The organism is Streptomyces atratus, assembly GCF_040655115.1.
Taxonomy (GTDB): domain Bacteria; phylum Actinomycetota; class Actinomycetes; order Streptomycetales; family Streptomycetaceae; genus Streptomyces; species Streptomyces atratus_D.
The window spans coordinates 1-40,842 of the sequence record NZ_JBFAJH010000058.1 but is presented as its reverse complement, the minus strand read 5'-3'; the positions used below and the strand labels follow the sequence as shown (position 1 = coordinate 40,842).

The 40,842-nt window shown below is 71.0% G+C and carries 29 protein-coding genes and 3 pseudogenes; 16 read left to right on the top strand and 16 right to left on the bottom strand.

The window, feature by feature from the left end:
* Nucleotides 1-16 precede the first annotated feature (16 nt).
* A pseudogene (locus AB0I23_RS41845) lies at nucleotides 17-130 on the top strand (sulfate adenylyltransferase subunit CysD); the annotation flags it as partial.
* Nucleotides 131-151: 21 nt separating this feature from the next.
* On the opposite strand, the gene AB0I23_RS35635 reads toward AB0I23_RS41845, so the two are convergent.
* The 4 genes from AB0I23_RS35635 to AB0I23_RS35620 form a co-directional block, all read right to left on the bottom strand.
* The gene (locus AB0I23_RS35635; protein ID WP_007262928.1) at nucleotides 152-526 is read right to left on the bottom strand and encodes an RNA polymerase-binding protein RbpA; all 375 of its coding nucleotides are present in this window, start codon (nucleotides 524-526) and stop codon (nucleotides 152-154) included.
* 264 nt (nucleotides 527-790) lie between these two features.
* Complete coding sequence (locus AB0I23_RS35630) at nucleotides 791-2,167, bottom strand: MFS transporter (RefSeq protein WP_359116038.1); 1,377 nt, start codon at nucleotides 2,165-2,167, stop codon at nucleotides 791-793.
* A gap of 46 nt (nucleotides 2,168-2,213) precedes the next feature.
* On the bottom strand, nucleotides 2,214-2,978 hold the full coding sequence (locus AB0I23_RS35625) for a glycerophosphodiester phosphodiesterase (RefSeq protein ID WP_359116035.1): 765 nt from the start codon (nucleotides 2,976-2,978) through the stop codon (nucleotides 2,214-2,216).
* Complete coding sequence (locus AB0I23_RS35620; protein ID WP_359116032.1) at nucleotides 2,975-3,676, bottom strand: YczE/YyaS/YitT family protein; 702 nt, start codon at nucleotides 3,674-3,676, stop codon at nucleotides 2,975-2,977. The genes AB0I23_RS35625 and AB0I23_RS35620 overlap by 4 nt, the downstream gene beginning before the upstream one ends.
* Nucleotides 3,677-3,778: 102 nt before the next feature.
* On the opposite strand from AB0I23_RS35620, the gene AB0I23_RS35615 reads away from it, so the two are divergent.
* A complete protein-coding gene (locus AB0I23_RS35615) occupies nucleotides 3,779-5,278 on the top strand; it encodes a PLP-dependent aminotransferase family protein (protein WP_359116029.1) in 1,500 nt (499 codons plus the stop codon).
* A 65-nt stretch (nucleotides 5,279-5,343) separates the two neighbouring features.
* On the opposite strand, the gene AB0I23_RS35610 is transcribed toward AB0I23_RS35615, so the two are convergent.
* Nucleotides 5,344-6,969 carry a hypothetical protein gene (locus tag AB0I23_RS35610; RefSeq protein WP_359116026.1) on the bottom strand — a complete coding sequence of 542 codons (1,626 nt, stop codon included), beginning with the start codon at nucleotides 6,967-6,969 and terminating at the stop codon, nucleotides 5,344-5,346.
* A gap of 38 nt (nucleotides 6,970-7,007) precedes the next feature.
* A complete protein-coding gene (locus AB0I23_RS35605; RefSeq protein ID WP_266988092.1) occupies nucleotides 7,008-7,202 on the bottom strand; it encodes a hypothetical protein in 195 nt (64 codons plus the stop codon).
* Nucleotides 7,203-7,515: 313 nt separating this feature from the next.
* Between AB0I23_RS35605 and AB0I23_RS35600 the strand changes: the two genes are divergently transcribed.
* From AB0I23_RS35600 to AB0I23_RS35570, 7 genes are all read left to right on the top strand, one after another.
* Complete coding sequence (locus AB0I23_RS35600) at nucleotides 7,516-7,908, top strand: ankyrin repeat domain-containing protein (protein WP_345511895.1); 393 nt, start codon at nucleotides 7,516-7,518, stop codon at nucleotides 7,906-7,908.
* 218 nt (nucleotides 7,909-8,126) lie between these two features.
* The gene (locus tag AB0I23_RS35595) at nucleotides 8,127-9,545 is read left to right on the top strand and encodes a HEAT repeat domain-containing protein (RefSeq protein ID WP_359116022.1); all 1,419 of its coding nucleotides are present in this window, start codon (nucleotides 8,127-8,129) and stop codon (nucleotides 9,543-9,545) included.
* Between the two features lie 140 nt (nucleotides 9,546-9,685).
* Nucleotides 9,686-10,171: a hypothetical protein gene (locus AB0I23_RS41840; RefSeq protein WP_436847048.1), complete on the top strand. Its 486-nt coding sequence runs from the start codon at nucleotides 9,686-9,688 to the stop codon at nucleotides 10,169-10,171.
* Nucleotides 10,168-13,782: a hydantoinase B/oxoprolinase family protein gene (locus AB0I23_RS35585; RefSeq protein WP_359116019.1), complete on the top strand. Its 3,615-nt coding sequence runs from the start codon at nucleotides 10,168-10,170 to the stop codon at nucleotides 13,780-13,782. Before AB0I23_RS41840 ends, AB0I23_RS35585 begins: the two co-directional genes overlap by 4 nt.
* Nucleotides 13,783-13,839: 57 nt before the next feature.
* Nucleotides 13,840-15,366: a hypothetical protein gene (locus tag AB0I23_RS35580; protein WP_359116017.1), complete on the top strand. Its 1,527-nt coding sequence runs from the start codon at nucleotides 13,840-13,842 to the stop codon at nucleotides 15,364-15,366.
* Between the two features lie 160 nt (nucleotides 15,367-15,526).
* On the top strand, nucleotides 15,527-16,462 hold the full coding sequence (locus AB0I23_RS35575) for a hypothetical protein (RefSeq protein ID WP_359116014.1): 936 nt from the start codon (nucleotides 15,527-15,529) through the stop codon (nucleotides 16,460-16,462).
* Between the two features lie 53 nt (nucleotides 16,463-16,515).
* Nucleotides 16,516-21,381: a hypothetical protein gene (locus tag AB0I23_RS35570; RefSeq protein ID WP_359116011.1), complete on the top strand. Its 4,866-nt coding sequence runs from the start codon at nucleotides 16,516-16,518 to the stop codon at nucleotides 21,379-21,381.
* Between the two features lie 87 nt (nucleotides 21,382-21,468).
* Here AB0I23_RS35570 and AB0I23_RS35565 read toward each other — a convergent pair whose 3' ends face one another.
* Nucleotides 21,469-21,915, bottom strand: coding sequence for a hypothetical protein (locus AB0I23_RS35565; protein WP_359116008.1), 447 nt, complete (start codon nucleotides 21,913-21,915; stop codon nucleotides 21,469-21,471).
* A gap of 412 nt (nucleotides 21,916-22,327) precedes the next feature.
* Here AB0I23_RS35565 and AB0I23_RS35560 point away from each other — a divergent pair, with 412 nt between their 5' ends.
* The 4 genes from AB0I23_RS35560 to AB0I23_RS35545 are packed head-to-tail and all read left to right on the top strand — an operon-like array spanning nucleotide 22,328 to nucleotide 26,707.
* On the top strand, nucleotides 22,328-25,231 hold the full coding sequence (locus tag AB0I23_RS35560) for a sensor histidine kinase (protein WP_359116006.1): 2,904 nt from the start codon (nucleotides 22,328-22,330) through the stop codon (nucleotides 25,229-25,231).
* The gene (locus AB0I23_RS35555) at nucleotides 25,231-25,674 is read left to right on the top strand and encodes a roadblock/LC7 domain-containing protein (protein WP_359116003.1); all 444 of its coding nucleotides are present in this window, start codon (nucleotides 25,231-25,233) and stop codon (nucleotides 25,672-25,674) included. Before AB0I23_RS35560 ends, AB0I23_RS35555 begins: the two co-directional genes overlap by 1 nt.
* Nucleotides 25,675-25,683: 9 nt before the next feature.
* On the top strand, nucleotides 25,684-26,121 hold the full coding sequence (locus AB0I23_RS35550) for a DUF742 domain-containing protein (protein WP_359116000.1): 438 nt from the start codon (nucleotides 25,684-25,686) through the stop codon (nucleotides 26,119-26,121).
* On the top strand, nucleotides 26,102-26,707 hold the full coding sequence (locus AB0I23_RS35545; RefSeq protein WP_359115998.1) for a GTP-binding protein: 606 nt from the start codon (nucleotides 26,102-26,104) through the stop codon (nucleotides 26,705-26,707). Before AB0I23_RS35550 ends, AB0I23_RS35545 begins: the two co-directional genes overlap by 20 nt.
* Nucleotides 26,708-26,862: 155 nt before the next feature.
* On the opposite strand, the gene glpK is transcribed toward AB0I23_RS35545, so the two are convergent.
* The 6 genes and pseudogenes from glpK to AB0I23_RS35515 all read right to left on the bottom strand — a co-directional run bounded on the left by glpK (nucleotide 26,863) and on the right by AB0I23_RS35515 (nucleotide 31,633).
* The gene (gene glpK, locus AB0I23_RS35540) at nucleotides 26,863-28,380 is read right to left on the bottom strand and encodes a glycerol kinase GlpK (protein WP_359115996.1); all 1,518 of its coding nucleotides are present in this window, start codon (nucleotides 28,378-28,380) and stop codon (nucleotides 26,863-26,865) included.
* 81 nt (nucleotides 28,381-28,461) lie between these two features.
* Nucleotides 28,462-29,223, bottom strand: coding sequence for an MIP/aquaporin family protein (locus AB0I23_RS35535; RefSeq protein WP_359115994.1), 762 nt, complete (start codon nucleotides 29,221-29,223; stop codon nucleotides 28,462-28,464).
* Nucleotides 29,224-29,485: 262 nt separating this feature from the next.
* Nucleotides 29,486-30,010, bottom strand: a pseudogene (locus tag AB0I23_RS35530) (thiolase C-terminal domain-containing protein); the annotation flags it as partial.
* A 181-nt stretch (nucleotides 30,011-30,191) separates the two neighbouring features.
* Nucleotides 30,192-30,326, bottom strand: a pseudogene (locus tag AB0I23_RS41835) (hypothetical protein); the annotation flags it as partial.
* 26 nt (nucleotides 30,327-30,352) lie between these two features.
* On the bottom strand, nucleotides 30,353-30,700 hold the full coding sequence (locus tag AB0I23_RS35520; protein WP_359115991.1) for a DUF962 domain-containing protein: 348 nt from the start codon (nucleotides 30,698-30,700) through the stop codon (nucleotides 30,353-30,355).
* A gap of 126 nt (nucleotides 30,701-30,826) precedes the next feature.
* Nucleotides 30,827-31,633 carry a M15 family metallopeptidase gene (locus AB0I23_RS35515; RefSeq protein WP_359115988.1) on the bottom strand — a complete coding sequence of 269 codons (807 nt, stop codon included), beginning with the start codon at nucleotides 31,631-31,633 and terminating at the stop codon, nucleotides 30,827-30,829.
* 164 nt (nucleotides 31,634-31,797) lie between these two features.
* Here AB0I23_RS35515 and AB0I23_RS35510 point away from each other — a divergent pair, with 164 nt between their 5' ends.
* Entirely contained in the window at nucleotides 31,798-32,256 is a 459-nt protein-coding gene (locus AB0I23_RS35510) for an NUDIX domain-containing protein (RefSeq protein WP_359116042.1), read from the top strand.
* 354 nt (nucleotides 32,257-32,610) lie between these two features.
* On the opposite strand, the gene AB0I23_RS35505 is transcribed toward AB0I23_RS35510, so the two are convergent.
* Nucleotides 32,611-34,974 carry a glycoside hydrolase family 31 protein gene (locus AB0I23_RS35505; protein WP_359115985.1) on the bottom strand — a complete coding sequence of 788 codons (2,364 nt, stop codon included), beginning with the start codon at nucleotides 34,972-34,974 and terminating at the stop codon, nucleotides 32,611-32,613.
* A gap of 271 nt (nucleotides 34,975-35,245) precedes the next feature.
* Between AB0I23_RS35505 and AB0I23_RS35500 the strand changes: the two genes are divergently transcribed.
* On the top strand, nucleotides 35,246-37,222 hold the full coding sequence (locus tag AB0I23_RS35500) for an acetoacetate--CoA ligase (protein WP_359115982.1): 1,977 nt from the start codon (nucleotides 35,246-35,248) through the stop codon (nucleotides 37,220-37,222).
* Between the two features lie 67 nt (nucleotides 37,223-37,289).
* Nucleotides 37,290-38,189: a hypothetical protein gene (locus AB0I23_RS35495; RefSeq protein WP_359115980.1), complete on the top strand. Its 900-nt coding sequence runs from the start codon at nucleotides 37,290-37,292 to the stop codon at nucleotides 38,187-38,189.
* Nucleotides 38,190-38,253: 64 nt separating this feature from the next.
* Here the strand turns inward: AB0I23_RS35495 and ptsP are convergent, their stop codons facing one another.
* Together ptsP and AB0I23_RS35485 are read right to left on the bottom strand one after the other, a co-directional pair.
* Nucleotides 38,254-39,924 carry a phosphoenolpyruvate--protein phosphotransferase gene (gene ptsP / locus AB0I23_RS35490; RefSeq protein ID WP_359115978.1) on the bottom strand — a complete coding sequence of 557 codons (1,671 nt, stop codon included), beginning with the start codon at nucleotides 39,922-39,924 and terminating at the stop codon, nucleotides 38,254-38,256.
* A gap of 75 nt (nucleotides 39,925-39,999) precedes the next feature.
* On the bottom strand, nucleotides 40,000-40,449 hold the full coding sequence (locus AB0I23_RS35485) for a PTS sugar transporter subunit IIA (RefSeq protein WP_359115975.1): 450 nt from the start codon (nucleotides 40,447-40,449) through the stop codon (nucleotides 40,000-40,002).
* Nucleotides 40,450-40,842 lie beyond the last annotated feature (393 nt).

The window sequence follows — 40,842 nt, the reverse complement described above, 5'->3', positions numbered from 1 at the left end:
GCGAGAGGGGTGCAGCGTGACGACCGTCGCGACTGTGTCGGAAGGCACCGACAATCCGTACGCACTCAGCCACCTGGACTCCCTGGAGTCCGAGGTGACACACGGTGGTGTGTCACGGCCCGCGGCTCTGTCTCTCTGCGGTGCCGCGCGGTCAGGCAGACTTCCTGCTGTCCCGCGGGTGCACGGCGATGTTCATGGCTCCGGAGCGCAGAACCGCCAGCCTCTCGGCCAGCACCTCCTCAAGCTCCTCGCGTGTGCGCCGCTCCATGAGCATGTCCCAGTGCGTACGCGCAGGCTTGCCCTTCTTCTCCTCGGGGCCATCCCCGTCCACCAGGAGTGCCATGGCGCCGCACGCCTTGCACTCCCACTCCGGCGGAATTTCCGCCTCTACCGAGAACGGCATCTCAAATCGATGTCCGTTCTGGCATGCGTACTCCACCGCCTGGCGCGGGGCCAGATCGATGCCGCGGTCCGTCTCGTAGCTGGTAACCACGAGTCGCGTGCCGCGGAGAGCTCGCTCACTCATGAATCGTGCCTCCCGGGCTTGTCGCCCACAGGACAGGTGTCGCTGTCGTCGTCATCCGGTCAACGTCCGGTCGGCGGCAAAGATTCCCGTTGCCGGTCATGCGTCGCCCGTCGTGCCGCTGCTATTTCAGGGTTGGGTACCCAACAATGCCCGGTTTGTCACATTTGGCAGAAGTTGTCACCCAACGGTTTGGCTTCTTCCACTCGCAGTAACGGTCCTCCGGGCAGGCCAAAGGCGTACACTACCGGCCTTTCACTTCAACGTCTAAATCCGCTCCGGAACGGGATTCCCCGCGGCCGCAACGGCCTGCCGTACGGGCACCCTCGCGAGCAGCACGGAACCGATCGCGAAGAAGATCACCAAAGAGATGATCGCATCTCTGTAGCTGCCGGTCAGCTGATACGCGAGACCGAACACCAGCGGCCCCAGCCAGCTCAGTCCGCGGTCGCTCATCTCGTACGCGGAGAAATACTCCGCCTCCTTGCCGCGAGGCACCAGATGCGAGAACAGCGAGCGGGACAGTGCCTGGCTGCCGCCGAGGACCAGGCCGATCGCCGAGGCCAGCAGATAGAAGAAGACCGGAGCGTCCGAGGGCAGGAAGTACCCGGCGACCAGGATCAGGGTCCAGACGACGAGCGAGGCCAGGATCGTGCGCTTCGCGCCGTACACCCGGGCCAGCCGGCCCATGCCCAGGGCCCCGGCCACCGCGAGCACCTGCACCAGCAGTACGGCCGTGATCAGGGACGTCTGGTCGAGGCCCAGCTCCTCGGAGCCGTACACCGACGCCTGCGAGATCACCGTCTGGATGCCGTCGTTGTAGACGAGATAGGCGAGCAGGAAGGAGAGCGTGAGCGGGTGACGGCGCATGTCGCGCAGGGTCGCGATCAGCTGCCGCCAGCCGGAGCCGACCGCGCCCTCACCGCCCGGTGCGGCCCGCCGGTCACGGAGCCGTCGCAGCGGTACGACCGTGAATGCTCCCCACCAGACCCCTGCCGACGCGAGGCAGATCCGTACCGCGTCGGACTCGGAGAGACCGAACGAATCGTGGCCCGTGTAGAGAACCAGGTTGAGGACGAGGACGAGCGCCCCCGACGTGTAGCCGAAGGCCCAGCCCCGGGACGAGACGGCGTCGCGTTCGTCGGGCTCGGCGATCTGCGGCAGATACGCGTTGTAGAGCACCATCGACACCGAGATCGACGCGTTCGCCACGATCAGCAGGAACGCGCCCAGCAGATAGCGGTGGCCGTCCAGGAAGAACATCCCGGTCGTCGCGGCCGCCCCCACATACGCGGCGGCCCCCAGGAGGGGCTTCTTGCGGCCCGTGCGGTCGGCGGCGGCGCCCACGATCGGCATCACCACCACAGCCACCACGACGGACATCGAGACCGCGTAGGCGAAGAGCGAACCCGCGCGGACCGGGACGCCGAGCGGGTGCACGAAACCGTCGGCGTCGGCGGCGGCCTTGGCGACCGACGTCAGATAGGGGCCCAGGAACACGGTGAGGACGCTGGTCGAGTAGACCGAACACGCGAAGTCGTAGAAGTACCAGCCACGTTGTTCGCGTCTGCGGTCCGCGGCGTCGGCACCGTCGGTGGTGCGTTCCGGCGTCGGCTCAGCGGTGTCGGCGGTCTCGGCGCTCAACCCGCACCCCCTCGTATCTCCCCGTGGGGACGCCGCCGGGCCGACGTCAGGCCCATGCCCCCCGCTCGCTCAGCACCGTGCGCAGCGTCTCGATGTGATCGGTCATGATGCCATCCACACCGAGATCGAGGAGTGCCGCCATCCGCTCCGGTTCGTTCACCGTCCAGACGTGGACCTGCAGCCCGCGCGCGTGGGCCTCCCGGACGAAGCGCCGGTCGACCACCCGGACTCCGTTCTGGCTCTCCGGGACCTGCGCGCACACCGCTCCGGCGCGCAGTGCGGCCGGTATGCCGTACGAGCGCAGTCGCAGCCCCAGGACGCCGCGGACGCCGTACGAGGTGGCCAGCCGGGGGCCCGCGAGACGGTGCGCCCTGGCCACCCGGGCCTCCGAGAACGAGCTGACGCACACCCGGTCCCAGGCATCGGTCCGGCGGATCAGGTCGATCAGCGGGACGAGCGCCGGCTCGGCCTTGATGTCCACGTTCCAGCGGGCGTCGGGAAACGCCTCCAGCAACTCCTCGAACAGCGGCAGCGGTTCACGGCCCGCCACCCGGGCCCGCCGCACCTCGCTCCACGGCAGGTCGGCTATCCGGCCGCGGGCGTCCGTCACCCGGTTCAGGGTGACGTCGTGGAAGGCGACCAGACGTCCGTCCGACGTCGTGTGCACATCGGTCTCGAAATAGCGGTAGCCGGCATCGGCCGCCCGGCGGAACGCGGCCGTGGTGTTCTCGATCCCGTCCGCCGCGCCGCCGCGGTGGGCGAACGGGATCGTCGCGGGATGGTCCAGATAGGGGTGGCGTACAGAGGTCACTGCGGCAGTATGGCCTCCTCCGATGGCCGGACGGTGACGGCGGTGGTGCCGGACCCCGGCGCGGGAGCGACGGTCTTGTCGGCGGGCTCCGCCTCGGGGACCGCGAAGAAGCGCAGGAACAGCTGGGCTAGCGGGCCGATGGACAGTGCGTACAGGACCGTGCCCACGCCCAGGGAGCCGCCGAGCAGGAAGCCGGTCGCGACCACCGCCACCTCGATCGCCGTGCGGACCAGGCGCACGGAGCGGCCGGTGCGCCGGTGCAGTCCGGTCATCAGGCCGTCGCGCGGCCCGGGGCCGAACCGTGCCGCGATGTACAGCCCCGTCGCGACACCGTTGAGCGCGATCCCCGCGACCATGATCACGATCCGGGCCGGCAGGCCGTGCGTCTCCGGGACGAGGGCGAGCGTGCCGTCCATGGCGAGGCCGATGGCGAAGACATTGGAGACCGTGCCGAGGCCGGGTCGCTGCCTCATCGGGATCCACAGCAGCAGGACCGCCGCGCCGACGATGATCGCGACGACACCGATGGACAGCCCGGTGCGCTCCGCGAGGCCCTGGTGCAGCACCCCCCAGGGTTCGAGCCCGAGCCCGGCGCGGACGAGGAGCGCCGAGCTCGCCCCGTAGAGGGCCAGACCGACGTACAGCTGAATCAGCCGCCGTGTGAGGCGTGCCCGGCGGGGGACGGCGGTGACGGACAAGATGTGCTCCCTCGTGTGGTGGTAGTGGACTGCCGCATGACACTCTGTGGCAGGGGATTGGCTGCCAACTATGGCCAATCCGAGGAAGGTGGACTGATTTACATGGCGCAGTGGACTTCGGCCGTCAGTGCCGCGCAGCTCGCCCGGCAGCTCCAGGCCCAGCAGCAGAAGCCGATGGGCCCCGGCGCCCGCAGGCCCCCCGCCTACCGCGCGCTCGCCGACGGCGTCCGACTGCTCGTCCTCGAAGGCCGGGTGCCGGTCGCCGCCCGGCTCCCCGCCGAACGCGAGCTGGCGCTCGCCCTGTCCGTCAGCCGCACCACCGTCGCCGCCGCCTACGAAGCGCTGCGGGCCGAGGGATTCCTGGAGTCCCGGCGCGGCGCTGGCAGCTGGACCGCGGTCCCGGCAGGCAACCCCCTGCCCGCGCGCGGCCTGGAACCGCTGCCCCCGGAGTCGCTCGGTTCGATGATCGACCTGGGCTGCGCCTCGCTGCCCGCGCCCGAACCCTGGTTGACCCGCGCCGTCCAGGGCGCCCTGGAGGAGCTGCCGCCGTACGCGCACACCCACGGCGACTATCCCGCCGGACTGCCCGCGCTGCGGCAGATGATCGCCGACCGCTACACCGAGCGCGGCATCCCGACGATGCCCGAACAGATCATGGTCACCACCGGTGCGATGGGCGCGATCGACGCCATCTGCCACCTCTTCGCCGGGCGCGGCGAGCGGATCGCGGTGGAGTCCCCCTCGTACGCCAACATCCTTCAGCTGATGCGGGAGGCGGGCGCCCGGCTGGTGCCGGTGGCGATGGAGGAGGGGATCGGCGGCTGGGACATGAACCGCTGGCGGCAGGTGCTGCGCGACGCGGCGCCCCGGCTCGCGTACGTCGTGGCGGACTTCCACAATCCCACCGGCGCGCTCGCCGACGAGAGCCAGCGGCGGGCCCTGGTGGACGCGGCGCGCTCCGCCGGGACGGTCCTGGTCGTCGACGAGACCATGAACGAGCTGTACCTCGACGCCGATGTCGAGATGCCGCGCCGGGTCTGTGCCTTCGACCCGGCGGGCAGCACCGTGCTCACCGTCGGCTCGGCCAGCAAGGCGTTCTGGGCAGGCATGCGGATCGGCTGGGTGCGGGCCGCGCCGGACGTGATCCGCAGTCTGGTCTCCGCCCGCGCCTACGCCGACATGGGCACACCCGTGCTGGAACAGCTCGCCATCAACTGGCTGATGCGTACGGGGGGCTGGGAGGAGGCCGTCGAGCTCCGGCGCGGTCAGGCGCGGGAGAACCGGGACGCGCTGGTCGCGGCGGTGCGCCGGGAGCTGCCGGAGTGGGAGTTCCAGGTGCCGCGTGGCGGGCTGACGCTCTGGGTGCGCACCGGTGGACTCTCGGGGTCACGGCTGGCCGTGGCGGGCGAGCGGGTGGGGGTACGGGTGCCGTCCGGTCCGCGATTCGGCGTCGACGGCGCCTTCGAGGGGTACGTACGGCTGCCGTTCACGGTCGGCGGCCCGGTGGCGGACGAGGCGGCGGCACGGCTCGCGGCGGCGGCGGAGCTGGTGGGGTCGGGGGCGAGCGCGGGAGCGGAGGCGCCTCGCACGTTCGTCGCCTGACCGCCGAGGCGCAGCAGAAGGGGCGCGGGCGGATCGCGCGGTCCGTCCCCGCCCCTTCTCCGCTCCTACTCGCTGAGCGTCATCTGCTCGGGGGTCAGGGCGATTTTTGCGGTCAGCGCGTTCTGCGGGGTCAAAGGGGCCGGAGTCGCCGGAGCCGCCGGATCCGGAACGGTCGCCTCGATCGGCGTCTGCCCCGCGGGCAGCAGGTCGAGCACCGCTTGGCGGTGCGCCTCGCTCGTCGCGTCGTCGTACGGATCAGGCGTGGCCGGAACCTGGAGTCGCAGCACCGGGCCGGTGCCGAGCCGCACATACCCCCGGCCGGGCGGGACGTCCGGGGGCGGGGTGGTGTGCGGCTCCAGGCCGAGCACCGTCTCGACCTGGTCGCGGGAGCTGTGGCCGAGCACGACCCGGGCCCTGGTGTGGCTCCGTACCGTCTCGCTGAGCCTGTCCAGGCTGTCGAACTGGTCGGTCAGCACCACGGTGACATTGGCCGCCCGGCCGTGCCGCAGCGGCACCTGCAGCAGGTCCTGCGGGTCGGGTTTGTTGTCGGCGACCGCCAGATGGCCGAGGACGCTGGGCCGGTCCAGCAGGATCCAGAGCGGGCGCCTGGTGTCCTCGGGCGCGGAGTGCCCCGCCTGCCGGGCCCGGTTGGCGGCGATCAGCCGTCGCTCCGTCTCATGGGCCGCCCACTCCAGGCTGGTCAGTGCGCCGGCCAGTCCGCACTCGACGGCCAGCACACCGGCGCGCCCGGTCAGGCAGGCGTACTCACCGGTTCCGCTGCCTTCGATGATGAGGATGTCGCCGTGCTGGAGCGCCTGGATGGCGATGGAGCGCATCAGCGTGGTGGTGCCGCCGCCGGGCTGTCCGACGATCAGCAGATGCGGCTCGGTGGAGCGGGCGCCGGTCCGCCAGACGACCGGGGGTGCGTCCCGGGTCGTGTCCCCGTCGGTCACCGGCACGGTGCGCTGCACCGCGTCGTCGTCGGTGAACCCCAGCACCGTCTCGCCCGGCGCGGTGACGAAGCGCTGTGCGGCGATCGAGGTGGGCAGTGCGTCGAGCACGCTCATGACGAGCTGGTTGCCCTCCTCGTTCCAGGCGAAGTGGTATTCGCGGCCACGGCCCGACTTGGCGTGCAGCAGCTGCTCGATCCTGGTGCGGGAGGCGGCCTCGCCGTCGGTGAAGTACGCGGGGTACGAGACGTGGAGCCGGGTGACGCGCCCGTCGCCGTCGAACTCGTAGCCGCTGAAAGCCTTTTCCCAGTCGCCGCCGTGGGCGAACAGCGGACTGGGGTCCTCGGCGACGGAGAAGTACGGCACGAGCGCCTCGTACAGCGCCTGCAGCCGCCCCGTCTGGGCCTTGCCGGGACCCGTCTTCGCGGGCGTGCGTTCCCGCCCTTTCCATGCGGCGGCGCCCATCACCGTGACCAGGGCGAGCAGCGGTCCGTACGGGATGAGCACGACCACGAGTACGCAGGCCGCGACGAGGAACAGAATGGGATTACGCCGCTCCTTGGGCGTCGCCGCCCACTTCTGCCGTCCTGCACCGGCCAGCAGCCGCAGACCACGAACGACCCTGATCAGCGGATGGAGGACGTCGGTGGCGTTGGCGGCGGCCGTGCGCGCGAACTCGCGACTGCGAGTGATCGAAGCGCTGCCGCTGCTCAGAATGCGGGGAAGGGGTCGCCGGGCCACGTCGGTTCTCCTGAAGGGGTGGGAGCGGTCGCGGCGGGTCAGAACTTGATCCCGCCCAGGAGGCTGGCCAGGCTCGCGCCGCCCGCCGTGATGCTCGGTGCGATGGCGGTGCCTGCCAGATAGAAGCCGAACAGGGCGGTGACGAAGGCGTGCGAGCCCTTCAGACCGTCCTTCCTGAAGAACAGGAAGACGATGATGCCGAGGATGACGACGCCAGACATGGAAAGGTTCATGAGTGGTTCTCCTGTTTGGGGGACAGTCACCATGAGTCCTTCCAGGCTCACAAAAAGTATCTATAGGATAAAAGCTGTAATTGGGTGAAAACCCGATTTTTTCACTGGACTGGCCGACAGGAGAACGTGGTGCGGACGGAAGTTCCGGTGCCGCGCACCGTTCCGGCCTCACGCGACGTGATGCTTTGCCGCGGCCGGGGCGCGGCATGTGCGCTGCGGAGCAGTACCCTGTCGATTCACTCGTACGGCCCCCACGGCGTACCACCCCCTGGCCGACAGCAGCGAAACCCGTTGATGGAAGGCGGTCCCTCCGATGAGCGAAGCCCCCGACCCCGAGGTCGTCGAGCTGGCCACCAAGGTCTTCGACCTGGCGCGTCGCGGGGAGACCGAGGCGCTCGCCGCGTACGTGGACGCCGGGGTGCCCGCGAACCTCACCAACGACCGGGGCGACTCGCTGCTCATGCTCGCCGCGTACCACGGGCACGCCCCCGCGGTCGCCGCCCTCGTGAGCCGGGGAGCCGACCCGGACCGGGCCAACGACCGCGGGCAGACGCCGCTCGCCGGAGCCGTCTTCAAGGGCGAGGGCGCGGTGATCGAGGCGCTGCTCGCCGCGGGCGCCGACCCGGACGCCGGCACACCGTCCGCAACGGACACCGCGCGCATGTTCGGCAAGGCCGACCTGCTGGAACTCTTCGGCTCCCGCTGAACGGGTTCGCCGTAAATGTGGTCGCGGTGGCGAAATGGCTGGGTCATCATGACGTCGAGGGCCCGATTCGGGCCACCGACGAGAGGCAGAGGAAGATGGTCTACAGCAAGCAGAAGACGGCGGTCGGCCGATCATGTTGCTGCGCGGCGTAGTGCCCACCCGGCACTTGGAACTGCACAGTCCCGGTTGCGTCGACAGCTTGATGTGAGGCTTCTCCCATGTTCGATCCGTTCATAGCGCCGAGCGGCACCCTGCTCGGCCTGCTGCAGAGGGGCCGCGGCGACGGCACGCTCCACGCGCTTGCCGCACCGCGCCCCGAGGCCCTCGCGGCGCTCAACCACTGTGTCCTGAGCGATCCGCGTCACGACTGGCAGGTCGAGAACCGCTCCCTCTACTACGCACGCCTGTATCTCGACCTCGACGGCGGCATCGAAGAGATCGAGCGGCACCTCTGCGATCCCGACGACCACGTCGACACCGACGACTCGCGGACCGGCCTGGCCCTCGCGGTCCTCGGCCACCTCGCCTCGTACGGACGCGGCGACGCCCTGGCCCTGCTGCGGCGGTACGCGGCGACGGGCGCCAACTGGGCGTGGGCCCTCGACGAGCTGGCCCTGCGTGACGACGACGCCGGGCTCCGTTCCCTCGCCGTGCCCGTCCTCGGCCGGTTCCCCGCCACCGAGGAGGGCGCCGCCGAACTCGCGGCCGCCGTACGGGACGCCTTCGAGCCCCGGCCCTGGCGGCTGTGGGCCGACGATCCGCGTGAAGAGGTCGGCGCCCGGGTCAGGTCCGCCTCCGAACAGGGCTCGTTCGACCGCTGGCAGCGGCAGATGCGGCCCGGTGGCCCACGCCCCGGCTGGAGCGTCCAGGCCGTGTTCGACTGGGCCCAGCAGGGACTGGACCGCGGCAGTCTCCTCCACGTGCCGGCCGCCCGCTGCCTCACCGCCGTCGCCGGTCCCGAGGACCGGCCGGTAATCATCGAGACCGCCCGCAGTGGCCCGGACGGCGCCCGCTGCGCGGCCCTGCACTACCTGTCCGAGGCCAGGGACCCCGCGGTGCTCGACCTCATCGAGGCCGCGGCGGTCAGTCCGTCGAGCACCGTCGCCGACGCGGCCGTCGCCGCCTTCGAGCGGATGTGCGGCGACGCGGCGGTGGACCGGGCCCGGCACTGGGCCCGGCGGCCCGACGCGCTCGGCGCCTGTGCCGCCGGTGTGCTCGCCTGCCGGGGCCGAGCACAGGACGCCCCCCTCGTCCTCGCCGCCCTGCGCGACGCCGTACGCGGTGAAGGACCGGACGCACCGTGTCTGTGGACCCTGGTCGACGGCACGGGCCGGCTGGGCATCGCCTGCGCCGCACCCGTCCTGCGCCATGTCTACCGGGAGACCTCCTCCTCCCATCTGCGTGGCCGGGCTGCCCGCGCGCTCGCCGCCACCGACCCCTCCTTCGCCACCGGCTTCGCCGTCGAATGCCTCTGGGACTGCGAGGAGTCCACCCGTGAGGTCGCCGCACTCCATGCGGAGACCGGCGACATCAGGGTCGCCGAACGGCTGCGCCGACTGGCCGCCGACCCGGCCGAGGAGGCCGAGGTGCAGACCGCGGTACGCAGCAGGATCGGGCCCGACGCACCCGCTGTCTGACCCGCTCCACGCACCGCAGGACGCAGCGCTTCGGGGGAGCGCGGCGTACCCGCCCACGGACGTCCCACGCTCATGGGACGTTCCCCGGGGGGAAAGATCCAAGTCTGCCCAGTCACGTCCGGCGCGACGACAACACGGGTATGCGTGTCCTCATCGTCACCGAGTCCTTCCCGCCCGATGTCAACGCTGTGGCCCACTGCACCCTGCCGACTGCCCGGCATCTCGCCGCGCGTGGCCATGGGGAAGCCGGGCCCGCGCGGGTCCGCGTGCGGCTCCCGTGCCCGTGGCGGAGGCTCTGCCGGAACCACCCCGAATCTCCCGCCCGCGGTCTCGCCCTCGGCGCCCCGCCGGGACGCGAGCCGCAGGAGCCGCCGCCGAGCCGTGCCGACTCGTTGCTCTGGCTGGCCACGGCGGGCACCGGGTGGCTGGTGCGGCGGAGCACCGATCTGCTGCCTCAGCTGCTGGGCCTGGCGGGAGCGGAGGTACGGCACTGGGCGCGCGGCACGAGCGGACAGTCGGACCGGCGGGCCGACCAGGCGTTGCGGGGCGCGCTTGCCGCCGTTTCGCCCCAGGGACGGCACGTCGCTTCCTCGTCGTCCGTGCCGCGCGTCAGTATGGAGGGATGACGGGACGCTGGGAGTTCTGGATCGACCGTGGCGGCACGTTCACCGACGTGGTGGGCCGCGATCCCGACGGGCACCTGGTCACCCGCAAACTCCTCTCGGACGACCCGGACCGCTACCGCGACGCCGCCGTCGCCGGGATCCGCCTCATGCTCGGCCTCGGCCCCACCGACCCGGTCCCCGCCGACCGGGTCGGCAGTGTGAAGATGGGCACGACCGTCGCCACCAACGCCCTGCTCCAGCGGCGTGGGGAGCCGACCGTCCTGGTCACCACCGAAGGGTTCCGGGACGCCCTGCGCATCGCGTACCAGAACCGCCCGCGCCTCTTCGACCGCCGCATCCTGCTGCCGGAGGCCGTGTACGACCGGGTGATCGAGGTCCCGGAGCGGATCGATGCCCATGGCCGGACCCTCACCCCCCTCGATCTGACTGCGACGGCAGCGCGGTTGAGAGCCGCGAGGGCGGACGGCTTCCGCAGCGCGGCGGTCGTCCTGATGCACGGCTACCGCCACCCCGCCCACGAGACCGCCGTCGCCGCCGCGGCCCGTGAGGCAGGCTTCACCCAGGTCAGCTGCTCGCACGAGGTCAGCCCGCTGATCAAGCTGGTACCGCGCGGCGACACCACCGTTGTCGACGCGTACCTCTCGCCGATCCTGCGCCGGTACGTCGAGGAGGTCGCGGGCGAACTGGAGTCCGTCCGGCTGATGTTCATGCAGTCCAACGGCGGACTGCGGGAAGCCGCGCACTTCCGTGGCAAGGACGCGGTGCTGTCCGGTCCCGCGGGTGGGGTTGTCGGGATGGCCCGTACGTCCGGACAGGCCGGATTCGACCGGGTCATCGGCTTCGACATGGGCGGCACCTCCACCGATGTCTCGCACTACGCGGGCGAGTTCGAACGTGAGCTCGGCACCCAGGTGGCCGGGGTGCGGATGCGCGCCCCGATGATGAACATCCATACCGTCGCGGCCGGTGGCGGCTCCGTCCTGCACTTCGACGGCCGGCGCTACCGGGTCGGGCCCGACTCCGCGGGCGCGGACCCCGGCCCGGCGTGCTACCGCAGGGGCGGACCGCTCACCGTCACCGACGCCAATGTGATGCTCGGCCGGGTACAGCCCGCGCACTTCCCGGCGGTCTTCGGGCCGGAGGGAAACCTGCCGCTCGAGGCCGACGTCGTGCGCGAGCGGTTCGGGGCACTCGCCGACGAGGTGGCACGGGCCACCGGAACGCGACGTACCGCAGCCGAGGTCGCCGCCGGATTCCTGGAGATCGCCGTGCTCAACATGGCGAACGCGGTCAAGAAGATCTCCGTGGAGCGCGGCCACGACATCACCCGCTACGCCCTCACCTGCTTCGGCGGCGCCGGCGGCCAGCACGCCTGCGCCGTCGCCGACGCACTCGGCGTCGATACCGTCCTCGTGCCACCGCTGGCCGGGGTGCTGTCCGCGTACGGCATCGGACTCGCCGACGCCACCGCCATGCGCGAACAGTCGGTCGAAGCGGAACTGGACGGCGAAGGCACCCGCACCGCGGTCGACGCGCTCTGCGCGGAACTGGCCGCCCGCACCCGCGCCGAACTGCGCGCCGACGGCCTCGAGGACAGCGCCATCAGCACCCGCGCCCGGGTCCTCCTGCGCTACGCCGGCACGGACGCGAGCCTGCCCGTCGACCTGAACACCCCGCCCGCGATGACACGGGCGTTCACGGACCAGCACCGCGCCCGCTACGGCTTCACCATGGACAGACCACTCCTCGTCGAGGCGGTGTCGGTCGAGGCGACCGGGGCGGCGGGCCGGCACCTACCGCACCCGGTGGACCGGGCGGTCCGCGAGGGCACACCACAACCCCACGACACGGTACGGATGTTCACCGACGGCCGACGGCAGGACACCCCGCTCCACCGGCGCGAGGCCCTGCAACCGTCGGACACCGTGACCGGTCCCGCCGTGATCGCCGAGGCCGACGCCACCACCGTCGTCGACCCCGGCTGGCAGGTCACCGTCGGCGACACCGGCCATCTGCTGCTCACCCGGGTCCGCCCGCGCCCCGACCGGACCGCCGTCGGCACGCGGGTGGACCCGGTCATGCTGGAGGTGTTCAACAATCTCTTCATGTCGATCGCCGAGCAGATGGGCGTGCGCCTGGAGAACACCGCCCACTCCGTCAACATCAAGGAGCGGCTCGACTTCTCCTGCGCGCTCTTCGACGCGGACGGCAACCTGATCGCCAACGCCCCGCACATCCCGGTGCACCTCGGCTCGATGGGGGAGTCCATCAAGGAAGTGCTGCGGCGCAACGGCACCACGATGCGCCCCGGCGATGTGTACGCCATCAACGACCCGTACCACGGGGGCACCCATCTGCCCGATGTGACGGTGGTGACCCCGGTGTTCGACGAACGCGGCGAGAACGGGTCGGGGCTGCGATTCCTGGTGGCGTCGCGCGGCCACCACGCCGAGATCGGCGGCATCACCCCCGGCTCCATGCCCGCCTTCAGCCGCACCATCGACGAGGAAGGGGTGCTGTTCGACAACTGGCTGCTGGTGAGGGACGGCAGGTTCCGCGAGGCCGAGACCCGCGAGCTGCTCACCACAGCCGCGTACCCGTCCCGGGACCCCGACACCAATCTCGCCGATCTGCGGGCCCAGATCGCCGCCAACGAGAAGGGCATCGCGGAACTGCGCCGCACGGTGGACCAGTTCGGCGCCGAGGCCGTCGACGCGTACATGGGCCACGTGCAGGACAACGCCGAGGAGTCCGTACGCCGGATCATCGCGCGGCTGCACGACGGTTCGTACCGCTACGAGACCGACAACGGCGCCGTGATCGAGGTCGCGCTGACCGTGGACCGTACCGCCCGCAGCGCGATCGTCGACTTCACCGGCACCTCACCGCAGCAGCCGGGGAACTTCAACGCCCCGAAGTCCGTCGTCATGGCCGCGGTTCTGTACGTCTTCCGCACCCTGGTCGCCGACGACATCCCGCTCAACAGCGGCTGCCTCAAACCCCTGGATGTCAGGGTCCCGGCGGGTTCGATGCTGGCGCCCGTCCATCCCGCGGCCACCGTCGCGGGCAATGTGGAGACCTCCCAGGCCGTCACCGGCGCGCTGTACGGGGCGCTCGGCATCCAGGCCGAGGGCTCCGGCACCATGAACAACCTGACCTTCGGCAACGATCGCGTCCAGTACTACGAGACGGTGGCCAGCGGCTCGGGCGCCGGCGACGGCTTCGACGGCACCGACGCCGTGCAGACTCATATGACCAACTCCCGGCTCACCGACCCCGAAGTGCTCGAATGGCGCTACCCGGTCCTGGTCGAGAGCTTCCGGGTACGGGACGGCAGCGGGGGAGCGGGCCGGTGGCACGGCGGCTGCGGGGTCGAGCGCAGGCTCCGGTTCCTCGAACCCGTCACGGTGGCGCTGCTCTCCGGACATCGCCGTGTCCCCCCGTACGGCATGGCGGGCGGCGAACCGGGCGCGCTGGGCAGCCAGCACATCGAGCGAGCCGACGGGAAGAACACGGTCACTTCGCTGGAGGGATGCGATACGGCCGAACTGGCGCCCGGCGATGTGCTGGTCCTGTGCACACCGGGAGGCGGAGGGTACGGAGTGCGGTAACCGGTCGCTTCTGCGCCGTTTCGACCGTTGTCGGTGTGAGGACCTAATCTGTGCAGCGTGACTTCGCCTGCCTACACGGACAACGCTGCGCCCCAGCTCAGCGCGGGGCCGCGGCCCGCCCCGGGCCCGGCCGCCGACGAGGGGCTCTCGCGGCGGCTGCGCGCGCTCGCCTGCACGGCGCCGCTGCACGACCTCGACGTGCGCAAGGCGAATCTGGCCGGCGAGTACACGGTCTACGCGATGGCGGAGGTAGCGCTCGCCGCGATCGACCAGGTCACGTTGCACATGGAATTCGACACGGGCGCCGACCACGAGCAGATAGTGGCCAAGCTGCTCCCGCGCGTCGCCGTCCAGGCCCCGCGCCGTCCCGTGGCGGAGCACGAGCGCGTCGCCCGCTGGGTGCTGGAGAACCTGATCAACGTCGGAAGCGTGGACCGCGGCTTCCGTGCGGTGTACGGCACATTCGGCCCCGACGGGGTGTATGTCCGCAGGGACTACGACTTCAAGCTGATCGAAGAGGTCCCCGGTTACGGCGGCAGCGTCTATCTGAGGGCCACCGACGAAGCGGTCAACGTCCTGGTCGGCGCCCTCGACACGGACGTCACCAGCGCCCAGATCGCCGCCGAGGTGAAGCTGGAGGTCCTGATCAGCCGGGGCCGCCTCGCCGACGCGCAGCTCGCCGCCGAACAGGCTCGCTACCGCACCGTGCAGTACGCGGAGACGCTCCGCAGGACGCTGGAGGCGACCCGGCGCAACGTCAGGTCTGTCGACTGGCTCAACGCCGTGCCCGACATGATTGCCGAGGCACTGGACCACGTCGCCGACCGCTACCGCCACGAGAACGCGATCCTCACCAACATCCGCAAGGCCCGGGACGAGGCCGAGGACCCCGAGCACAAGCGCCGGGCCGCCGAACTCGTCGACATCGTCAAGGACTGCATCCGCCGCCACACCCAGCTTCAGTCCCGCCTGCTGGAGGCCGGACCACTGTTCCGGGCCGAGCAGGACCGGCAGGCGTTCGCCGCCCCCACCGCCCGTACCGGCCTCGATCTCTACGGTCAGCTGGTCGCCCCGCTGCTGCCGCTCCCTGTCGAACAGGCCATCCGCGTCACCGACGCGTTCTTCGCCCACGGCACGGGGCTGCGCACGCCGACATCGGTACGGGTGGGTGACCTGGTCGACATGCTGCTCACCCCGCCCCTGGAGCGGGAGCACCTGGGCGCGGAGATGCCCGAACCCGATCTGATCGCCACCCCGGACGACAGCAGGTTCAGCGAGGAGCAACTGGCCGACGCCATGGAACTCCTCGATCTGGAGCACGACGCGCCGCGCCGGCTCTCCGGGCTCCTCGCCGAGGCCCGGCGGCGCGATCCGGATCTGCCCTACCTGGTCGCGCTGCTCGCGGTGCACGCCGCGTCCCCGCCGGTCGGCACCGCGTACCGGCAGGGTGAGCGACGTCTGCTGTTCGCCGTCGACGACGGGACCCGGCTCGACGACCCGGAGTTCGGCGGCGCGGACCTGATCGTGGGCATGGCCCTGCTGGACGCGGCCGGCATGGCTGCCGACCGCTCGGAGGCCTCATGAACGGGCGAGGGCACCGGCCCCGACCCGGCCCTGATCACCGTCGGCCCCGGGCCGCCACCTCAGGATGCGTGGTCCCGCCCGCACCCTTCCGTACGGACGCCGTGAGAGCCGGCGCCGGCCACCCCGTACCACCGAGATCCCGCACCGAGGAGCGACCGTCGTGAGCGACCACCGCGCAGAGCACACCGACGCGTGGAGTGAGCCGACCGCCGGGTACGCGACCGCCGGGTACGCGACCGAGGGCGACGCCGCCCACGAGCCGACGGCACCCGCCGCCGTCACCCCGGCCGACGCGGCCGACGCCGCCCGGCTCGTCGCTTTCGGGCTGCAGCCCAAGCTGCTGCCCGCCCGCGACGCCGAATACGCAGAGCTCCTCCGGCGCTACCGGGAGGAGACACCCTTCGCCCGGCTCGCCGACGCCGTGGCCACCGGACTCGGTCTCGTCGTCCTGGAGGTCTCCACCCGGGCCGGCATGGCCGTGACAGCGGGTGAGGACTCCGTCTTCGCCGTCCGCATGGGCGACTACGCCCGCCGCGCCTCCTCCGACTCCGCCGACCGCTTCCTGCACGGGCTGGCCCACCTCGCCGTCGCGGCCATGGCCTTCCCGCGCCCCGAGGACCTCGCCGACGACGCGTACATCGGCCGGATCACGGTCAACGGCATCGACGCGTTCGTACGCCAGGCCTGCCACCGACTGGAGGAGCGGGCCGAGGAACGCGGCGACAACACCGACCCGGCCACCGACGCCCCCGGGCTGGAGGCGGCCTGGCGGATCTATGCCCGGCGCAGCTCCACCGGCGCGACGAAGGACGCCCGGCGGCTGGCCGGATCCACCACCGGCATCGTCGGCAAGGCCGTCGCCTTCCTCACGGACTCCGGCTTCCTTCATCGCACCGGGGACGACGCGGGAGGAGCCTTCCGCACCACCGCCCGTTACCAGCTGCAGGTACGCGACATGGCGGGCGCCTCCGCCATGGCCGAACTCCTCGAACTCGGCGTCGTTCCCGTCACCGACGGAACGGCGACGCTGCTGCCGCCGCCCGACGGCGACGACCTGGAGCTGGCGGCCGACGCCGGTCTGCCCTTCCACGCCTGAGCACCCCCACCGCCGCCCCACTCCTGCTTTCCGAACGACGAGAGTCCGCCGCCATGTACGAGCTGTCCCGGGTCCGCCTCTACTCCATCGGGCCTGCCGGTGCGCGCTACGCCGACACCGTGCTTGACCTGCGCGGAGTCGGCGAGCCCGTGCCCAACCCCGCCCCGGCCCAGGCGGAGTTCTTCGAGGAGGAACCGGTCGGCCCGCCGCGCCGCCCGGCGCCCGCCGGTGTGCTCTTCCTGGAGAACGGCGGCGGCAAGTCCGTCCTGCTGAAGCTGATCTTCTCCGTGATGCTGCCCGGCCACCGCAACACCCTCGGTGGCGCCAGCTCCGGCGTACTGCGCAAGTTCCTGCTCGCCGACGACTGCGGTCATGTCGCCCTGGAGTGGCAGCACACCCTCACCGGCGAGTGCGTCGTCGTCGGCAAGGTCAGCGAGTGGCGCGGACGGCAGGTCTCCAACGACCCGCGGAAGTTCGCCGAGGCCTGGTACTCCTTCCGCCCCGGCCCCGGGCTCAGCCTCGACTCGCTGCCGGTCGCCGAGGCCACCTCCGTGGGTCGCCCCGTCGAAGGCGCCTCCGGCGCCCAGGGCAGGCGCCGCACCATGAAGGGCTTCCGGGACGCCCTCACGGATGCGGGCAAGTTCTACCAGCACCTCGATGTGCACTGGGAAGAGATCCACGACCGGTGGAACGAGCACCTCGGCGACCTCGGCCTCGACCCCGAACTCTTCCGCTACCAGCGTGAGATGAACGCCGACGAGGGTGAGGCGGCCGGACTCTTCGCGGTCAAGAAGGACTCCGACTTCACCGACCTGCTGCTCCGCGCCGTCACGGACACCCGCGACACGGACGGACTCGCCGACCTGGTCAGCGGCTTCGGCAACAAGCTGGGCCGCCGGGCCGAACTCACCGCGGAACGCGACTTCACCGCAGGCTCCGTCGACCTGCTCAGCCGGATCGTCGAGGCCACGGGCGCCCGCTCCCGGACCCGCGGCATCCACGCGGGCGCCGAACGCCGCACCCGCACCCTCGCCCTCAGGCTCTCCGCCCGGGCCGCCCAGGAGCGCGGACGCACCGCCGACCTCGCCCAGCAGGTGACGGGCGCCGCCCACACCGTCACCGCCGCCGAGGAGGCCCGCAGCCGCAGCGCCCTCATCGCCGCGGAACTGGCCTACCGGCACGCCTCCCTGGCTCTGGCCGCGGCCGAGAAGGGCGCGGCCGCCCAGCGTCGCGAGCTGGTCGACGCCCGCACCCTGCACTCCGCCTGGCAGGCCGCTGAAGCCGTGCTCCGCCACCGCGCCGCCGCAGACCGGTCCGCGCGCGTCGCCGTCGCCATCCGCGAGGCCGAGCGCGACGCCGCCCCCGCGCTCGCCGCCCGGGCCACCGCCGCCGCCGATCTCGTACGCGCTCTGCACACCGCCGCGGAAGCCGGCGAGCAGGTGGCCAACGAGGAGGAGGAGCGCTCCGACATCCTCCAGGCCGCGGGCGAGACAGCCCACAGGGATGCCACCAGCGCTGCCACCGAGGCCCAGCGCGCCCGCAGCGAGGCCGGACATCTGCGCCAGCGCCTCGCCGAGGTCGAGCAGGAGACCGCCGAGGCGGTACGGGCGGGCTGGCTCGACAACACCGCGCCGGACGCCGACCCGGCGCGCGCCGCCCTCGCCGCGAGCGACGCCGAGCAGTCCACCGTCGCCGCCTGGAACGCCGCGAGGGAAGCGGCCGGAGCCGCGGCCGACCGGGCCAGGGAAGCGGCTGCCGCCGAGAGCCGCGCCGAGCTCGCCGCGGCGCGCGCCGCGGACGGTGCGCAGGCGGCGGAACAGTCGTACGAGGCCGAGTTCAGGGCCGCCGAGTCGATCGCCGCCGACCGCCGCCTCGCCGACCTGTTGGGCCTCCCCTCGGCGCACGGTACCGGCGTGCCCCGGCCCCGTCGCGGAGCCGCCGGTGATGAACCGGGCACCGCGTCAGGCACCACCGCACCGCACGGCACGGCGTCGAAGGACGGCGCGGGTACGGGTGCAGGTTCCGGCACCGCCAGTGCCGGTTCCGACCGGCAGGCCGCCGCCGGCCATGCACATGCCACCGGCGAAAACTCTCTGGTCGCCGAACAACCGCTCACCGTAGCGGAGTTCGACCGGAGCGCCGACGAGCTGAGGGAGCTGCTCGACGAGGGCATCGCCACCGCCGAGCGCCGCCTCTTCGAACTGCGCACCGCCGCGGCCGACGATTCCCGCATCCTCGGCGCACTCGGCGACGGCGGACTGCTGCCGCCCGGACCCGACGTGCTCGCCACCGTCGAATATCTCGGTGAGCACGGCATCCCGGCCCTGCCCGGCTGGCGCTACCTCGCCCAGGCCGTCGACCCCGCCGACCACGCGGCGGTGCTCGCCGCGCGCCCCGCGCTCGTCGACGGCGTGATCATCACCGACGTCGACTCGCACGCCCGCGCCCGCGAAGTCCTGGGCGCCGCCGCTCTGCTGCCGCGCTCCGCCGTTGCCGTCGGCACGACCGCCGCACTGCTCGCCCCCGTACCTGCCCCTGGCACCGGCTCCTCCTCCAGCAGCGACGGGGTGTTCCTCGTCCCGCCGAACCCGGCGATGCATGACGAGCACGCCGCCGACGAGGAACGCCAGGCGCTGCGGAGCCGGGCCGCCGACCGCGACGAGGACATCCGCACGCTCGCGGCCCGCCTCGCCGGAGACCGGTCCCTCGCCGCCCGCATCGGCTCCTGGCGCGCCGACTGCCCGCCCGGCATGCTCGCCGAACTCGCCGAGGCAGCCCGCACCGCCCGCACGGCCGCCGAGATGGCCCAGGCCGTGCTGGCCGAGGCCCGTACGGCTTGCGCCGAGGCCGACGAAGCCGCCGCGGACACTGCCCGCGTCCGCGACGAGCGCCAGGAGGCCGCCCAACGTGGCCGCCGCGTCGCCGACGCCCTCGCAGGCCTGGCCCACCGGCTGCGCGAACGCTCGCGCTGGCAAGCACGACTGCGTGAACTGGTCGACGAGGCGGCCGAGTCCGAGGCCCGCGCCACCGTCTGCCTGGAGCGGGCCCGCGCCGCCGACGAGGACCGCAGGGCCGCCCAGCGCGCCGCCGACGACGCCCGCCGCACCGCCCGGGCCCTGCGCGCCGAACGTGCCGAGATCGCAGGCGCCCCGGAGAACCTCCCGGAGCCCGAGGGCGACGCCCCGCGCCCCGCCCTCCCCGCTCTGCGCGAGGCCTACCGGGCCGCATCCCAGCTGTACGAGAAGGTGGGCGTCGGCGCCGACCTGCGCGCCGAACAGGCCCGTGCCGAGAGCGACGAAAGCGCCGCCCTCGCCGAACTGGACCGGCTCACCAACAAGGTCCGCACCCGCGCCGCTCAGCTTCTCGAAGGCACCGACGGCGCCGACGGCCCGTCCCGCCAGGCGGCCGCCGCCCGCGCCGAATCCCTGGTCCAGCTCCTGGAGACCCGCGCCTCCACCGCGAGCGAGCAGCTCGGCAGGCTGCGCGGCGAGGCCGAGCGTCTCGCCCCGGTCGACGGCGAGACCCACCACACCGAGCTCCCCGACGAGCTGGTGCCCGCCGACGCCGAGCAGGCCCAGACCCTCCTGCGTACCGCCACGGCCGAACTCGGCACCGCCACCGGCGGCCTGGACACCGCCCGCGCCGCCCACGCCGAACTGCTCCACGCCCACCGCACCGCCGAGGCATCCGCCGGAGGCTTCGACGAGACCGCCGCCCTGCTGCGCGACCTCCTCAGGGACCACGGCGCCGACGACGACCCGGAGGCCCCCGAGCCGTACCCCGGCAGCCTCGACGAGGCCCGGCAGTCAGCCGCCGAGGCCCGTCGCTCGCTGCGCGGCTGTACCGCCGACCTCTCCGCCGCCGAGAGCGCCGTACGCGAGGCGAGCGATGTGCTCGTACGGCACGCCAACTCCACCCGCTACGAGCAGGTCCGCACCCCCGCCCGGCAGCAGATCCGCGAACTCCCGGCTGCGGCACTGCCGGAGCACGCCGAGAAGTGGGCCGCCGCCTTCGCGCCCCGGCTCCGCGTCCTCACCGACGAGCTGGTCCAGCTGGAGCGCAACCGTGACTCCATCGTCGACCGGCTCCGCGGACTCGTGGAGTCCGCACTCACCACCCTCCGCTCCGCCCAGCGGCTCTCCCAGCTCCCCGAGGGTCTGGGGGAGTGGTCCGGCCAGGAATTCCTCCGTATCCGCTTCGAGGAGCCCGACCAGGCGACGCTCACCGAGCGGCTCGGCGACGTCATCGACGAGGCCACTCGCGCCGCCCTCAAGAAGAACTCCGACCTGCGGCGGGACGGCATGTCTCTCCTGCTGCGCGGCGTACAGGCGGCGCTGGAGCCCAAGGGCATCGCCGTGGAGATTCTCAAGCCGGACGCGGTGCTCCGCGCCGAACGCGTCCCGGTCGGTCAGATGGGCGACGTCTTCTCCGGCGGCCAGCTGCTCACCGCGGCCATTGCCCTGTACTGCACGATGGCCGCGCTGCGCAGCAACGACCGGGGCCGCGACCGCCACCAGCACCGCCACGCGGGCACGCTCTTCCTCGACAACCCCATCGGCCGTGCCAATGCCACGTATCTGCTGGAGCTCCAGCGCGCGGTGTCGGACGCCCTCGGCGTGCAACTGCTCTACACCACGGGTCTCTTCGACACCACGGCGCTCGCCGAATTCCCGCTGGTCATCCGGTTGCGCAATGACGCGGACCTGAGGGCGGGACTGAAGTACATCAGCGTGGAGGAACACCTGCGTCCCGGTTTGCCGCAGCAGGATCCGAACGGTGAGACGGTGCACGGAGAGATCACCGCGACCCGCATGTTCAAGCGCACACCGACGACGCCCGACGCACCGGAGGCATCCGAAGCCGTCGACGCACCCTATGCCTCCGAGCCACCCCGGAGTGCCCGGACGCCGGCCGGTTAGCGCCTGTCTTTCGGATCATGCCGCGAGCCCGGAGTGATCCGAAAGAAAGGCCCAGAGGGCTCCGAGGTTCCGCCGGGGCACGCACGGTCAAGCCCGTGACAGGCTGCCCGCGCCCCGGCGGCGTATCCGAGCCGCTTCCCGGTCCGCGGCTCTCGCCGCCCGACGGGCCGCACGCCGCTCGCGGCGCAGCTGCCGTGCCGAGCTGCTGGGCATGGACACCACGCCATGGCGCTGATTCCAGACCTGGCGGGTCACCCACACGTCCAGCACCGACCAAGTCGCGACCACCGTGCTGCCCACGCTGCTCAGCACCATCGGGAAGGCAAGCCACGACCCGGTCAGTGTGGCCAGGAACGCCACCATGGCCTGGATGATCGTCAACGACATGATGAGCACGGCGCGCACAGCCGACGTGCGCACCGGATCCGGCATGCGTCGCCGTACCGCGGGCTCCTCCACCCACAACGACTGCCGCGGGATCCGTGCCCCGCCCGCCGTCGGCGCCCCGGTGTTCCGACGCTCTTCCGTGTCCAAGGACTTTCAACTCCCCACCGCTGTCCGACTTCAGGGTTTCTGCCCGGCATGCGCCCTTTCTACTACAGTGGGCCGGATCGCCTCGCCGTAGACCCTCTCCGTCATCCCCTGCCCCGCGCCGACGCTCGTACAGACAGACGAGCGAATCGTCGTGAAGATTCCCTCGATCCCCCACGGAACGAAGACTTCCAGCCAACTGCCCTGTGGGGGAATGGGGCGCTCTGGCGGGTCTCTTCTGCCACTTTCGCGAACTTCATCTCCCTGAATACCAGGACAACTCATGCCCAGCGCCTGCCAGTCCGGCTGAAAATCGTCCGGACATGTCTTCGGGTTGTCTATGAGGCAGTAGTAGGCTCGCGCCGTTTATTGACGGGACACCGCCCTCGCACGAGGGGCTGAGCTGGGGGAGGCCATGCGCTTTCGCGGGAAGTCCATCCGCAGGAAGATCGTGGCGTTGCTGCTGGTGCCGCTCGTCTCCCTCACCGCCCTCTGGGTCTTCGCCACCTACCTGACCGGCCGCGAGGCCAAGCAGTTGATGGGTGCGAGCACGGTCGTGGAGAAGGTCGGCCACCCCCTGGAGGACGCCGTCCGCGTGGTCCAGAGCGAGCGCCGGCAGACCCTTGTCTTCCTCGCGGACCCCCGCGCCTCCGACGCCCTTCCCCTGCTGCGCCGCGAACGTGCCGCCACCGACCGCGTCGTGGCGGACGTCAAGAAGAACGCACAACAGAAGAGCATTCGCGACGTCCTGAGCACCGATGACGAAGTGCAGCTCAATTCGATCCTCAGCGCCGTCGAAGGTCTCGGCGCGCTTCGCGACTCGGTCGAGAAACGCACCATCGACCGTAATCAGGCGCTGGATTTCTACAACGGTCTCATCGACCCCTGCTACCGCTTTCTGACCAGTCTCCACACGATGGAAGACGTGGTGCTGGACAAGCGGCTACGTGCTCTGGTCGGCGTCTCGCGGGCCCGTGAATTGCTGTCCCGGGAGGATGCGCTGGTCGCCTCGGCGCTCGTCGCCGGTCGGCTCGACGCCCCTGAACTCCGACAGATCTCCGACCTCGTCGCGAACCGCAAGCTGCTCGTCGAGATCAACAGCGAGGCCCTCCCGGCGGCGGAGCGGCGGCGGGTGGAGCAGTTCTGGGCGAGCCCGGAAAGCGAGCCGCTGCGCACCGCGGAGAACAAGATCGTCGCCGTCGGCCCCACCGACGACCCCCACGCGGTCGACGCCGAACGCTGGCAGGAAGTGGCCCCGCCGGTCCTGGACCGGCTGGCCAATGACTCGACCGAGATGAACAACCGCTTCCAGGACCGCGGCAAGCCCGCCGGATACAGCGTCCTGATCAAGGCCGGAGTCGCGGGTGTCCTCGGCTTCCTCGCCCTGCTTGTCTCCGTCTTCGTTTCCGTACGCATCGGACGCGAGCTCGTCCGTGACCTCTCCCGGCTCCGCAAGGACGCCCACGAGGTCTCCGGCGTACGGCTGCCGAGCGTGATGCGCCGCCTCGCCGCGGGCGAGCCCGTCGACGTCGAGATCGAGGCCCCGCAGCTGAGGTACGAGAAGGACGAGATCGGCCAGGTCGGCCAGGCACTCAACACGCTGCAACGCGCTGCCGTCGAGGCCGCGGTCAAGCAGGCCGACATGCGCCGCGGTGTCTCCGAGGTCTTCGTCAACCTCGCCCGCCGCAACCAAGTGCTCCTGCACCGTCAGTTGACGCTGCTGGACGCCATGGAGCGCCGCACCGAGAACACCGACGAACTCGCGGATCTCTTCCGCCTGGACCACCTCACCACCCGCATGAGGCGGCACGCCGAGGGTCTCGTGATCCTCTCCGGCGCCGCGCCGTCCCGGCAGTGGCGCAAACCGATCCAGCTGATGGACGTGGTGCGCGCGGCTGTCGCCGAGGTCGAGGACTATGAGCGCATCGAGGTCCGCCGACTGCCGCGCATCGGCGTGGGCGGCCCCGCCGTCGCCGACCTCACCCACCTGATCGCCGAACTCCTCGAGAACGCCACCGTGTTCTCGCCTCCGCAGACCGCGGTCCAGGTGCACGGCGAACGCGTCGCCAACGGATTCACCCTCGAGATCCACGACCGCGGCCTCGGCATGTCGCCCGAGGTCCTCCTGGACGCCAATCTGCGGCTCGCCGAGACTCCGGAGTTCGAGCTCTCCGACACCGACCGGCTCGGCCTCTTCGTGGTGAGCAGACTGGCCCAGCGGCAGAACGTCCGGGTCTCCCTGCAGACCTCTCCGTACGGAGGCACCACCGCCGTCGTCTTCATTCCGGCGGCCCTGCTCACCGACGCCGCCGATACGCAGGGCTCAGGATTCCGCCTCGACCGACGGGCCGAGAAGACGATCGGCAGTGGCAGGCCCGGCGAGGAGGGCCCGCGCAGCGACAGGAACCGCAGGTACGGCGTAGCGGACCGGCGGACCGCCGATCGCACGGGCGAAGCCAGGCCCGGCGCACTCGCTCCGGTCCCCAGCGGGCTCGCGGACCCGACCGTCCTGGACGGACCGATCGAGCTCGAAGGGCCGGTCGACGCACTCGGCTTCGTGTCCGACCCCGTACTCGATTCCGTACTCGACGGAGTATCCGACATCGAAGACACCGAGAGCGAACGCGGCGGCATCTTCCGCGCCCGCGACCTCAGACGTGACGCCGACCGCGATCAACACCAGCAGGCGTCCGACCAGATCTCCGGATCCACGGCCGATGTCCGGGCGATGCGCCCCGGCGGCCCGGTGCCGCTGCCCCGCCGCAAGCCGCCGACGCTGGTAACCGACCGGGGCCGCCGGGTCGACGAGGCCCGCCGCGCGCACCCGACGACCATCGACCCGGAGCCGACAGGCGCCGGAAGGGACACCGGCGCGTCCTTGTACGACAACGGCCGGTCCTCCTACGCTCCCGGGCGGTCCACCAGCGACTCCCGGGTCTCCGCCGCCACCGGGCGGCTCACCGAACCCCGGCAGCCCACCGGCTTCCGGAAACCCACCGAGCCCGCCGCACCCGCGTCGGCCGCCCCTCAAGCGATGCCACCGACCGAACCCTCCCTGTACCCGGGAACCGTGGGCGGACTGCCCCGCCGGATCCGGCAGGCCAACCTCGCCCCGCAGCTCCGCGAAACATCCGGCGGACGTGCTTCCGAGCCGGACCGAGCGGAACCGGCCGAGGACATCGAGCGGGACGCGGACGAGGTACGCAGTCGAATGGCATCGCTGCAGCGAGGCTGGCAGCGCGGCCGTCGGCAGAACGCCGAGGAAGCGACCGGGCCCGGTGAGACAGCACAGGGAACCACTCCGGGAGGGGACGGTTGATGACCGCACCGAACGCCGCAGCAACCAACGCCACACGCCAGGGATCCGGCGAACTCAACTGGCTCCTCGACGAACTCGTCGAGCGTGTCGGCAGCATCCGCAAGGCGCTGGTGCTCTCCAGCGACGGCCTTCCCACCGGCACGTCCAAGGACCTGACCCGGGAGGACAGTGAGCATCTGGCGGCCGTCGCCTCCGGATTCCACAGTCTCGCCAAGGGCGTCGGGCGCCACTTCGACGCGGGCCGGGTCCGTCAGACCGTCGTCGAACTCGACGAGGCGTTCCTCTTTGTCACGGCCGCCGGTGACGGCAGCTGTCTCGCCGTGCTGGCCGACTCGGACTCCGACGTGGGGCAGGTGGCGTACGAGATGACCCTGATGGTCAAGCGTGTGGGGGCACACCTGGCCAACACCCCACGGACGTCCGGTCTGCCCGCCGGAGGATGAGGGGCGGGCATGAGGGCTGACTCGTCCCGGGGCACACCCCCCGGATCCCCGGCCGCTCCCCCCGACCCGCAGTCGTCACGCTGGTACGACGCCGATGCGGGACCGGTGGTCCGTCCGTACGCGATGACCCGGGGCCGTACCAGCAGCGCGTCCCGCCACCGCCTCGACCTGATCGCGATCGTCGTCCCCGAACCGGCGGCCGACGACCCCGGCCGGGACCAGACGCTTTCCCCGGAACACGTGGAGATCGTCGAACTCTGCAGCGACATGCCCCAGTCGATCGCCGAGCTGGCGTCCGGTCTGGATCTCCCCGTCGGGGTGGTCCGGGTGCTGGTCGGCGATCTCGTCGAGGACGAGCTGGTGCATGTGACCCGTCCCGTTCCGCCGGCCGAGCTGCCGGACGTGAACATTCTTCGCGAGGTGATCAATGGCCTTCGGGCGCTCTAGCCGCAGCAGGCGGCCCGTGGAGCCGGTTACCTTGAAAATCCTGGTGGCGGGCGGCTTCGGCGTGGGCAAGACGACGCTGGTGGGCGCGGTCAGCGAAATCAGACCGCTGCGTACGGAGGAGCGTCTGAGCGAGGCCGGCCGCCCGGTGGACGACACGGCCGGAGTCGAGGCCAAGGCCACCACCACGGTGGCCATGGACTTCGGGCGGATCACGCTCCGCGAGGACCTGGTGCTGTATCTCTTCGGCACACCGGGGCAGGACCGGTTCTGGTTCCTCTGGGACGAACTGGCCCAGGGATCCCTGGGTGCGGTCGTCCTCGCCGACACCCGGCGTCTGGAGGACTGCTTCGCGGCCGTCGATTACTTCGAGCGGCGCGAGATCCCGTTCACCGTCGCAGTCAACTGCTTCGAGGGAGCCGACCGGTTCCCGACGGAGACGGTACAGGCGGCGCTGGATCTCGACCCCGAGGTACCGGTGCTCACGTGCGATGCGCGCGACCGGTCCTCGGTACGGGACGTGCTGGTGGCGGTGGTCGAGCACGCACTCGCCCGCGCGGACCGGTTCCGCGAGCCTGCCACCACCTGAACACACGGGCGGAACGCGGCCCGTACCCCCGCCGACCGGGGTACGGGCCGCGCGTCGTGCGGCCACCGGATGCGGGACCGCGCAGGGAACCGCGTACTCCGGGACCGGGCACGGGACCATGTCCACAACCGCCTCCGGGACCGCGAACGGAGCCTCTACCTGCTGCTGCCGCTCTCCTCCTCCCAGCCCAGGCTCCGTTCCACTGCCTTGCGCCAGTTGCCGTACTCGCGCTCACGGATCTCCGGTTCCATGCGCGGTTCCCACTCCGCATCGCGCTGCCAGTGCGTCTTGAGCTCGTCCAGCCCCGACCAGACCCCGGTCGCGAGCCCCGCCGCGTACGCGGCGCCCAGACACGTCGTCTCGGAGATCTTCGGACGGATCACCGGAACCCCCAGCACATCCGCCTGGTGCTGCATGAGCAGCCGGTTGGCCGTCATCCCGCCATCGACCTTGAGCGTCGTGATCGGCACCCCCGAGTCCTGGTACATCGCATCGACGACCTCACGCGTCTGCCAGCTGGTCGCCTCGAGAACGGCGCGGGCCAGATGCGCCTTGGTGACGTAACCGGTGAGCCCGGTGATGACCCCCCGGGCGTCCGAACGCCAGTAGGGGGCGAACAGCCCGGAGAACGCGGGAACGATGTACGCCCCGCCGTTGTCGTCGACGCTCGCCGCCAGCGTCTCGATCTCCTCGGCGCTCCGGATGATCCCGAGCTGGTCGCGGAACCACTGGACCAGCGCCCCGGTGATCGCGATCGAGCCCTCCAGGCAGTAGACGGGGGCCTGGCCGCCGATCCTGTAGCCGAGCGTGGTGATCAGCCCGCTCTTCGACGGCACAGGCCTGTTCCCGGTGTTGAGGAGCAGGAAACTCCCGGTGCCGTACGTGTTCTTGGCGGTACCCGGGTCGTAACAGGCCTGTCCGAAGACGGCCGCCTGCTGGTCGCCGAGCGCGGAGGCCACCGGTACCCCGGCGAGTGCGCCGACCGCCGTCCCGTACACCTCCGCCGACGACCGGATCTCCGGAAGCACCGCCGCCGGAACGTTCATCGCCGTGAGGATCGACGGATCCCACTCCAGCGTTTCCAGATCCATCAGCATCGTGCGCGACGCATTGGTCACGTCCGTGACATGGACGCCGCCGTCCGTGCCGCCGGTGAGATTCCAGATCAGCCAGGAGTCCATGGTGCCGAAGGCGATCTCGCCCCGCTCGGCCCGGCTCCGCAGCCCCGGTACGTGGTCCAGCAGCCAGGCAGCCTTGGGACCGGAGAAGTAACTGGCCAGCGGAAGCCCGGTGATGTCCCGGAAGCGGTCCTGCCCGTCCGCGCCGCCGAGCTCGTGGCAGAGAGCGGCCGTACGGGTGTCCTGCCAGACGATGGCATTGTGCACGGGCTGCCCGGTCGCCCGGTCCCACAGCACGGTCGTCTCACGCTGGTTGGTGATGCCGAGCGCGCTGAGCTGCTCCGCCCGCAGCCCGGCCGTGGCGAGCGCACCCGTCACCACGGCCTGGACCGTAGTCCAGATCTCGGTGGCATCGTGCTCCACCCAGCCGGGTTTCGGGAAGATCTGGCGGTGCTCGCGCTGGTCGACGGCGACGACAGCGCCGTCCTGGTCGAAGATGATGCAGCGGCTTGATGTGGTGCCCTGATCGATGGCGGCGACAAACCTGCCCGTCATGACGTCCCCTTGTCGCAAGGTCGAGAAGCCGAAGTGGCAGAACCTGGATGGCCGGACACTGGAAGGCCGGAACCCGGATGGCTAGAAGGCGGCATTGAAGACGACACCCGCCAGCAGCCCGCCCACGAGCGGTCCCACCACCGGGATCCAGGAGTAACTCCAGTCGGAGGTTCCCTTGTTCGGTATCGGCAGCAGTGCGTGCACCAGCCGCGGACCGAGGTCACGGGCCGGGTTGATCGCGTACCCGGTGGGGCCGCCGAGCGACAGTCCGATGCCCACCACCAGCAGGGACACCAGGAGTACGGAGATTCCGGAGCCGTAGACCCCAGCCCCTGCCCCCGCCACCGGACCGATCCCGACCCCGGCGTTCTTCCCGAAGGCCAGGATCGGCAGCACCAGACCGGTCGTCGCGATGATCTCGGTGACGAGGTTGGCCACCGGATTGCGGATTTCCGGAGCGGTCGAGAAGATCCCGAGCGTCGGCACGGCCGTCTTCTCGTCCGCGTTGGCGCGGAACTGCGCGTAGTACGTGAGCCAGGCCAGCAGCGCACCGATGATCGCGCCCACCATCTGTCCCAGGATGTAAAGGGGGACCTTGTCCCACTTCCCGGTGTCGACGGCGATGCCGACCGTGACCGCCGGATTGAGGTGCCCGCCGGACAGCGGGGCCGCGGTGTACGCACCGGCCAGCACGCCGAAGCCCCAGCCGAAGGCGATCACCACCCATCCTGCGGCTCGCGCCTTGGAGTGGTGGAGGGTGACGGCGGCGCACACACCCGCGCCGAACAGGATGAGGATCGCTGTTCCGATGACTTCCCCGACGAAAATGTCTCCATTGCTCATGGCGCTCCTAGGGGTTGCCCGGCGGGTCTCGCCGGTCGCTTCCATGGCTACGGAGGCCGGGGCAGGGACGTTCGTTGCCCCGCCCGACTGTCCGTGACGAGCGTGGTGACCATGTCGGACTGCCGCACAGCGGAAGTGGCGGCAGCGACTGACCAAGGAGTGTTCACCGGTGCTGATCAGCCGTCAAGAATACTGACAACAAACCCAGTTCACGACACACGGACCGGACGCTTCCCCGCGTTCCGGACGGATCCGGGAGGTCTCAGCGGACCGCGACGACCGCTGATCCGTGCCCGAACAGCCCCTGACTGGCGGTGATTCCGGCACGCGCTCCCGGAACCTTTCGCTCCGCCGCGGTGCCGCGCAGCTGCCACGTCAGCTCGCAGACCTGCGCGATGGCCTGTGCCGGTACCGCCTCGCCGAACGAGGCGAGCCCGTCGCTCGGATTGACCGGGATGCGGCCGCCGAGCGCTGTCGCCCCTTCGGGTACGAGCTTGGCGCCCTCAGCCGCCGCGCACAGCCCGATGTCCTCGTGCCACTCCAGCCCCAGAGCGGTGGAGAGGTCGTACACCTCGGCGAGGGACAGTTCGCCGGGACCGATGTCCGCCTCCTTGTACGCCGCCCGGGCGATCGAGGCACGGAAGCTCTCCGGAGCGGGTTCCACCGCGACCGCCGAATCGGTCACGATGTCCGGAAGGTCGAGCACGGTCCTCGGGTAGGTGGGTGTCACCGTGGCGACGGCGCGGATACGGACCGGGCCGGCCGCGCCGTGCCGGCGTGCGCGTTCGGCCGCGAGCTCGACGGCGACCAGGGTGTACGGCTCCCAGGGCACGTCCGGGTCGGAGACGTACGGGGCGGGGGGCCGGTAGCGGCCGTCGGTGTACGGACCAGACGGTGCCCGGCTTGGAGAGCGGCGTCTCGGTCGGTTCACCGCCCGCGCAGCCCGGATTGCGGCAGAACGCGTCCGGGCGCGGGAAGAAGACCGACGAGCAGGCTGAACACCGGGTGCCCGGCAGCCGGAAGTCCCCTCGGTGCTGTCCTCGGTGAACCACCCGGCCACCACGGGTGTGCGCGTGTGCGACAACCCCTCCCCGACACTGCATCCGACGGAACGTCAGGAACTTTACGGTCAGCGGTTCTCGGCGAGCCACTTGGCAGCGGTCTCCGCCAGCTCCCCGTCACGCCCCGCCAGCATCATCCGGATCATCTGCACATCGCCGCGCAGCGACCACACGGGGTGCCCGAAGGTGGCCGGATTGTTCTTCTCGATCAGGAAGTGCGCGGGCCAGGCCGTGCCGTACCCGATCAGGGGCAACGCCGTGGCATACCGCTTCCGGCCACGGGCCAGACCGTAGGCGGTGACCGCGAGCCCGGTCAGGGTCCCCGTCAGATGGACCCACCGGGTCGCGGCCCTGGAGTGCATGGCCACGTAGTAGGGCCAGAATTCCTCGTACGAATGGAACGTCTGCTGTGACATACGGGCACCGTAATGGCTGGGGGCGCAACCGGATACGGCCGGTCCGCGTCCGAGAGGGGGAACGAGTGGCCGGAACCCACGGGGGTGGTCCCGGCCATTCGTGGCCCCATCGTGCTGCCGCGGCCTTCAGAGTCCTGCGACGGACCGCCGGGCCACCGGGAAGTCGAAGAAGGTGTCCGGGAACAGTTCCGGCTTGAAGGTGTAGTGCCACCATTCCTCGGCCAGATTCACGAAGCCGGCATCGGTGAGCGTCTTCTTCAGGAACTGCCGGTTGGCTCGCTGTACGCCCTGGATCCGCGGGTCATCGGTGTGCGACAGCGTGTCGAAGCAGTCGAATCCCGTGCCCATGTCCACCGAGTTGTCCGGGAACCGCTCGGCCTGCGGCGCGTAACAGGGCACCAGTTGCTCGCCCGGCCGGTACGGCCTGGTCGGCGCGGCGGGCAGCCGCACCAGCGTCAGGTCCACCGTGCTGCCGCGGCTGTGCCCGGACTTCTCCGCGATGTAACCGTCCGCGAACAGCCGTGTCTTGTCGACCCGGGGGTAGAACTCGCCTTTCATCGCCTCGTCGTCGAGATCCTTGGCCCACCGTACGAAGTGATCGACGGCCCGCTGCGGCCGGTAGCAGTCGTACACCTTCAGTGAGTAACCCTGACGCAGCAGTCGCGTCTGTGCCCGATGCAGGGCCCGGGCCGCGGGCCGGGTGAGGATGCAGAGTGGCTGCCGGTACCCGTCGACCGGCTCTCCCAGGAAGTTGTGCACGGTGGGGTAGCGCATCTCCTGGATGATCGTGGGGTCCACCGAACGCAGTGCGACGAACTCCTCGGGTGCCTTCGGCTCGGCCTTCGCCTGGGCCACGGGGGTGGCGGCGGTGACGGCGAGCAGGGCGGCGGCAGTGGCTGCCAGGACACGGAAAGCGGAAGTGATGCCTGTCATGAGCGCATCATCCATCATGCAGGGGTGTCCCGGAGGCACGATCGGATACAGTCCGCGCGGTGTCCGCGTCCGAAGAGAAGACCGAGCGGAGGAATCAGGTGGAGCAACCGACCAAGCACTCCCACTGCAGCAGCTGTGGAGCGCCGTACCCCGCGCCGGGATCCATGACCTGGCCCCGCACCTGCAGCGCCTGCGGCGACATCGCCTACCGCAACCCCCTCCCGGTCGCCGTCGCCCTGCTTCCCGTCACCGACCGGCAGGGCACCGCACTCGTCGTCATCACCCGCACCATCGAGCCCCGGCTCGGCGGCGTCGCCCTGCCCGGCGGCTTCATCGACCACGCCGAGGACTGGCAACACGCGGTCGTCCGTGAACTCCGCGAGGAGACCGGCATCGAGGCCGACCAGCAGGACGTCCGCCTCGCCGACGCCCTCAGCGCCCCGGACGGCCACCTGCTCCTCTTCGGCCTCCTCCCGCAACGCACGGCCGCCGAGCTCCCGCCGTCCGTCCCCACCGACGAGACAGCCGGCCACAGCCTGCTCAGGACGCCCGCCGAACTGGCCTTCCCCCTGCACACCCGGGCCGCCCGCGCCTGGTTCGAAGGGCGCTACCGTTACCGCTGACGGCATCACACCGTTCCTGGGCAGTGAGCAGGAGTGAGTCCTGGCTCACCGGCACGCCCCGAACGGTCTTGGGCGCACTGGTCCTCCGCTTTCGCGTCCCGGTCGGCGACGCATATCCCGTATGCGGTCCGTCCCGGGCGGGCGGAATCCCTACGACCTGGCCATATGGGTGTGGCCGGAGGCGACGGGGAGGCCCCGAACCATCTCGCTGGTGATACGGGGGCCCCGGCTGCTGACGCCACACCCGGCGTCCCAGATCGCACCGAGAACGTTACGCACACCCCGCGGGCATACCCGCAACTTGTGACACCGTTCACCCAATCGTGTCCATGCTCGCCAAAACGATGTGCTTGCTCAGCAGTTGTGAACCCCGCGCACCCGCACCGGGCACGTCACCCCGCTCTCCTCACCGTCCCGCTCCACCACGACCTGCCCGCCCGACAGCCGCGACGTGTACCGCTCGACCCTCGGCTGCTCCCAGCCGTCACCCGCGTCCCGGACCACCAGCCCGCCCCCGGTACGCCCAGGAGCCGGAGCCCACACCTCCAACTCCAGCCCCCCGTCCGCGCCCCGCACCGGAATCACCGCACCCGCCCGCGCCAGCACGGGTACCCGCGACAGCGGCGCATCGACCAGGACCTGCCCCGGCCCCTCGTACGCCTCTCCGCTCGCCGTGTCGTACCACCGCCCGCGCGGCAGCCGCACCGCCCGCCGATCCGTGCCCCGCTGCAGCACCGGCGCCACCAGCAGCGCATCGCCCAGCAGAAACGCGTCCTCGCAGTCCCGCAGTGCCCGGTCCCCGGGCGCCCCCCACCACAGCGGCCGCACATACGGCGCACCCGTCAGCCGGGCCAGCTGCGCCAGCGTCACAAAGTACGGACGCAGCCGCTCCCGCTCCTCCAGCGCCGCCCTCGCGTGCTGCAACACCTCCGGCCCGAACTCCCACGGCTCCCGCCGACCCGCGTCGATCGCCGAGTGTGTACGGAACAACGGCAGCCAGGCCCCCAGCTGGAACCACCGCAGATACAGCTCGGGGGACGGCGACCCGTCGAAACCCCCCACATCAGGACCCGAATACGGCACCCCGCACAGGCCGAGCCCCAGCACCAGCGCCAGCGAGGCGCGCAAGCCCGGCCAGCCCGTCTCCACATCACCGGACCAGGTGCCCCCGTACCGCTGCATCCCCGCCCAGCCGGAACGCGAGAACAGGAACGGCCGCTCGTCCGGACGCAGCCGGCAGAGCCCCTCGTACCCGGCCCGCGCCATCGCCAGTCCGTAGACGTTGTGGGCTTCCCGATGATCGCCCCCGAGGCCCTCCAGACAGTGCCGCGCCGACCGAGGCAGCGTCGGATCGCCGAACGCCGTGAACGACACCGGCTCGTTCATGTCGTGCCACACCCCGGAGAACCCCTGCGCCAGCCGCTCCTCGTACAGGCCACCCCACCACTCCCGCACCTGCGGATCGGTGAAGTCCGGATACACGCACTCCCCGGGCCACACCTCCCCGCGCACCGTTCGCCCCCGCGCGTCCCGCACGAACGCCCCGGCACTTCCGACCGCCGAACCGGCATCGAACACCGCGTTCCCCGGCTCCGCCTTCACCGCCGGATCGACGATCGACACCAGCCGTACCCCCTCCCGCTCCCGCAGCTCCTTCGCCAGCCCCGCCAGATCGGGGAACCGCTCACAGTCGACGGTGAACACCTGATGCCCGTCGTAATGGTCGATGTCCAGATGCAGCACGGACAGCGGCAGCCCCCGCTCCCGGTACCCGGCGACCACTCGCCGTACTTCCCGGTCACTCCCGAACCCCCACCGGGCGTGCTGCGGACCCAGCGCCCAGGACGGCGGCAGCGCCGGCGCACCCGTCAGCGCCGTCCAGCCCTGAAGCACCCGGGCCGGCGTACCCGTCACCACCCAGCAGCGCAGCGGCCCCCCGTCCATCCGTACCTCGCACATCCCCGGACGGTCATGCCCGGACCCCGCGCCCTCCTCGCCCTCGCGGACCGTGACCCGCCCCGCCCACGTGTTGTCGTGGAACGCCAGATGTGTTCCCGCGTCGGAGACCACCACCTGTACCGGCATCGTCAGATACAGCGGATCGTCCCCGGGCCCGAAGCGGCCGCCCGGATCGGTGTTCCACAGCGCGTACGAGCCGTCGCGCAGCCGAGGCCCCGCCCCCCGCCCGCCCAGCCCGAAGAACCGGGCGTCCGCAGGCAGCTCGGACCGCTGCACCCACCGGGCGGACCCCCCCGCCACCGGCACCCACCAGCGCGGCGGCAGCTCCCGCCGGAGCACCACACCTCCGGGCGTACGCAGTTCCACCGCCCCGTGCCGCGACACCACCACGGTCAGCCGCTCCGACACCACCTGCCAGCCGCCGTCCTTGTCCGGCTCCAGCACGGCACGCGGATCCGGCTCCGGAGCCGGACCGGGCAGCGCATACGACGGCAGCGGCTCCGCCCCGTCCCACGCCCAGAACACCGCACCGCCCGCCGAAACCCGGATGCGGAGCTCCGAACGAGCGAACCTGACGACACCACCACCCGGCCCGGGCTCCGCTCCCGCCAGCAGACCGGGCACCCTGGCCCGCTCCGGGCCACGGGGTGGCAGCGCCCGCGCATCCGCACGCTGCCGCCGCCAGGCCGAGCGCACCGTGCGCACCCCCTGCACCGAACCCACCATCTTCACCGAGCGCACCAGGTCACGACCGTCCATGCAACTCACCCTGCCATCCGACGAGACGTCAGCGGGCTCCGTTCAACTTCCGTTCACCCGTGGCCGGACCACATAGCCGGACAAGTAACCATGGGTGGGGAACCCTGGTGCGGAAGACGATCACATGGCATCGTCCGTGACAGCCGCTCGCGCGCATACTCTGGGAGGGTGCTGGAGATCTTGGCCGAACCCGGCCAAGATCTCCAGCACCCTCCCGCCTGCGCGTGCGACATGTTCATCCCGCGTACCCGTACAGCCAGGGAGCCGCCCCATGACCTCAACAGCGAACGAAGCCCCCTTGTGGCAGCCCGACCCCGAGCGCATCGCCGCCGCGGCGGTCACCCGCTTCCAGAGCTGGGCGGCCGAGCGGTACGGAGCACCGGCCGACGGCGGCTACCCGGAGCTGCACCGCTGGTCCGTCGACGAGCTGGACACCTTCTGGCAGGCCGTCGCCGACTGGTTCGACATCCGGTTCTCCACCCCGTACGAGACGGTGATCGGCGACCGCACCATGCCCGGCGCCCAATGGTTCCCCGGCGCCACCCTCAACTACGCGGAACACGCCCTGCGCACCGCCGAGGATCCCCTGCGCGCCGACGCCCCGGCCCTCCTGCATGTCGACGAGACCCACACCCAGATCCCTGTCAGCTGGTCCGAACTCCGCCGCCAGGTCGGCTCCCTCGCCGCCGAACTCCGTGCCCTCGGGGTCCGCCCCGGCGACCGCGTCAGCGGCTACCTCCCCAACATTCCGCAGTCGGTCGTCGCGCTGCTCGCCACCGCGGCCGTCGGCGGCGTCTGGACCTCGTGCGCCCCGGATTTCGGCGCCCGTAGCGTCCTCGACCGGTTCCAGCAGGTCGAGCCCGTCGTCCTCTTCACCGTCGACGGCTACCGCTACGGCGGCAAGGAACACGACCGCACCGGGACAGTCGCCGAACTGCGCCGCGAACTCCCCACCCTGCGCGCCGTCGTCCACATCCCGCTGCTGGGCACCCCCGCCCCCGAAGGTGCCCTCGAATGGTCCGCACTCACCTCCGCGGACACCGAACCCGTCTTCGAGCAGGTCCCCTTCGACCACCCGTTGTGGGTGCTGTACTCCTCCGGTACCACCGGGCTCCCCAAGGCGATCGTCCAGTCCCAGGGCGGCATCCTCATCGAACACTTCAAGCAGCTCGGACTGCACTGCGACCTCGGGCCCGACGACCGCTTCTTCTGGTACACCTCCACCGGCTGGATGATGTGGAACTTCCTCGTCTCCGGTCTGCTCACCGGCACCACCGTCGTGCTCTACGACGGAAGCCCCGGCTACCCGGACGTCAGTGCCCAGTGGCGCGTCGCCGAACAGACCGGCGCCACCCTCTTCGGCACCTCCGCCGCCTACGTGATGGCGTGCCGCAAGGCCGACATCCACCCGGGCCGCGACTTCGACCTCTCGCGCATCCAGTGCGTGGCCACCACCGGCTCCCCGCTCCCCCCCGACGGCTTCCGCTGGCTCCACGACGAGGTCGCGGACAACCTCTGGATCGCCTCCGTCAGCGGTGGCACGGACGTCTGCAGCTGCTTCGCCGGCGCGGTCCCCACCCTGCCCGTACACATCGGCGAACTCCAGGCGCCCTGCCTCGGTACGGACCTCCAGTCCTGGGATCCGGCAGGCAAACCGCTCGTCGGTGAGGTCGGCGAACTGGTTGTCACCAACCCGCTGCCCTCCATGCCCATCCACTTCTGGAACGACCCGGACGGCAGCCGCTACCGCGACAGCTACTTCGAGATGTACCCCGGCGTCTGGCGCCACGGCGACTGGATCACCCTCACCGACCACGGCTCGGTCATCATCCACGGCCGCTCGGACTCCACCCTCAACCGCCAGGGGGTACGGATGGGCTCCGCCGACATCTACGAAGCGGTCGAACGCCTCCCCGAGATCCGCGAATCCCTGGTCATCGGTCTCGAGGAGCCCGAAGGGGGGTACTGGATGCCGCTCTTCGTCCACCTCGCCGACGGTTCCGCGCTCGACGACGGCCTGCGCGACCGGATCAAACAGGTCATCCGCGACAGCCTCTCGCCGCGCCATGTCCCGGACGAGATCATCGAGGTCCCCGGCATTCCGCACACCCTCACCGGAAAGCGCATCGAGGTTCCGGTCAAGCGCCTCCTCCAGGGAACGGAGCTGGCCAAGGCCGTCAACCCCGGCTCGATCGACAATCTCGAACTGCTCCACTTCTACGAGGACCTGGCCCGCAAGCGCCACTGACAGGCCGCGCTGTCAGTGCCCGTGATTACTCTGAGTGAGCAAACTTCGACAGTGCACTGGGGGAGTCATGGCGCACACCAGGAACATCAGGAACACCACGTCCATGCGACGCACGCTGCGCCGCGAAGCACCGAGCACGATCGGCCTCCTGGCCGACGAGCAGGACTTCGCGGCCATGCGGCGCTACCGCACCTTCACCTTCGACGACCACACCGTCTATCTGCAGCAGGTCGAGGGCCTGCTGAAAACCCTCGCGGCCCAGGGCATGCACACCACGGTCGCCCTCTTCGACCCCGAAGAGTACGCGGACTACTGCGCCGAATCCGGGCTCGCGCCCGACGTCCCGGCCAGCCGCAGCCGTTTCACCGCCGAAGTCGCGGCTGCCGGAGCCACCGTCGCTTACAGCGGACAACCCATCGACACCCTGATCCCGCTCCTCGTCTCCCGAGCGGTCCGCCAGGCCACCTGGGAGTACGCCACGCTGCTCCTGGCCGACCTCGGTGAATGCGCCGACTGCGGCCAGGACATCGGCCGTGCCGCCTTCGACCGGGCCTCCCACCTCCTGATGCGCACTCTGGAAACGGCGGGCCCGGGCACCCACCACCTCGTCTGCAGCACCCCCACGGAGAACGAGCAGCTGCTCGCCGTCCTCCACATCGAGTGCGGCTCGACGGGCCCGGCCCGACTGGAATCCGGCGAAGGAGCAGAGTTCGTCACGGTCCTCGCCGTCGGCGTCGCCCTCGAAAGTCACGGAGGACTCGTCCTCCGCACGAGCAATCCCGGCACCCCGGACCGGGTCCACGGCTGGCGACTGACCGGCGGCAGCCTCGTACCACTCACCGCCGGAGAGGTCTTCAGCGCCTACTGTACGGACGCGGACACCGGCGACCCGGTCTCCCCGGAGTCGGGCGTGGAGTACTGCGCCGGCTTCGACATCGGCGCCGACGCACCGGAGACCCACCACTGACAGAAGAAAAGGGGCTCCCCGCCACCCAGGGCGGGAAGCCCCCTCGCCAACCGGCTGCGCGGACCTACTCGCCCGACAGCACCGCCTGAGCCGCGAGCCGCGCCTCATCGGCGGAGTCCGCGGCGCGCGCGGCAGCAGCGGCACGCTCGCACTGCGCGAGCGTGTACTTCGCCAATGTGGCCCGGACATAAGGAATGGACGCGGCGCCCATCGACAGGGAGGTGACACCCAGACCGGTCAGCACGCAGGCGAGCAACGGATCGGAGGCAGCCTCACCACAGACACCGCAGCTCTTGCCCTCGGTCCTGGCCGCATCGGCCGACAGCGCCACGAGGTCCAGCATGGCGGGCTGCCACGGATCCTGCAGCCGGGACACCGCACCCACCTGACGGTCGGCGGCGAAGGTGTACTGCGCCAGGTCATTGGTGCCCAGCGACAGGAACTCCACCTCCTGCAGGATCGAGCGGGCCCGGAGTGCGGCGGACGGAATCTCCACCATCGCACCGAACTTCGCCTGCAGCCCGGCCGCCCGGCACGCGTCGGCGAACGCCTTCGCGTCCGCACGGTCCGCCACCATGGGCGCCATGATCTCCAGATGGACGGGAAGCCCCTCGGCAGCCTTCGCCAGCGAGGTCAGCTGGCTCCGCAGCACCTCCGGGTGGTCCAGGAGAGTGCGGAGCCCCCGCACACCCAGCGCCGGGTTCGGCTCCTCCGCGGGGGTCAGGAAGTCGAGCGGCTTGTCAGCGCCGGCATCCAGCACCCGCACCACGACACGCCCCTCGGGGAACGCCTCCAGCACCGCCCGGTACGCCGCGACCTGCTTCTCCTCCGACGGCGCCTGCTTGCTGTCGTCCAGGAACAGGAACTCCGTACGGAACAGCCCCACGCCCTCGGCACCGGCCTCGACCGCCGCCGGCACATCGCCGGGCCCGCCCACATTGGCGAGCAGTGGCACCTTGTGACCGTCGGACGTCGCGCCCGGACCGGTCGACGCGGACAGCGCGGCTTTGCGCGCAGTCGCAGCGCTCTCCAACTCGGCACGCTTCTCGTCGCTCGGCTCGACGAAGATCTCGCCGGTGCTGCCGTCCACCGCGATCACAGTGCCCTCGGCCAGCTCACCCGCCCCGGGGAGAGCCACTACGGCCGGCACACCGAGCGCCCGCGCGAGAATCGCACTGTGACTGGTCGGTCCGCCCTCCTCGGTGACGAAGCCCAGCACCAGCGTCGGGTCGAGCAGCGCCGTATCGGCAGGCGCCAGATCCCGCGCGATCAGTACGTACGGCTCGTCGCTGTCCGGCACACCCGGCATCGGTACACCGAGCAGCCGGGCCACGATCCGGTTGCGCACGTCGTCGAGGTCCGCGACCCGCCCCGCCAGATACTCCCCGGCACCGGCAAGCAGAGCCCGGTATGCGGCGAAGGCGTCGTACACCGCACGCTCGGCACTGCTCCCGACGGCGATCCGCCGGTCCACATCGGCCATCAGCTCGGGGTCCTGGGCCATCAGGGCCTGCGCCTCGAGCACGGCCTGCGCCTCGCCGCCGGCCAGATTGCCGCGCGCAATCAGGTCGGCCGCAACAGCGTCCACAGCCTGGCGAGCACGTCCCTGCTCGCGCTCGGCCTCGTCCGCCGGAATCTGTTTGGCCGGCGGCTCCAGCACAGCCGTACCCATATGCCGAACCTCACCGATCGCCACACCGTGGCTCACGCCGACGCCTCGCAGCGTTGTCTCCATCTCACCGTCTCCGATTGTGCGGCGAACCCGTGCCACCGCCATGTGTACCGACTGCCTGTTACTGCGCCGGGTGCGTCACTGCCAACCGAACAGTGCCTCGCCGACCTTCACATCTCCGTCCTCACGGATGTCGGAGAGCGACTCGACGGTGGCCTCCAGCGCCACGATCGGACAGATCGGGGACTTGCCGGCCTCTTCCACCGCGACCGGGTTCCAGCGCACGATGCCCTGACCGCGCTCGACGGTGTCGCCCTTGTTGACGAGCAGTTCGAAGCCCTCGCCATTGAGCTGCACGGTGTCGATGCCCAGGTGGGTCAGCACCCCGTGCCCGTGCTCGTCCACGACGACGAACGCGTGCGGGTGCAGGGAGACAATGATTCCGTCCACCGGCGAGACGGCCTCCGACAGCTCGCGCACAGGATCAATGGCGGTTCCGGGCCCCACCATCGCTCCGGAGAAGACCGGGTCGGGTACCGCAGCGAGTCCGATGGCGCGTCCGGCAAGAGGGGACGTCACAGTGGTCATAGGGAGCCTCCCAGTGTGAAGCTTCATTTGGCGCCGCCGCGGCTTGTAGGGGACGGCGTACTGTTCAGCAGCGTAAGTCATAAGAAGTGACGGTTACGCCCGAGTCCGGCGGCTTCGCGGACCTAGAGGTGCACCGGAAACGATTTGCCTCGACTACCAGCGGCCTGTACTGTCGTGCTCCTGCCTGGCCCCAACACGACATCGAGTCGGGGGTCGGCGGCGATTTTCAAGCCCAGACCTTAACCCGGATTCGGCACCTGCATGCCTGCAGACAGCTGGTCAAGGAAATGGAAAAGGCCTGATAGAGTCGGACTCGCCGGAAAGGGAAACGCGAAAGCGAAGAACTGGAAAGCGGAGTAACAAATCTTCTGCTTCGCAGAGGGCCCGCTTCGA

What these genes read in the sequence shown, in the direction of transcription:
- AB0I23_RS35545 (WP_359115998.1), top strand. Translation starts at nt 26,102, where the DNA reads ATGGCCTTCGGGCGCTCTAGCCGCAGCAGGCGGCCCGTGGAGCCGGTT.
- AB0I23_RS35515 (WP_359115988.1), bottom strand. Translation starts at nt 31,633, where the DNA reads ATGACAGGCATCACTTCCGCTTTCCGTGTCCTGGCAGCCACTGCCGCC.
- AB0I23_RS35535 (WP_359115994.1), bottom strand. Translation starts at nt 29,223, where the DNA reads ATGAGCAATGGAGACATTTTCGTCGGGGAAGTCATCGGAACAGCGATC.
- glpK (WP_359115996.1), bottom strand. Translation starts at nt 28,380, where the DNA reads ATGACGGGCAGGTTTGTCGCCGCCATCGATCAGGGCACCACATCAAGC.
- AB0I23_RS35495 (WP_359115980.1), top strand. Translation starts at nt 37,290, where the DNA reads ATGGCGCACACCAGGAACATCAGGAACACCACGTCCATGCGACGCACG.
- AB0I23_RS35485 (WP_359115975.1), bottom strand. Translation starts at nt 40,449, where the DNA reads ATGACCACTGTGACGTCCCCTCTTGCCGGACGCGCCATCGGACTCGCT.
- AB0I23_RS35615 (WP_359116029.1), top strand. Translation starts at nt 3,779, where the DNA reads ATGGCGCAGTGGACTTCGGCCGTCAGTGCCGCGCAGCTCGCCCGGCAG.
- AB0I23_RS35570 (WP_359116011.1), top strand. Translation starts at nt 16,516, where the DNA reads ATGTACGAGCTGTCCCGGGTCCGCCTCTACTCCATCGGGCCTGCCGGT.
- AB0I23_RS35550 (WP_359116000.1), top strand. Translation starts at nt 25,684, where the DNA reads ATGAGGGCTGACTCGTCCCGGGGCACACCCCCCGGATCCCCGGCCGCT.
- AB0I23_RS35635 (WP_007262928.1), bottom strand. Translation starts at nt 526, where the DNA reads ATGAGTGAGCGAGCTCTCCGCGGCACGCGACTCGTGGTTACCAGCTAC.
- AB0I23_RS41840 (WP_436847048.1), top strand. Translation starts at nt 9,686, where the DNA reads ATGCGTGTCCTCATCGTCACCGAGTCCTTCCCGCCCGATGTCAACGCT.
- AB0I23_RS35600 (WP_345511895.1), top strand. Translation starts at nt 7,516, where the DNA reads ATGAGCGAAGCCCCCGACCCCGAGGTCGTCGAGCTGGCCACCAAGGTC.
- AB0I23_RS35560 (WP_359116006.1), top strand. Translation starts at nt 22,328, where the DNA reads ATGCGCTTTCGCGGGAAGTCCATCCGCAGGAAGATCGTGGCGTTGCTG.
- AB0I23_RS35505 (WP_359115985.1), bottom strand. Translation starts at nt 34,974, where the DNA reads ATGGACGGTCGTGACCTGGTGCGCTCGGTGAAGATGGTGGGTTCGGTG.
- ptsP (WP_359115978.1), bottom strand. Translation starts at nt 39,924, where the DNA reads ATGGAGACAACGCTGCGAGGCGTCGGCGTGAGCCACGGTGTGGCGATC.
- AB0I23_RS35585 (WP_359116019.1), top strand. Translation starts at nt 10,168, where the DNA reads ATGACGGGACGCTGGGAGTTCTGGATCGACCGTGGCGGCACGTTCACC.
- AB0I23_RS35510 (WP_359116042.1), top strand. Translation starts at nt 31,798, where the DNA reads ATGACCTGGCCCCGCACCTGCAGCGCCTGCGGCGACATCGCCTACCGC.
- AB0I23_RS35500 (WP_359115982.1), top strand. Translation starts at nt 35,246, where the DNA reads ATGACCTCAACAGCGAACGAAGCCCCCTTGTGGCAGCCCGACCCCGAG.
- AB0I23_RS35605 (WP_266988092.1), bottom strand. Translation starts at nt 7,202, where the DNA reads ATGAACCTTTCCATGTCTGGCGTCGTCATCCTCGGCATCATCGTCTTC.
- AB0I23_RS35595 (WP_359116022.1), top strand. Translation starts at nt 8,127, where the DNA reads ATGTTCGATCCGTTCATAGCGCCGAGCGGCACCCTGCTCGGCCTGCTG.
- AB0I23_RS35520 (WP_359115991.1), bottom strand. Translation starts at nt 30,700, where the DNA reads ATGTCACAGCAGACGTTCCATTCGTACGAGGAATTCTGGCCCTACTAC.
- AB0I23_RS35555 (WP_359116003.1), top strand. Translation starts at nt 25,231, where the DNA reads ATGACCGCACCGAACGCCGCAGCAACCAACGCCACACGCCAGGGATCC.